This is a genomic window from Stenotrophomonas sp. SMYL20, from assembly GCF_036320045.1.
GTDB classification, from domain to species: Bacteria; Pseudomonadota; Gammaproteobacteria; order Xanthomonadales; family Xanthomonadaceae; genus Stenotrophomonas; species Stenotrophomonas maltophilia_A.
The window spans coordinates 1-55,248 of sequence record NZ_JAWIRT010000005.1 but is presented as its reverse complement, the minus strand read 5'-3'; the positions used below and the strand labels follow the sequence as shown (position 1 = coordinate 55,248).

Sequence of the window (55,248 nt, the reverse complement as noted above, 5' to 3'; positions counted from 1 at the left end):
GCACGCTACGCATCAGCGCGGCACCGAGCTTCGCCGCACAGTGGTTGGCGCCGCGACTGGGCGGGTTCAGTGCGTTGCATCCGCAGGTGGACGTGCAGCTGGACTCGAGCGCGGCGTTGGTCGACCTGCGCCGCGAGGGGGTGGACATCGCGATCCGTCATGGTCTGGGCCGCTACCCTGGCCTGCATGCCGAGCACCTGATGGCACCGGTACTGCTGCCGGTGGCCAGCCCTGCGCTGCTGGCCAGCACGCCTGCCGTGGGTACAGTGCAGGATTGCCTGCAGCTGCCGCTGCTGCAGGACGCCGACCGCAGCGACTGGCGGCTGTGGTTCCAGGCACTGGATCTGCCCGGCGATGAACGACTGGAGCGCGGCCCTGCGTTCGATGACGACCTGTTGCTGATCCGCGCGGCGGTGGCCGGGCAAGGCATCGCCCTGGTGCGCGACATCCACGCGGCCGAAGAACTCGCCAATGGCCGGCTGCAGGTGGTGATCGACCAGCCCTGGCCACAGGCCTTCGCCTACTACGCGGTGACGCGTGCGGACGGCGAGGCCAACGCGGCGATACCTGCTTTCATGACCTGGTTGCATGCAGCATTGATGACGCCGCAGGCAGCAGGCACACACACCCTGCAGGACGCAGGATGAGCCGCTCGAAAAGCGATGCCATTGCAGCCGGCCACAAAAAAACCCCGCCTTGCGGCGGGGTTTTTCATTGCGGGGCGAACGTGGGGACTTAGAAGTCCATGCCACCCATGCCGCCCATGCCGCCCATGCCACCGGCGCCACCCATGGCCGGCTCGTCCTTCTTCGGAGCTTCGGCAACCATGGCTTCGGTGGTGATCATCAGGCCAGCGATCGAGGCCGCGTTCTGCAGCGCCGAACGGGTCACCTTGGTCGGGTCCAGGATGCCGAACTGCAGCATGTCGCCGAACTCGCCGGTGGCGGCGTTGTAGCCGAAGCTGCCGGTGCCTTCCTTGACCTTGTTGATGATGACCGACGGTTCTTCACCGGCGTTGGCCACGATTTCGCGCAGCGGGGCTTCCATCGCGCGCAGGGCGATCTGGATGCCGTGGTTCTGGTCTTCGTTGGCACCCTTCAGGCCGGCCAGTGCGGTGACCGCACGGACCAGGGCCACGCCGCCGCCCGGGACCACGCCTTCTTCAACGGCTGCACGGGTAGCGTGCAGGGCGTCGTCGACGCGATCCTTCTTTTCCTTCATTTCGATTTCGGTCGAAGCACCGACCTTGATCACGGCAACGCCACCGGCCAGCTTGGCCACGCGTTCCTGCAGCTTCTCGCGGTCGTAATCCGAGGAGGTGTCCTGGATCTGGGTCTTGATCTGGCCGACGCGTGCGTCGACGGCAGCCTTGTCACCCACGCCATCGATGATGGTGGTGTTTTCCTTGGAGACCTGCACCTTCTTGGCGCGGCCCAGGTCCTTGATGGTGGCCTTTTCCAGCGACAGGCCCACTTCTTCGGAGATCACGGTGCCGCCGGTCAGCACGGCCATGTCTTCCAGCATCGCCTTGCGACGGTCGCCGAAGCCCGGCGCCTTGACGGCCACGACCTTGACGATGCCACGGATGGTGTTGACCACCAGGGTCGCCAGCGCTTCGCCTTCGACTTCTTCGGCCACGATCAGCAGCGGCTTGCCGGCCTTGGCGACGCCTTCCAGCACCGGCAGCAGGTCACGGACGTTGGAGATCTTCTTGTCGTGCAGCAGGATGAACGGGTCATCCAGGTCAGCGGTCTGCGACTGCTGGTTGTTGATGAAGTACGGGGACAGGTAGCCGCGGTCGAACTGCATGCCCTTGACCACGTCCAGCTCGTTGTCCAGGCCCGAGCCTTCTTCAACGGTGATCACGCCTTCCTTGCCGACTTCCTTCATCGCGTCAGCGATGATCTGGCCGATCGACTCGTCCGAGTTGGCCGAGATGGTACCGACCTGGGCAATCGCCTTGTCGTCGGCGGTCGGCTTGGAGATGGTCTTCAGCTCGGCAACGGCGGCCACGACGGCCTTGTCGATACCACGCTTGAGGTCCATCGGGTTCATGCCGGCGGCAACAGCCTTGGCGCCTTCGCGGATCAGGGCCTGGGCCAGCACGGTGGCGGTGGTGGTGCCGTCGCCAGCGTCGTCGTTGGTGCGGGAAGCAACTTCCTTCACCATCTGCGCACCCATGTTCTCGAACTTGTCAGCCAGTTCGATTTCCTTGGCGACGGAGACGCCGTCCTTGGTGATGGTCGGCGCGCCGAAGCTCTTTTCCAGCACGACGTTGCGGCCCTTCGGGCCCAGGGTGGCCTTGACGGCATTGGCGAGAACGTTGACGCCGCGCACCATGCGCGAACGGGCGTCTTCACCGAAACGAATATCCTTGGCAGCCATTGCAATTACCTCATTGGTAGCGCCGGACGATGCCCGGCGGCTGGGATTTGGGGATCAGGTTGAAACAGGTCGCGCCGAGGCTCAGCCGATGACGGCGAGCACGTCGTCTTCGCGCAGGACCTTGTACTCGACGCCTTCGCTCTTGTACGAGCTGCCGGCGTACTGGCCGTAGATGACCTTGTCGCCGACCTTCAGCGACGGCGCGCGCACGCTGCCGTTGTCCAGCGGCTTGCCCGGGCCGACGGCCACGACTTCACCCTTGGTGGACTTTTCCTTGGCCGAATCCGGAATGACGATGCCACCGGCGGAGATTTCGTCGGCTTCGATCGGCTTGACCACAACGCGGTCGTGCAGCGGCTTGATGCTCATGAGAGACCTCTTAAGTTATTGATTGGTCTGAAAAAGTCTGGCGATGTTAGCACTCACCCCAGGTGACTGCCAGCATTGCTCGCGAAAAAGCCCGATGAATCGGGAGCAGGACAGAGATGGAGCTGGCCCCGGACCTTTCAAGGCCGCTCGCGGAAAAAATTTCACTGCCCCGGGCCCACTCGATCTGCGCCCATGTGAAGGCCTGGATGCCGGTGCAACGCGGCAACCCTGTCTCTGGAATCCTCGACTTTTGGTGACTCGCGTCGCACTGTCAGATATCTGACGTTCATTTACGACAAAGTGTCACTGGATCGGCCTTAGGCTCGGCCGCGCATTCCCAATCACAAGGAGTAGTCGATGCGATTGCTGTCCCCGCTTGCCGCCGCCTGCCTGCTTGCGCTGGCCGCCGCGCCGGCCCAGGCCGAAGTCTTCATCAACGAACTGCACTACGACGACAGCACCGCCGCCGGTGACGTCGGCGAAGCCATCGAAGTGGTCGCTACCGCGGGCGAGGACCTGTCCGGCTACCGCCTCTATCTCTACAACGGCAGCAATCCTTCGGCCGCCACGGTCTACGCCAACAATCCGGTCCCGGCCGGCACCGCCGCGGGTTGCGGCAGCGCCACCCTGGCCGTGGTCAGCTACCCGACCAACGGCCTGCAGAACGGCCCGAACGACGGCATCGCCCTGGTCGATGCCAGCGGCAAGGTGGTGCAGTTCCTCAGCTACGAGGGCGCCATCACCGCCTCCGGTGGCCCTGCCGCCGGCATGACCAGCCAGAACATTCCGGTGGCCGAGACCAACAGCACGGCCCCGGGCACCTCGCTGCAGCTGACCGGCAGCGGCAGCCAGTACGCCCACTTCACCTGGGCCGAATCGGCCAGGCAGACATTCGGCAACTGCAACAACGGCCAGACCTTCAGCGGTGGCGGCACCCCAGGCCCGAACACGCCGCCGTCAGTGTCCACCACCACCCCAGCGCAGGGCAGCAGCACCTTCCCGGCCGCGGCCGACCTGGAAGTGGTGTTCAGCGAGACGGTGAACCTGGCCAGCGGCGCCTTCGCCCTGAGCTGCGGCACCTCCGGCAGCGTGCCGCTGACCTACCCGGCCAGCGGCCGCAGCGTGAAGCTGTCCACCAACACCGCGCTGGTGGCCGGTGAAGCCTGCCGCTTCGACATCCGCGCCGCGCGCATCACCGACCTGCAGGGGGCGCACCCCGCCGCCGACAGCCGCATCGCCTTCACCGTGGCCAGCACCGGCGGCAATCCGGACCCGGGCAACCCGGGCGTGCCGGCCGGTTACTACTCCAAGGTCAACACCAGCAGCCCCAGCCAGCTGCGCTGCTCGCTGCACGCCACCATCAAGGGCCACACCGCCTACCCGTATAGCGGCTCGGACACCAGCACCTGGACCATCCTGGAGATCGCCGACGAGGATCCGAACAACAGCGGCAGGATCCTGGATGCGTACCGCAACCGCAGCTACGCCAAGGTGACCGATCGCGCCGGCAGCGGCGGCGGCCTGAAGTACAACCGCGAGCACACCTGGCCGAACTCGCTGGGCTTTGCCAGCACCACCGGCGACAAGGGCCTGCCGTACGCGCCGTACACCGACACCCACATGCTGTACCTGACCGACGCGCAGTGGAACGCCGACCGTGGCAACAAGCCGTTCGGCAAGTGCGACGCCAACTGCGGCGAACGCGCCACCGAGGCCAACAACGGCCAGGGCGGCGGCAGCGGCGGCTACCCGGGCAATTCCAACTGGGTGCGCACGCCGGACGGCAACACCGGCACCTTCGAGGTGTGGGGCAAGCGCAAGGGCGACATGGCGCGTGCGGTGATGTACATGGCGATCCGCTACGAGGGCGGCAAGGATGCGGCCACCGGCCAGTCCGAGCCGGACCTGGAGCTGACCGACGACCGCAGCAGGATCGTCAAGACCAGCAGTTCGCCGGCCTACATGGGCCTGCTCTCGACGCTGATCGACTGGCACCTGTCCGATCCGCCGGATGATGCCGAGCGTGCCCGCAACGACGTGATCTACAGCTTCCAGGGCAACCGCAACCCGTTCATCGACCACCCCGAGTGGGCGACCCCGGGCCTGTTCACCTCGGCCAAGCCGGCCTCCTGCCAGCTGGCCAACTGACCGCGCAACGCAGCGGTCCACTGCCGCCGCCGGGCCCTGCCCCGGCGGCGGCCCTATACTCGACGGTCATGTCGACCGTCGATCCCGTCCTGCTGCTGTTGACCACCTGCCCGGACCGGGCCAGTGCCGAGCGCATCGCGCACGCGCTGGTCGGCGAGCGCCTGGCCGCGTGCGTGACCCGCCTCGATGGCGCGCAGTCGACCTACCGCTGGCAGGGCGAGGTGACCACCGACGCCGAGCTGCAGCTGCTGGTGAAGACCACCGCGAGTCGCGTCGATGACGCGATTGCCCGGATCGTCGAACTGCATCCGTATGAACTCCCGGAGTGCATTGCGGTCGAAACCCGGGCCGGCCTGCCGGCGTATCTGGACTGGATCCGGGCACAGACCCGGGAGGACACTGATTGAAGACTCTGTTTGCGCGTGGCGCCGCCTTGTGCGCCCTGTTGTGGCTCTCGCTGCCGGCGTTCGCCCTGGATGAGAAAGACCTGCTGCCGGTGGACCAGGCGTTCGCACTGACCGCGACCGCCGCCGAGCGTGGCCAGGTGCAACTGCAGTTCAAGATCGCACCGGGCTATTACCTGTATCGCCACCGCACCAGCGTCAAGGCCGACCCGGCCTTCAATGCCGGCGCGCTGCAGATGCCCAAGGGCGACAAGCACCACGACGATTTCTTCGGCGAAGTCGAAACCTATCGCGAACGCCTGCAGGCCACCCTGCCCGGCACGCCGACCGACGCCGCCGGCACCATCAGCCTGGAAGTGCGTTACCAGGGCTGCGCCGATGCCGGTGTCTGCTACCCGCCGCAGAAGCGCGTGGTGCAGGTCACCCTGCCGGGCGCCGGTGCGGCGGCCGCGGTGCCTGCCGCGCGTACCGGTGCGGCAAGCCCGTTCAACAACCCGCTGGCCGGTGCCGGCAACAGCGGCGGCCTGCGCCTGCCGGGGGCGGCCAGCAACAGCCAGGCGCTGCCGCTGCCGTCGGAGCAGGCGTTCGGCTTCGACGCCATCGCCAGCGACGGCAATACCCTGCTGCTGCGCTTCAGCCCGGCACCGGGCTACTACCTGTATCGCGACCGCACTTCGGTGAAGCTGGACGGCAGCACCGGGGTGCTGGCCGACAAGCTGCGCTGGCCTGCCGCACAGTCGCATCGCGACGAACACTTCGGCGATGTCTCGGTGTACTTCAACCAGGTGGAAGTGCCGCTGCCGCTGCGCCGCTCCATCGCCGATGCGGTCGACAGCACTCTGGTGGTGACCTTCCAGGGTTGCCAGACCGATGGCATCTGCTACCCGCCGATGACCCGCCGGGTGAAGCTGTCCATTCCGGCCGGCAAGGTCAGCAGCAGTGCCGACCAGGCGCCACCGCGCAATGAGGTGATCAGCCCGCTGCCCGCTGCCAACGGCGCACCACGCGAAGCCGCCAACGGCGCACCGCTGCGCCTGCTGCCAACCGTGCCCAATACGGATGCAACGACCCCTGCTGCAGGTGACGGCACCGCCAGCAGTGAGTTCGCCGCCGATGCACAGGGTGACAACGCGCTGCGCACGCGACCGCCGGTGACCACGCCGAATCCGGACCGTTCGTTCGTATGGGTCCTGCTGCTGGCGCTGGCCGGTGGCCTGGTACTGAACCTGATGCCCTGCGTGCTGCCGATCCTGTCGCTGAAGGTCCTGAGCCTGGCGCAGAGTGGCGAAAGCCCGCAGCGCGCGCGCAGCCATGCCCTCTGGTACACGCTGGGCGTCTTGGTCGCGTTCGCGGTGATCGGTGCGTTGATGGTTGGCCTGCGCGCGATCGGCAACGCCGTCGGCATCGGCTTCCAGCTGCAGCACCCGGGCGTGGTGGCGGCGCTGGCCTACATCATGTTCGCGGTGGGCCTGAGCCTGTCCGGCGTGTTCACACTGGGCGGCGGCATCGGCAACCTCGGCCAGTCGCTGGCCAGCCGCAGTGGCCCGGCCGGTGATTTCTTCACCGGTGCGCTGGCCTGCGTGGTCGGCAGTGCCTGCGTCGGCCCGTTCATGGGCGGCGCGATTGCCTACGCGTTCATTGCCCCCCCGCTGAAGGCGATGACCGTGTTCCTGTTCCTCGGCCTGGGCCTGGCCCTGCCGTTCCTGCTGATCGGCTTCGTGCCGGCACTGGCGCGCCGCCTGCCCAAGCCGGGCCCGTGGATGGAAACGCTCAAGCACGTGCTGGCCTTCCCGATGTATGCCACCGTGCTGTGGCTGCTGTGGGTGCTGGGCAAGCAGCGCGGCGTGGACGGCATGGCGCTGGTGCTGGGTGGCCTGCTGCTGCTGGCCTTCGGTCTGTGGCTGTTTGAACGCAACCGCTGGACCGGCTCGCGCGCCGTCACCCTGCTCGGCGTGCTGCTGGCGATCGGTGCACTGGTTCCTGCCTGGGGCGTGACCCAGCTGGCAGCGCCGGCGCGTGCCGCACAGGCGGCGACTGACAACGTGGTCGAATACTCGCCGCAGCTGCTGGATCGCCTGCGCGCCGACAACCGCGTGGTGTTCGTGAACATGACCGCCGACTGGTGCGTGAGCTGCAAGGCCAACGAGCGCGCCGTGCTGTCGCGCCCAGAGTTCAAGGAACTGCTCAAGCGCACCAACGCGGTGTACATGCGCGGTGACTACACCAACGTCGATCCGCAGATCACCACGTTCCTGGAAGAGCACAAGGCCGTGGGCGTGCCGCTGTACGTGGTGTACGGCCCCGGCGCACCGCCGACCGTGCTGCCGACCCTGCTGACCCAGGCGGTGGTCGAGGAAGCGCTGCTGCGCACCGCACGATGAAATGGCAACGGCCAGCGCTGCTGTGGACAGCGGTGCTGGCCGCCGGCCTCGGCCTGTGGGCCGGGCATCGATTGGCTCCCGCGCCGGCTGCGCCTGAGGCCATGCCAGCGGCGCCTGCGGTGGCGGCGGTGGCACCCGCCCTGCAGGTCGGCGACAGCCTGCCCGCGCTGTCGCTGCCCGATCTTGAAGGCCGACCGCTGGACCTGCGCCAGCACGCTACCGGCCGCCCGCTGCTGATCAACGTCTGGGCCAGCTGGTGTGCCCCCTGCGTGGAAGAGATGCCGGAGCTGGCACGCTTTGCCCATACCCAGGGCAGCGAAGGCGTGCAGGTGCTGGGCCTGGCATTGGATACGCCGGAAGACGTGCGCCGCTTCCTGCAGCAGGTACCGGTGGATTACCCGATCGTGATCGAGACACCCGGGCCACGCGATGCCAGCGTGCAGCTGGGCAATACGCAGGGCCTGCTGCCCTACAGCGTGCTGTTCGATGCACAGGGCCGGCTGGTGAAGGCGAAGCTGGGGCCGTTCGCCCACGGCGAGATCGACAGCTGGGTGAAGTGAGGGTGTTTTTTGCAGGGCTTGCAGCCCTGCACCCTGCTCAATGCAACGCAACGGCAACGGCAACAGCCAAAGCGGGCATTCCGTGGGTTGGCGGGACGGTATCGGAGTGCGGGGACCCTGCAAGTACATCCCTGTAAGCTTGGCAGCCGCATCCATGCGGCTGACACCCCGCACTCCGACACCGCCCCACCTCTGACAGATCTTCGCGGCTGTTGGTAGGTGTCGACCTTGGTCGACACATCTGTCAGATATCGATATTCAGAGCGGAATCAGACCCCGTGCCGACCAACGGTCGGCACCCACCAAAGCAGAACGCCGTTCCGACAGATCGCAGGAAACTGTCGAAGGCGGGGTGGGTCCGGTTGAGGGGGCGTGAGCGCCATGGATGGCGCGACCGAGGCTACATGGACGTATTCACGCCGTCCCCCGCAACGTTGCGGGGGCGTGAGCCGCATGGATGCGGCGACCGAGCTTACATGGACGTACTTGCAGCGCCCCCCGCAACCGGACCCACCCCGCCATCCCACGGATAGCCCGCTGTTGCTGTTGCAGTTGCTGTTGCCCCCGCAGGTGCAGGGCGCAGCCCTGCAAAGCCCCCCTTCCCCATACCCCGCCGAATGGGTATACAGTCGACCCATGCCGGCAGCGTGCCGGAATGAACCCTGGGAGGGGACCATGCGCAACACCTTCAAGACCCTGCTGCTGGCACTGCCGCTGTGCCTGGCCGCCCTGTCGGCACAGGCCACCGACGGCGCCGCCGGCCGCTGGAAGACCATCGACGACAAAACCGGCAAGGTGAAGTCGATCGTCGAGATCAGCCAGGCCGCCAACGGCACGCTGACCGGCAAGGTGGTCGACATCCTGCACTCGGACAAGGGCCCGAACCCGGTCTGCGACGGCTGTGAAGGCGCCAACAAGAACAAGCCGGTGAAGGGCATGACCATTCTCTGGAACCTGAAGGCCGACGGCGCCAACAAGTGGTCCGGCGGCACCATCCTCGACCCGGCCAACGGCAAGACCTACAAGTCGAAGATGGAACTGCAGCCCGGCGGCACCAAGCTGGACGTGTCCGGCTGCATTGCCTTCATCTGCCGCGCGCAGACCTGGCAGCGCGAATAAGCCCCCAGGCCCCGCTTCATCCCCGTGACCCGGCTTCGGCCGGGTCACGTCGTTGCGGGCATGCGATACTCTGCGGTTCCCCTCGGCTTCACCCCGCGACCATGACCCGTACCGCGCTCGTCACCACCGCCCTGCCCTACGCCAACGGCCCGCTGCATCTGGGCCACCTGGTCGGCTACATCCAGGCCGACATCTGGGTGCGTGCGCGGCGAATGAGTGGCGGCAAGGCCTGGTTCGTCTGCGCCGACGACACCCACGGCACGCCGATCATGCTGGCCGCGGAGAAGGCCGGGGTCACCCCGGAAACCTTCATCGCCAACATCCAGGCCAGTCACGAACGTGACTTCGCCGCCTTCGGCGTGGCCTTCGATCACTACGACTCGACCAATTCGGCGGCCAACAAGGCGCTGACCGAGCAGTTCTACCTGAAGCTGGAAGCGGCCGGCCACATCAGCCGCCGCTCGGTGGCGCAGTTCTACGACCCGGCCAAGGGCATGTTCCTGCCCGACCGCTACGTCAAGGGCATCTGTCCGAACTGCGGCAGCCCCGACCAGTACGGCGACAACTGCGAAGTCTGCGGCGCCACCTATGCGCCGACCGACCTGAAGGAGCCGCGTTCGGTCATCTCCGGTGCCACGCCGGAAATGCGCGATTCGGAGCACTTCTTCTTCGAGGTGGGCCACTTCGATGCATTCCTGCGCGAATGGCTGGCCGGCGATGTCGCCCTGCCGGGCGTGAAGGCCAAGCTGGGTGAGTGGCTCAATGCCGAAGGTGGCCTGCGCGCGTGGGACATCTCGCGCGACGCACCGTACTTCGGTTTCCAGATTCCGGGCCAGCCGGGCAAGTACTTCTACGTCTGGCTGGATGCGCCGATCGGCTACCTGTCCAGCTTCCAGACCCTGTGCGGCAAGCTCGGCGAAGACTTCGAAGCGCATCTGCGCGCCGGCACCGCCACCGAGCTGCACCACTTCATCGGCAAGGACATCGTCAACTTCCACGGCCTGTTCTGGCCGGCGGTGCTGCATGGCACCGGCCACCGCGCGCCAACCCGCCTGCACGTCAACGGCTACCTGACCGTAGACGGCGCCAAGATGAGCAAATCGCGCGGCACCTTCGTGATGGCGCGTACCTTCCTCGACGCCGGCCTGGAGCCGGAAGCGCTGCGCTACTACTACGCCGCCAAGTCCGGCGGTGGCGTCGACGATCTCGACCTGAACCTGGGTGACTTCATCGCCCGCGTCAACGCCGACCTGGTCGGCAAGTTCGTCAACCTGGCCAGCCGCTGTGCCGGCTTCATCAGCAAGCGTTTCGACGGCCAGCTGGCCGCACAGCTGCCCGATGCGGCGCAGTACCAGCGCTTCGTCGACGGCTTGGCGCCGATCCGTGAAGCCTACGAGCGCAACGATCCGGCCGCGGCGATCCGCCTGACCATGACCCTGGCCGATGAAGCCAACCGCTACATCGACGACGTCAAGCCGTGGGTGATCGCCAAGCAGGAAGGCGCCGACGCGCAGCTGCAGGCGGTGTGCAGCCAGGGCCTGAACCTGTTCCGCGTGCTGGTCACCGCACTGAAGCCGGTGCTGCCGGCCACCGCTGCGCAGGCCGAGGCCTTCCTGGCCGCGCCGGTGACCGACTGGACCGAACTGGCGCAGCCGCTGCTGGGCCATCGCATCACCGAGTACACCCCGCTGTTCACCCGTATCGACCCGAAGAAGATTGACGCCATGATCGACGCCTCCAAGGACACCCTGCAGCCGGCCGCCGCTGCCGCCCCCGCCGCCAGGACCGACGCCGCCAAGCCGGCCGCACCGGCACCGGCCAAGGACGAAGCCAAGGGTGCCGATGCTCCGGCCTACATCGGCATCGACGATTTCGCCAAGCTCGACCTGCGCATCGGCAAGGTGCTGGTCTGCGAGTTCGTGGAAGGTTCTGACAAGCTGCTGCGCTTCGAACTGGACGCCGGCGAGCTGGGCAAGCGCCAGATCTTCTCCGGCATCCGCGCCAGCTACGGCGAGCCGGAGAAGCTGGTCGGCCGCAGTGTGGTGTTCATCGCCAACCTGGCCCCGCGCAAGATGCGCTTCGGCCTGAGCGAAGGCATGATCCTGTCGGCCGGTTTCGACGGCGGCGCGCTGGCGCTGCTGGACGCCGACAGCGGCGCGCAGCCGGGCATGCCGGTCCGCTGATGCCCGCAGCGGGCGTGGTTGCGGCCACGCCCGCCGGCAGCACCGGCCTCGGGGCAACGCGATGGGAGGCAACGGAATGGAACTGGCGCTGTTCGACTTCGACCACACCGTGACCACCTGCGATACCTACGGCCGTTTCCTGCGCCGCGTGGCCACCGCCGAACAGCTGGCACAGGCGTGGTGGAAGGTCGGCCCGTGGCTGGCCGCGTACAAGCTGAAGCTGATCTCGGCCGAGCGCATCCGCGCGCGCGTCACCCGTTTGACCTTCAGCGACCGCCACAGCGATGACATCGCCACGCTGGCAGCCGGCTTCTCGCGTGAGTTCCTGCCCGACGTGGTGCGCCCGGAAATGCTGGAGCAGATCCGCTGGCACAAGGAACAGCAGCACACCGTGGTGATCGTGTCCGGCTCGCTGGACCTGTATCTTCGGCCGTGGTGCGAACAGCTGGGCCTGCACTTGATCTGCAACCGGCTGGAGAGCCAGGACGGCCGTCTCACAGGTCGCTATGCCGGTGGCGACTGTGGCCCGCGCAAGGTCGAGCACATCCGCCGCCAGTTCGATCTGTCACGCTACGTGCGCATCCATGCCTACGGTGACAGTTCCGAAGACAAGCCGATGCTGGCGCTGGCCCACGAGCGCTGGTTCCGTGGCAAACCCTTGAAGTAACCCCAACGCGCAGCCTTCGCCACGCATGAGCCTGATTCCTCCCCTGACCGAACGCCTCGACCGCCTGCTGCCGCAGACCCAATGCGGGCAATGCGGCTACGACGGCTGCCGCCCGTACGCGCAGGCCATGGCGCGCGGCGAGGCAGGCGTGGACCGCTGCCCGCCGGGCGGCGACGCTGGCGCGCGCGCACTGGCGCAGGTACTGGACGTACCCACCATTCCGTTTGATCGTTCGCGCGGCGAGCACAAGGCGCCGCAGGTGGCATTGATCGTGGAAGCCGACTGCATCGGCTGCACCAAGTGCATCCAGGCCTGCCCGGTGGATGCCATCGTCGGTGGCGCCAAGTACATGCACACGGTCATTGCCGATCTGTGCACCGGTTGCGAGCTGTGCATTCCACCGTGCCCGGTGGACTGCATCGAGCTGGTGCCAACGTAGCCACCAGACCAACCGGCAGTGGAGCGGCGGGGTAGAGTCGACTGTTTGTCGACTGCTCTTCGTTCCGGCGGCGCAAAACCCCGCGCTGCGCGCGATAGTCGACTAACCGTCGACTCTACCCTCCACTGGTGGGACCTGACCTTGCCTGCCGTTACGGTACCGCCGCCGTCACTACGATCTCGACCTTCCAGTCAGCGTGGGCCAGCTTGGCCTCGACCGTGGCACGCGCCGGGGTCGCACCCTCGACCACCCACTCATCCCACGCCTTGTTCATGCCGTCGAAGTCGGCCATGTCGGCCAGGAACACCTCGGCGCGCAGCACATGCTGGCGGTCACTGGCGACCAACGCCAGCAGCTTGTCGATTTCTGCCAGCACCTGCCGGGTCTGGCCGGTGATGTCCTGGCTGGTGTCTTCCGGAATCTGGCCGGAGAGATAGGCGACCTTGTTGTATACGGTCATTTCGGACATGCGCGGTCCGACGTCGTAACGCTCCATCATGGGCGTGGCTCCTGCGGTTGATCAGGCCTGCATTGTCCTCCAAACCGGTCGACGTTGGGTGCACGGGCATCCTCCGCGACACGTCACTACCGGACTCCGACGGTCCCACTGGTCAAATGACGATGACAGGCGCACGATGCGCCACGCCCGCGTTGACACCGCCCTCGCCCCTCCTGCCGCACCCTTGCGCCGATGACCGCCCCCGTCGATTCCACCACTGCCTCTTCCACGCCAACCTGGAAGCGGGTTGCCACCATCGTCATCCCCCTGCTGATCCTCGCCCTGGCCCTGCACGGCCTGGCCAACGAGTTCGACGAGCACGGCTATCGCGCCATCCGCCAGGCGTTCCGGCAGCTCAGCGGCACGCAGATCGCGCTCACCGTGGTACTCGGCCTGGCCAGTTACGCCTGCCTGATCGGTTTCGATGCCATCGGCCTGCGTCGCAGCGGCATCCGCGTGCACCCCGCGCGCGTCGGCATCACCGCCTTCCTCGCGCACACCCTCGGCCAGACCGTGGGCTTTGCCGCACTGACCGGCGGCGCCGTGCGTCTGCGCGGCTACCGCAGCGCCGGCCTGGACCTGGCGCAGATCGGCCAGGTGGTGCTGATGAGTACGCTCGGTTTCGTGTTCGGTGCGTGGCTGTTGATCAGCGTGGCACTGTGCATGGAGCCTGCAGCGGCGGCATTGGCGTTGCCGTTGAATCCAGACGCGGTGCGCGTGGTCGGCGTGGCCGCCCTGCTCGCATTTGTGGGCACCGTGTTGCTGGTCGGCCGCGAGGGACGGCAGTTCAGCGTGTTCGGCCATGCACTCTGGTTGCCCGACCGCCGCACCATGCTGGGTGTCACCGTACTCAGCGTGATCGAACTGGTGCTGGCCAGTGCCGCGTTCTACGTGCTGCTGCCGGACTCCACGCCGACCGGCCTGCCGGGCTTCGTCGGCCTGTACCTGGTGGCAGTGCTGGCCGGCTTGGTCTCGACGGTTCCCGCGGGCCTGGGCGTATTCGAATGGAGCCTGTTGAAGCTGTTGCCACAGGTGGCACCGGCTGCGGTGCTGGCGGCTGCACTGATCTACCGCGTCACCTACTACGTACTGCCGCTGGTGCTGGCCACGCTCCTCGCGCTCGCGCCGGCACTGCGTCAGCCGCTACAGGCCAGTGCCGGCGCAACCCGCGCCGGCTGGAACGCGCTGCGCCCGTGGCTGCCGCAGATCATCGCGCTGGCGGTGTTCAGCATCGGCGCCGCGCTGGTCATCGACGGCACGCTGCCGACGCCTCGCCGTCACCTGGTCAATGCCTCGCTGCCGATCCTGGAGACATCCCATCTGATTGGCAGCCTCAGCGGCGTTGCACTGCTGCTGATCGGCCAGGGCCTGGCCCGACGCAGCCATGCGGCGTGGATGCTGGCGATGGCGGTATGCGTGATCACCCCGCTGCCGCTGTGGCTGCGTGGTGGCCAGCTGTTGATCGCGGTCTCGGCAGTGCTGGTGGCGATGGCACTGTGGGCCGCACGCCGCGAGTTCTACCGCCAGGGTGCCCTGCTGGACGAAGCCTGGTCGTGGCCGTGGCTGCGCAATCTCGGACTGGTGCTGGTTGCGGTCACCTGGCTGCTGTTCTTCACCTACAGCCATGTCGAATACCAGAACGAGCTGTGGTGGCAGTTCGCGGTGTCGGGCAATGCACCGCGTGCACTGCGCGCGTTGCTGGTGGTCGCCATCGCGCTGGTGATGTTCGGCCTGGCACGGTTGCTGCACAGCACGCGCAGCCCGCTGCAACCCGCCGACGAAGCCACGCTGCAGTCGCTGGCGCCGGTATTGGCCGGTGCCACCGATACCCAGGCCTGCCTGGTACTGACCGCCGACAAGGCGGTGTTGCGCGATGACGCGAAACAGGGCTTCGTGATGATGCAGCGCTACGGCGGTTCGCTGATCGCGATGGGCGATCCGGTCGGCCCGCCTGACGTGGCGCGCGCGTTGATCTGGCGCTTCCGCGAGGAAGCCGACCGGCTGGGCCTGCGCCCGGTGTTCTACCAGGTGGGCGAGACCTATTGGCAGACCTACCTCGACCTGGGCCTGGGCCTGGTCAAGCTGGGCGAGGAAGCGATGGTGCCGCTGCATGACTTCGGCCTGGAAGGCCGCGAACGCGCCGATCTGCGCCAAGCCTGGAACCGGGGCAAGCGCGGTGGCCTGTCATTCCGCGTGGCACCGGTGGAGGAAATTCCCAGCCTGCTGCCGCGCCTGCACGCAATTTCCAACGCATGGCTGGAAGACAAGGCCGGCGATGAGAAGGGCTTCTCGCTGGGCAGCTACGACCCGGATTACCTGGTGCGCTTCCCGGTCGCGCTGGTCGAAGCCGAGGGCCAGATCGTGGCGTTCGCCAACCTGTGGCAGGCACCGGCCGGCGCCGAGCTGTCGGTCGACCTGATGCGCCACGTCAACGAAGCACCGAAGGGCACGATGGACTTCCTCTTCATCGAACTGTTCCTGTGGGGCCGCGCGCAGGGCTATGCGCGTTTCTCGCTGGGCATGGCACCGTTGTCCGGGCTGGCACAGCATCGGCTGGCCGGTCGCTGGAACCGACTGGCCGGCCTGCTGGCGCGGCACGGCGAACGCTTCTACGGATTCAGTGGCCTGCGCCGCTTCAAATCGAAGTTCGATCCGCAGTGGCGGCCGCGCTATCTCGCCGCGCCCGGCGGCATGCATCTGCCGGCCGCGCTGCTGGATGCCACGCGCCTGATCTCGCTGGATCCGCGGCGGAATTGAAGCCGCGATCCGCCGGGCATGGCCCGGCGCTACCTGCCACCCGGTAGGTGTCGACCTTGGTCGACACGCTCAGCCCACGGCGCCTTCAGCCCCAGCGCCGACCAAGGTCGGCGTCTACCAACAGCCGTCGGGCGTGGCTCGACGCTACATGCGCCTGGTAGGTGTCGACCTTGGTCGACACGCTCATCCCGCGGCGCCTTCAGCCCCAGCGCCGACCAAGATCGGCGTCTACCAACAGCCGTCGAGCGTGGCTCGACGCTACATGCGCCGGGTAGGTGTCGACCTTGGTCGACACGCTCATTCCACGGCACCTTCAGCCCCGGCGCCGACCAAGGTCGGCGTCTACCAACAGCCGTCGAGCGTGGCTCGACGCTACATGCGCCGGGTAGGTGTCGACCTTGGTCGACACGCTCATCCCACGGCACCCTCAGCCCCGGCGCCGACCAAGGTCGGCGTCTACCAACAGTCGTCGAGCGTGGCTCGACGCTACATGCGCCTGGTAGGTGTCGACCTTGGTCGACACGCTCATCCCGCGGCACTTCAGCCCCAGCGCCGACCAAGGTCGGCGTCTACCAACAGCCGTCGAGCGTGGCTCGACGCTACATGCGCCTGGTAGGTGTCGACCTTGGTCGACACGCTCATCCCGCGGTGCCTTCAGCCCCGGCGCCGACCAAGGTCGGCGTCTACCAACAGCCGTCGAGCGTGGTTCGACGCTACATGCGCCTGGTAGGTGTCGACCTTGGTCGACACGCTCAGCCCGCGGCGCCTTCAGCCCCAGCGCCGACCAAGATCGGCGTCTACCAAACGCTACACCCCGCCCTTCAGGATCACTTCGGCGAGGCGGTCGTAATCGCCACAGAAATGGTGATCGCCCGGCAGCTTCACCTTCCTCACGCCGTCATTGGCCGGCAGATCCGGGCACAGCGCGTCCTCATCCTTGTCGCCGTACACGCACAGCGTTTTTTCCGCCGGCAGCCTGGCCACTTCCGGTGCGATCGGCAGGCCGTCGCCGCCACCGCCCAGCCAGTTGCTGACATGGAATTCGAAGTCGGCCTTCCTGCCCACCGACAGCAGCACGATGCGCTCCAGCGCCTCACGGGTGCCGACGTCGAGCTGGTTGATGGTGGCCGGCAGCACGTCGGCGCCCTGCGAGAAACCGATCAACATCACCTTCTCGCGGTGCCATTGCTGGCGGTAGTGGTCGATGATCTTCTGCAGGTCGCCCGCAAAGCCCTTCGGTGTGCGCTCGCTCCAGAAGTAGCGCAGCGAATCGATGCCGACGACCGCCACGCCATGCTCGTTGAGTGACGACGCCACGTTCTTGTCCAGGCCAGCCCAGCCACCGTCACCGGAGACGAACACCGCCAGCGTATCGCCGCTGCCGGTCGCCGGCATTTCCACCACGGGCAGGCCCTTCAGTGCAGCAGGCGGCGGTGCCAGGCTGACGCCGGCCTGCGCGCCGATCACCCGTGCCGCAGCCACCAGGCCCGGTGACGCATCACCGCGCGCGGTGCGCTTGAACTCGCGTGCCATCGCGACCTGCTGCACGAACGCGCTGGCCTGGCCGACCTTGCAGCCGCGGTCACCGGCCGCGCTCAACCACGGAAAATTCAGTTCGGCCGGCTGCAGCCTGTCGTGCTTCACACCATCGCCGCAGACCATGCGCTGGTGGTTGTGGTCCGGGCAGAAGCCGGTGGTCAGTACACCGGCGAACACCTGGGTATCGGCCTGCGCTGCCAGCGAATAGGCCATCTCGGCACCTTCGCCATCACCGCCGACCAGCGGCAGGTGGTAGCCGGGCAGATGCAGCGAGGCCTGCAGCCAACGTGAGAAATTCTCGACGTCACCGGAACCGAACGAACAGGTCGGGTCCCCCTCGCGCTTGAGCACACCGCGCAGGTGCGCAATGTCCACTGCCGCGACCAGCGCGCCATCGGCACGCAGGGCCTCGATCGGCAGGCGGCTGGTGTCACCACCGGCCGTGGGTTCGTGGAACCAGATCACCACCCGTTGCGGCGTGCCGGATGGCATGTGCACCGGAATCTGCTCGAACCGCCCATGGCTGAACTGCTGCGGGGTCACGGCCGCCGTTGCCGGCAGCGCGGCCAGCGCCAGTACCACACCCATTGCCCTGCCCAGCCCTGCACGCTTCATATCGCATCCCCGATGGAATGCGCACACGATACGCCGCCGCCGCGTGCACGGCACGTACCGGCGCAGGCCGTTGGGGATTCAGTGGGCTGCGGCCCGACGGCTGCGACGGTACAGGGCCATCGCCAGATACAGCAGCCAGCCAACGATCATCGCGATCACCACTTTCTGTCCCAGCCCACGCGGTGGACCACCACGCCACAGCACATGCAGCCACAGCAGCACAAAGGCCAGCCATGCCCAGCCCCAGAGCAGGCCCGCAGCGGACTGCCAACCCGGTTCGCGGCGCAGATACCAGGCCTGCAGCAGCATGCCGACGCTGGCACACAGGAACGCCGTGTTGGCTGCCAGCCCATGGATGAACGGTGCCAGCAGCGGTGTTGCTTCAGGCAGCCAGCTGTCGCCGATGGCGACCGTCGCCAGGCCCAGCGCGGAAACCGTGAACAGCAATGGTGCGGCCGCACTGCGCCGCGGGCCGATGCTGCCTCGATACAGCGCAATGCCAAGCGCCGCAATGGCCAATGCCAGCAGGCAGTAGGCAGCGCGCAATGCCAGCCCCCACGGCCCGTGCAGGTACAGGCTCAAGGTCGCCCGCACCCAGTCCAGATCACTGCGCGCGACCTGGGTCCACAGCGCGGTGGCCACGAACAGCACCAGTGCCACCAGCGCCAGCACCGCCGCCGGGCGTGCACGGCTCATGGTGCGGCCTCTGGATGCCGCGTCTTCCACTCGGCCAGCGCCTTGCGGTAGCGCTGCAGCTCATCGGAATACAGGTCCAGCACACACAGTGGGCAACCACTGCCGCAGCACTCGTTGGGGCCGGGTTCTTCCGGTGGCAGCGGGCGGGGATCGGGATCAGGGACGGACACGGTCGGAAACGGCAATCATTGGAAACAGGTCACCAGTGTACCGGGCCGGCTCAAACGCCCAACTGACGTCGCAGGTTGTCACGGGCGGCCGCGTCCAGGCGCTGGTGGAAGAACTCGCTGAGGAAGATCCGCGGAGCGCGCAGCAGGCCCTGCAGGAAGCGGCGACGGCCGGCACGGTACAGGAAGCCCGGCACCACCCCTTTGTATTCTTCGGCCACGCCACGGTCATAGGCAGCGAACACCGGTTCCGGCGCGGCCAGGATCGCCATGTCGCAGTCCAGGAACAGCGCCGCCTCGGCATCCACATCCTCCGGACCAAGCGCGCCGTGGCGGGCGGTCAGCAGGATCAATTGCTCCACGCGAGCGGCGTCGACAGTGGCAAGCTCTGGCGCCTGTGTGATCGCCTGCAGAGCCAGCTGCGCCGAACGCGCCTCGTTGTCCTTGCGCCCCGCCTGGTAGATCGCATCGTGATAGAGCACGGCCAGATAGATCTCGGCCGGCTGCTTCCAGCCGGGGCCGTCGGCGACCTCCTGGCAGTGCTGCAGCACCGCGCGCACATGGCCGAAGTGGTGGTAGGCCCGTGGCGGCGTTGCATAGCTGTCCTGCAGCGCCTGCCACTGCGCCGGGGCAAGCGTCAGCGGTGAGAAGTCCATGACCGGATCATCCCGCCTGCGCCGGCGCCGGGCAAGCTGGCGGTTTTTTCACCACGCACTCACAACGCTTGCCGGGCGGGGCCCGGAGCCAGTTGTCCACAGCTTTGTCGAGCGCTGGTCCACACCGGTTGTGGATGAACGCGGCGCCGACCAACGGTCGCTGCAGCCGGACATTCATGGGCATACACTCGCCACAGGCGGGAGCGCCCGCCGCTGCCGGGAACCGTCATGTACCGTTCTGCCGCCCATTGCCTCACTCTTTCGCTGCTGGCCTTCTGTGCTCCTGCCTTCGGCGCAGGCCAGGCACCGCCCGCCGATGTGGTGACGACCCCGACCATCACCGTGTCGGCCGCACGTGTGCCGACCCCGGAAGAAGTGTTCGCCATTCCCGCGGACCTGCGCGCGATGCTCCAGAAGCAGGTGATCCAGCGCAGCTACTCCCGCGACCAGCGGCTGCAGGCGCTCGTGGAGATGATCTTCGACCAGCACGGGCTGGACCTGCAGTACGACGCCAATGCGACCTACACCGTCAGCGATATCTGGCAGCACCGCCGCGCCAACTGCCTGGCCTTCACCCTGCTGTTCGTGACGCTTGCGCGGGAGGCTGGCATCCAGGCCCGCGTGCAGGAAGTCGGGCAGGTGGTGTCCTGGTACCAGGACCAGGACGCGGGCGTGGTCTACAGCGTCGGCCACGTCAACGCCGGTGTCGACGTCGGTGGGCGTTTCGGTACCGTCGATCTGGACCGCAATGTGCTCTATGACCGCCGCGGCCCGGTTCCCGTCAGCCGTGCGCGGGCGTTGGCGCACTTCTACAACAACCGGGGTGCGGAGCGCCTCGCCGACGGTGATTTCGTCGGCGCGCGTGCATTCTTCGACGCGTCCCTGGCTCAGGACAGCGGGTTCGCTCCGGTGTGGAACAACCTCGGCGTGCTCGACCACCGCGAAGGCAACAACGAGGCGGCGCGGCAGGCGCTGGACCGATCGCTGCAGCTGGAAGGCCGCCAGGATGCCGCACTGACCAATGCCTCCGCGCTGTTCCGCAGCCTGGGCTTGACCGCGCAGGCGCAGTCACTTGAGCGCCGGTTGAAGTCGGTGCAGCGCGAAGACCCGTTCGCGCAGTACATGTTCGGCGCCAAGGCCGAACGTGCCGGCCAGCTGGACCAGGCGATCCGCTATTACCGGCAGGCCGTGCGCCTGTATGACACCGCGCATCAGTTCCACTTCGGGCTGGCACGCGTCTATTTCCTGGCTGGCCAGCTCAAGCGCGCCGATCGCGAACTGCTGCGTGCGCAGGAACTGGGGGGCGCGCCGGAGCAGGCGCGCTACCAGGCCAAGCTGGACAGCCTGGCCCGCTGGCGCGCGCAGCAGCAGGCCAAGCGCTGAAGGTGATCAGGCCTTCTTGAGGAAGCAGGTCTTCAGGACCAGGCCCTTGATCTTGTCCGAGTTGCCTTCGATGTGCTCGGCGTCATCCTCGACCAGGCGGATGTTGCGGATCACGGTGCCCTGCTTGAGCGGGATCGAGGAGCCTTTGACCTTCAGGTCCTTGATCACGGTGACGGTGTCGCCGGCCTGCAGGGTGTTGCCGTTGCTGTCACGCACGACCAGGGTGGAACCGGCGCTTTCCTCGGCGGTCCATTCGAAACCGCAGTCGGCGCAGATCCACAGCGCACCATCGGCGTAGGTGTTTTCCAGGGTGCACTGCGGGCAGGCGGGGGCAGAAGACATCAGCAAGTACCTCAAAGTGAATCAACAGCCGCCATTGTAACCGCCTGGCTCCCTGCCCTTTTCCGGCCAGCGCCCGGCGGCTCGCATGACCCGATCCGGAACCCCCACCCAGAACAGAAGGCCGCAGGAACTTGCAGTCGGCGACGAACTGCAGCAGAGTGCGCGGCCCCTGATCGCCCCCGGAACTCCCCATGCGCCTCGGCATCGACTTCGGTACCAGCAACTCCGCCGCCGCCATCGTGCATGAGGGGAAACTGCTGCCGATCCGCTTCGGCGACGCCGAGCAGTTCCGCACCAGCGTGTACTTCCCTGGCGTGGTGCCCGACCCGGACGACTTCCAGCTCGACGCCGGCCAGGAACACGAGCTGCAGCAGATGATCGACAGCGCCGCGCGCGCGGCCCGTGCCGCCGGCCAGGAACGCACGCCGCAGGCGCTGCGCCGCGAAGCCCTGCGCGCACTGCGCCGGGAATGGATGGAAGCCCGCGCCGGCAAGGAGCGCAGCGCCAGCGACCTGCTGCAGAACGCGGTCTACGGCGACGACGCGCTGGAAGCCTATTTCGAGGAACACGAAGGCAACCTGGTGCAGAGCCCGAAGTCGATGCTGGGCTACAACCTGCACCCGCGCGCGAAGCAGACCATCACCGGCATCGCCGCGCACATCCTCGAGCACATCCGCCTGACCGCCAGCGCCCAGCTTGGCCAGCCGCTGCGTGCCGCCCTGCTCGGCCGCCCGGTGCAGTTCCGCAGCTCGATCGGCGCGGCCGGCAACGATCAGGCACTGGACATCCTGCGCGAAGCCGCCACCCAGGCCGGTTTCGACCAGATCGATTTCCTCGAGGAACCGGCCGCGGCGGCCATGCATTACCACGCCGAAAGCCGCGAGCGGCACCAGGCGGTGATCGTTGACATCGGCGGCGGTACCACCGATATCGCCCACGCCGAGGTTGGTGGCGATGCTGCGCCGCGCATCCACCGCGCCTGGGGTATCGCCCGTGGCGGTACCGACATCGATCTGGCGCTGAGCCTGTCCAGCTACATGCCGCTGTTCGGCCGCGGCATCACCCGCGTGCCCGCCCACCACTACGTGGAAGCCGCCACCGTGCAGGACATGACGCGCCAGCGCGACTTCCGCCAGCACAAATACGACCATGTCGACGAACCGTGGGGCGCGCGCCTGCAGGCCCTGCAGGACACCGGCAACACCGCCCGCCTGTACCGCGATGTCGAACGCGCCAAGATTGCCCTCAGCGCCGCCAGCGAACACCGCAGCACGCTGGACTACATCGCCCGCGACCTGCATGCCGACAGCAGCGCCGACGGCCTGGCCGCCGCCGCCCATGGCTACCTGGAGCAGATCCGCGAGCTGCTGGCCCAGGTCCGCAGCGACATCGGCGGCGACCCGGACGCGGTGTTCCTGACCGGCGGCATGTCCCGTGCCGGCTACCTGCGCCAGGCCGTGGCCGAGGCCTTCCCGGGGGCCCGCATGGTCCACGGCGAGCCCTCGCTGGGCGTGGTCCAGGGCCTTGCGCTGGCGGCAGCCAGCCAGGATTAACAAAACGTTACGCGGTCTAAGTTACTCTTGGTCGGCTAGAACCACGCTGCACCTTCCGCCGGCCACGCCGGTGTGTGTTCACAGTGCAGCCTGGCCCGCCCCGCGGGCCTAGCGGCCATGCCTTCCTGGCTCGTTCATGGTCCGCGCAGCACCTGAGCCGCCATCGAGACCCGCTTTGGGCACCCGCCAGGCCCCTGTGGCCTTACAACCTGACGCAGCACCTGCACCCATCGACTGCCGCCGTTGTGACGCGGTCTGTTGCCGGCTGCCCGTGCTGCTGCAGCCCGGCGACCACGTGCCCGGCCAGTTCCTGTCACGCGACACCCACGGCCGTGCCGTGATGGCGCGCAACGAGGAAGGCTGGTGCGCGGCGATCGATCCCTATCACCTGCGCTGCACGATCTATTCGCAGCGCCCGGCGATCTGCCGCCAGTTTTCGATGGGCGGCGATGACTGCCGCCGCGAGCGGCAGGACTACCTGCGCCAGGCCGATGCCTGGGCGCTTTCCTCCCCTTCCACCTGACAGGAGCAACCATGCCCCGCAAGGCAAAGACCCCCGCGAAGGCCAGCAACAGCATCCGCAGCGAACGCAAGGGCGCGGCCGCCAGCACAGTGGTCAGCAGCGATTCGATCGCTTCGGACCTGGCAGCGTTCCGCAAGGCCGGTGGCAAGATCGAAGTCCTCGGCACCACCTGGGCACTGAAGAAAGCCAGCTGACCCAGTATCGACCGCGGCGGCGCTGCCGCCGCGGCCTGCCGGATCGCGTTCAGCGGTCCAGGCGTACCCGCACACTGCCCGAATGCGACTGGATGCGGATGTCACCATCACCGCCGCCCAGACGCGTATCGAGGTGGCTGCCCGGCCCATAGCGCGGCCGCTCCACCTGCCCGGCGTCACTGTTGATCGAACCACTGAAGCTGTTCACCGACAGCTGTGCCGACACCGTGCGCGGCAGGCTCAGCGTGACCGAGGCACTGACCGATTCGACGTTGATGCGGCCGCCGGGAGCCAACCCGGCCGCTGCCAGATCGATGCTGCCCGAGACGGTCTCCACCGCCAGCCGCTGCACGCGCCCGGCGTCCACCTCGACCCGGCCGGACACCGTCTGCGCACCGATATCACCGGACACGCCGCCGCCGGCCTCGATCCGGCCACTGACCGTGTTCACGTCCAGCTTCGGCGTCTGCAGGCGTGCGCTGACGCTGCCACTGACCGTGTTGAGCTTGCTGTCGCCACTGCGGCCAGCCGCGCTCAGGCTGCCGCTGACCGTGTCGGCCTGCAGCCGTCGCACATCGATGCCACTGATGTCCTGGCTGGCGCTGACCGTGCTCAGCAGCAGCTCCACCGAGCGCGGCACGTTCAGTACCAGCGTCGCGCCACCATTGCTGCTGCGGCGCGGGTATTCGATCTCCCAGCGCACACGGTTGGCACTTTTCTCCTGACGCAGCTGCAGGCCGTCGCTGAGCGTGCCGGTGAGCTGCACGTCATTGCGGTCCCAGCCACGCACGGTCACCTTGCCGGCCACATTGCTCAGCTCGATGCGACCGCCCGCGGCCAGGGTGTGGCGCTCGTCGATGCGGGTGTCGGCCAGCGCCACGGCAGGGGCCAGCAGCAGCGCGACACAGCAGGAAATCAGGGTTCGGGTCATGGGGGTCTCCTCAGGTCGTCAAGCCGGACTCGGCGGCATAGGCCGCCTGCCGGGTCAGTTCCAGCCGCAGCGCGTAGGTGCGCTTGAGCTGGCCAAGCAGGTGCGGCGCACGTGGGTCCTGCGCCAAGGCGGCACGGATCTGCGCTGCGCTTTCATCCAGTTCGTGCAGCGCCGGCTGCCATTCCGGCGCCCGTCCATCGGGCAGCGAAGCGACGGCCTGCTGGTACTGCTCGGTCATCGCCGCCGCCTGCAGCTGCAGCGCTGAAGGTACCGGCACCTCCGGCTGCGCATGCCGCCACGGTGCCACCGCGTAGAGCGCCAGGCTGGCCGCCAATGCCGCACCGACCGGCAGCCACCAGCGACGCCGCGAGCGCGCTGGCAGGGCCACCACGTTGTCGCCCGGCGCAGGTGCCGCCTGCGGTTCACGCGGCGGCAGCTGCGCCGACAGGCGTGCCCAGCCATCGGTGGGTACGCCGCGTTCGGTCGGCAGCGCGCGCAGCCGGGCCAGCAGATCGTGGTCGGAATCGTGGTCGTGTGTACTCATGTCATGTCTCCCAGCCGTGCGCGCAACAGGCCGCGCGCACGATGCAACTGTGCCTTGGAACTGCCGACGGCCATCTGCAGCTGTTCGGCGATTTCCTGGTGTTTCCAGCCTTCGATGTCGTGCAGTACCAGTACCGCACGTGCCCGTGGCGGCAGTGTCGACAGTGCCCGTTCGAGGTCGCGTTCGGTGCCGGCGCAACGATCGTGCACTGCCAGCTCCTGCAACCCTCCGTCCACTTCGTCGAGGCTGTCGTGATCCTGCCCGCCCGCACGTCCGCGCAGCTCCATCAGTGCCGCGTTGACGCCCAGCCGGTGCAGCCAGGTCGACAGGCTGCTCTCGAAACGGAAGCCCGGCAGCGCCTTCCACGCCTGCAGGAACGCTTCCTGCAGCGCGTCCTCGGCGCGTGCCTGCTGGCCGCCACACAGCCGCCACAGCACAGCGAATACACGGGGCGCGTGGCGCCGGTACAGCAGTTCATAGGCAGCGGTGTCACCGGCGGCCGCCGCCCGCACCAGGGCGGGTTCATCGACGGCGTCGTTGGCGGCAGGCGGCGCGGGCATGGTGGTGTCGAGCATATCGCTTGGATGCGGCGACCCGGGAAAAGGTTTAGAGCCGATCGATGATCGATGGCATGCAACCTTTTGGGTGGCTGCTGCATCCATGAAAGGTCCTTCGCGAAATTGCCGTCCAGGAGTCCTGCCATGTCCAGCCCATCCTGCGCCGCCCTGCTGGTGATCACCGCCTGTGTCCTGCTGCAGGCGCTGGGCCTGTCACTGCAGCTGCGTCCCGACAATGGCCGCGCCTGCCTGCAGCAGCACCGCCAGGAGCTGGTGTGCGTGGCCTGGAACCCGGCGGTCGAATCCCCCGCACGCGCCGGGTAACATCAGGGGCCGTTCCCGCCGCCTGTTTTCGCCCCATGATGTTGTCGCTGAAGGATCACCTGCCCGCCTGGACCCACCCGTGGTTGAACTACGCCGGCGTCGCCCTGCAGATCGTACTGGTGCTGCTGGTCGCATGGCTCCTGCGCGTGCTCGCCCGTCGCCTGATCCGCCGCTTTGCCGAGCACTACACGCTGCCGCCGGAGATGGTGATGGGTGCGCGCCGGATCACCAGTTTCGTGGTCTATTTCAGTGCCCTGCTGTACATCCTCAGCCTGCTCGGCGCGAAGCCGTCGGTGCTGTGGACCGCTTTCACCGGCTTCGCAGCCGTGGGCGCGGTGGCCTTCTTCGCGGCGTGGAGCGTGCTGTCCAACATCTTCTGCACGCTGCTGATCTTCACCACCCGCCCGTTCCGCCTGCACGACTACATCGAGGTGCTGGAAAACGGCGAGAAGCCGGGCCTGAAGGGCCGGGTGATCGACGTGAACCTGATCTACACCACGCTGCAGGAAACCGGCGACGGCCACGAGGGCACGGTGCTGCAGCTGCCGAACAACCTGTTCTTCCAGCGCACGGTGCGCCGCTGGCGCGACCCGGCGCAGGCCCCCGGCGGCATCCAGGGCGACGGCTGAGGGGGGTTTTCGGCAGGGCTGCGCCCTGCACCTGCTACCAGCGGGAGCAACAGCACCAGCAGCAGCCGAAGCAACAGCAAAAGCTGGCTTCCTGCGGGAAGGCGGGGTAGGTCCGGTTGAGGGGGACGCTGCAAGTCCCCCTCCGGGGCCCGGCCCAGCCGCTGGCGGCTGTGCATTCGGGCGCTTGCGAAGCAGTGCTTCGCAAGCAAAGCGCCCTCACCCATGTAAGCTCGGTCGCCGCTTGCTCGTGTGCGCGTTCCTGCGCACACGGCAAGACCGGGGTTGGGCGTCCTGCCCAACCCGCCCGAGGCATGCCTCGGGCCCATGCGGCTCACGCCCCCTCAGCCGGACCCACCCCGCCTTCGACAGATTTCCGCGAGCTGTCGGAACGACGCATTGCCCTGGTGTATGTCGACCTGGGTCGACACGGTAGATCCACGCCATGCGTGGATGACTCATTCGATATCTGACAGATGTGTCGACCAAGGTCGACACCTACCGACAGCCGCGGAAATCTGTCAGAGGCGGGACGGTGTGGGTAGGCAGGACCGTTGGCGCCATGGATGGCGACATCGAGCCCCCATGGGTGAGGGCGCTTTGCTTGCGAAGCACTGCTTCGCAAGCGCCCGAACGCCCAGCCGCCAGCGGCTGGGCCGGACCCCGGAGGGGGGTTTACGGCGTGTCCTGCCTACCCACACCGTCCCGCCTACCTACGGAATGCCCGCTTTTGACGTTGAAGTTGCCTTGGCTTGAAGGCTTCGGCAGGTGCAGGGCTGCAAGCCCTGCCGAACAACCTTTACCTCAACTGGCTGTCCTTGCTGCCACGCCGGTTGTAGCCGGCATGCGCCTGCGCTTCGTCATCATGCGCCTGCTGGCACGCCACACACAGCCGTACCCCGGGCACGGCCTGGCGCCGCGCCAACGGGATCGGCGCGTCGCATTCCTCACAATGTTCCAGACCAGGCCCCTCGCGCAGCTGGCGCCGCGCGCGGGCGATCGCATCGTCGACGGTGGCGTCGATCTGGTCCTGGACCGCGCCGTCTCCCGCCCAACCGGTGGCCATGGCCATCCTCCGCAGGTGTGTCGCCTGATATGGGGACGCCACACCGCGCAGTAAACGGTAGCGCCGAGCCATGACCGGCAGGCCTTCAGCAAGCTGAGCAGAAGGCAGACGGGCCGGATCAGGCCATTTGCGGCTAAATCCCCTCCGTCCCCTTTTTGGCTTACCAGACCAGGTCGTCCGGCACCTGGAACTGGGCGTAGTAGGCGTCGTCCTCGGCATTGCCGGTGGAGATCTCGGCGGTCGAGCCCGGCTGGCCGTGGTCGACGATGATCGCCTCCGGGGCGCGTTCACGCACTTTTTCGGCAGCGGCGCGCGGCAGCAGGGCGTAGCCCTCGCCGTGGGCAACGATGACCAGCACGCCCACCGACAGCGCCTTGCGCAGCTTGGGGTCGATCAGCAGGGTGCGGATCGCCGCGCCATCGCTGAAACGGTACTCGTCGTCGCCCTTGTGAGGCACGGCATGGGCCGTGATGATCTGCCGGGCCTGGGCCTTCTGTTCAGCCTGCCTGGCCTGGGCATTGCGCTCGGCGGCCAGTGCGCGGTCGCGCTCGACCTTCTCGGCGCGGGCCCGTTCAGCCTCGCGCTGGACATCGGCCGAGGTCGATTCGGCCTTGCCCTGCCGGGCCTTGGCCTGCGCGCTCGCGGCAGCGCTGGCCTGCGACTTCTTGGCCAGGCCGGCCTTGAGCAATTGTTCCTGCAGCGCGTTGGGCTTTGCCATGGTCGATGCGTACCGCGTGTAATCTTGGATGCCCCATTCTACCGACGCCCCGCCGCCCCTGCATGGCAGTCCTGAAGTACCTCACCGGCTATCCCGAACCCCTGATCGCCCAGGTCAGTGAACTACTGGCGCAGGGCAAGCTCGGCCCTTGGCTGCAGCAGCGCTATCCCGATCCGCACGAGGTGCGCAGCGACCGCCAGCTGTACGACTACACGCAGGAGCTGAAGGACCGCTACCTGCGCAAGTCGGTGCCGCTCAACAAGGTCTGCTACGACAACACGCTGGAAGTGATCAAGCATGCGCTGGGCACCCATACCGCCATCTCCCGCGTGCACGGCGGCCGCCTCAGGGCCAGCCGCGAGATCCGCATCGCCACCGTGTTCCGCCAGGCACCAGCGGCGTTCCTGCGCATGATCGTGGTGCATGAACTGGCCCACCTGAAGGAAGCCGATCACAACAAGGCCTTCTACCAGCTGTGCCAGCACATGGAGCCGGAGTACCTGCAGCTGGAGTTCGATACCCGCCTGTACCTGACCGAGCTGGCCAACCGCGGCCAGCGCTGACCGGCCGCAGCGGCTACACTGCGCGCCCCCTGCCTGACCTTTCCGCCATGGAACCGATCCGCCTCGACAAACGCCTGTCCGCCCTGCTCGGCATCCCGCGCGGTGAAGCGCGGCGCTACATCGAAGGCGGCTGGGTCAGCGTCAATGGCGAGGTGGTCGAGCAGCCGCAGCGCCCGGTCGATGACAGCGCGGTGATCGTCGTGGCCGAGCAGGCCAGCGATGAAAAGGCCGAGCGGGTCAGCATGCTGCTGCACAAGCCGGCAGGCGTTGCCGCTGAAACCCTGTGTGCGCTGGTCAGCAGTGACAGCCGCAGCGAACTTGATGCCAGCGACATCCGTCCGCTTCAGCGTCACTTCCACGGCCTGCAGCTGGCCGCCTCGCTTCCGGCCAGCGACAGCGGCCTGGTGGTGGTCAGCCAGGACCCGGCCACGCTGGCCCATCTGCAGCGCAATCTGGGCCGCACCGAACAGGAATACCTGATCGAAGTGGCCGAAGGCGGTCCCGAGCGCGGCCCGTGGCTGATGGCGCGGCTGCAGCAGGAATCGGGCGGCGCCAAGGTCAGCTGGCAGAGCGAGCAGCGCCTGCGCTTCGCCGGCAAGGGCCTGACGGCCAAGGGCCTGCGCGTGGCGGTCACCGCTGCCGGCCTGCAGGTCGCGGCCGTGCGTCGGCTGCGGATTGGCCGCGTGGCACTGGGACCGCTGCCTGCGGGGCAGTGGCGTTACCTGGGCAGCGACGAGCGCTTCTGACCGCGAAGTCCCTGCCATCCACGCATGGCGTGGATCTACGGCGATAGGTCTGTTGGCTTTCATCCACGCACGGCGTGGATCTACCATCGGGGCATGAGCCTGCCCAAGCCCCTGTGGCGACGCCTGCTGCGCGTCGCTGCGATCATCCTCGCCGCGCTGTTGCTGCTGGTCCTGTCCGGGCTGCTGCTGGCCGACCACCTCACCCCGCGGGCACAGGGCGCACCCTCGCATGTGCTGCCACTGCAGCCGGCGCAGACCCGCATCGACCAGCAGATCGTGCCGCTGCAGGACGCACACCCCGGGCAGTCCGGCGTGGCGTTCCTCAGTGATGGCATGGATGCCTTCGCCGCGCGCGCGATGATCACCGCGCACGCAGGCCGCAGCCTGGACCTGCAGTACTACATCTGGCACGACGACCTGATCGGCCATCTGATGGCCAAGGCGCTGTACGACGCCGCCGAGCGCGGCGTGCGCGTGCGCATCCTGCTTGACGACATGAACGCCAAGGACAAGGACGCGTTGATGATGGCACTCGATGCGCATCCGAACATCGAGATCCGCCTGTACAACCCGTTCCGCAACCGCAGCGGCATCGCGCGCACGCTGGAGCTGGTGCAACGCGCTTTCAGCGTCAACCACCGCATGCACAACAAGAGCTGGATCGCCGACGGCCGCATCGCGATCGTCGGTGGCCGCAACATCGGCGAGGAATACTTCAGCGCGCGCGACGATGTGAACTTCCAGGACCTGGACCTGGTGGTGGCCGGCCCCGCCGTGCAGCAGGCCAACCAGATCTTCGACGACTACTGGAACAGCAGCACAGCGATCCCGATTTCCGCACTGGCCTCGTATACCGATGCACAGTTGCAGCAGCTGGTACGGCAGTCGGACCTGGATGCCATGCATGCCAAGGCACAACCCTACCTGCAACGCGTGGCCGAGTCGCGCGCGCTGCAGCGGCCCAGCCCGGAACCGCTGCACTGGAGCGCGAACGTGCGCATCGCTTCCGATCCGCCGATGAAGCACCGCGATGACGATCGCCGCGGCTGGCTGGTCAGCCGTCTCAGCGACGAGTTGCGCAGCACGCGGCGCAGTGCGCTGTTGATCTCGCCCTACTTCGTGCCCGGCAACGATGGGGTCGAGGCGCTGTCGGCGCTGGCCGCACGCGGCGCGCAGGTGGGCGTGGTGACCAACTCACTGGCCGCCAACGATGTGGCAGCGGTACACGGCGGCTACATGGGCTACCGGGTGCCGCTGCTGAGGGCCGGCGTGCAGCTGTACGAACTGAAGGCACACGGCCAGCTGGATGCCAGCCTGTTCGGCAGCAGCGGCGCCAGCCTGCACACCAAGGCATTCGTGGTCGATGACCGCCGCGGTTTCGTCGGTTCGTTCAACCTCGACCCGCGTTCGGCCTACCTCAATACCGAAATGGGCGTGCTGTTCGATGACCCGGCGCTCGGTGCACAGCTGCGCGACGAGTACCTGCGCCTGGCCGGCCCGGAGCACAGCTGGTGGCTGGCGCTGGGGCGCGATGATGACCTGCGCTGGCTGGAGCGGCAGCCACCGCCGCACTGGGTGGAGGCCGAACCCGGTGCCAGCCTGGGCAAGCGCTGGACCGCGCGGGTGATCAGCTGGCTGCCGGTGGAATCGCAGCTGTAGCGCTCAGGGCGCAGGACCCGCCTCTTCCTGTCCGGCGTCATCCCGTGTTTCCACGCTGCGCCCATGCAGGCGCCGCCAGATCCAGCGCAGCGCATGCGGCGGCGCCGAAGGCAACTGTTCAAGCAGGGCCAGCATGCGGCTCTGGCTGGCATGTCCGTGCCGGCACAGCAGGCTGGCCGCTGCGGCCGCGCTGGCCAGGCGCAGGCTGTCGGCCAGCGGGCCATCCGCCTCGGGCGCCAGCGCCTGGTGCACCGGCTCTGGCAGCTCCCAGGCCGCAGCCACGCGTTGCGCCAACGGCAGTGACCACTGCTGGAGCAGCTGCAGCGCCAGCGCCGGCTCCACCGTTTCATCGCGTGCCTGCGCTTCCTGCAGCAGCTGGCGCATCACCAGCGCGGCCCCCAGCCCCTGTACCAGGCCCAGCCACTGGGCGGCGAAGGCATCGCCGAAAGTGACCGTGCGCGCGTGGTCAGCGGCTGCGCGCGAGGCCAGCAGTGCGTGCTCCCAGATGATCGTGCTGAACTGCGGAAACACCTCGCACTGCACCTGCATCACCGGCTGCACCAGAACTGCGCTGATGATCTGTCGCACGCCTTCGGTACCGACCAGCGTCACCGCCCGCTGCAGGCTTTCCACCGGGCGCTCGTGCACCTTGTAGGCCGGGCTGTTGGCGATGCGCAGCAGGTTGCCGGTCAGCACCGGGTCCTGGCCGATGATCGCCGCCATCACCCGCGCCGACGCAGCATCGTCGTTGACCGTCTGGATCAGCTGCGGCAGCAGTTGCGGGCGGCGCGGCAGCTGACGGGCCGCCCAGTCCCGGTCCTGCAGCGCGCGCGCCACCGCCTCGCCCAACCCCGCGGCCTGCACCGCCGTGGATTCACCGGCCAGGCGCGGGTACAGGGCCAGTGCATGCAGGCCACGCTGCAGATGTGCAGCGATCTCGGCCGAGGGCAGAGCCTCGCCCTGCAGGCTGGCCGCAGCCGCCGCCACCGCCTGCCGCGACGCCGCCGCCAACCGGGACGGTGCCGTCCCGGTCGAGCGCGCCAGCCAGCCACGCAGTGATCGCCACCAGGCCGGCGTCATCGCCGCCCGCCCTGTCGTTGTGGTGCCCTTGCCGTCACTGACCGCCCTGCCTCTTCACGCGAATCCGGCCACCCGCCGTCGTCGCAGCATCGGCCGAACTTTCATCTTCTTTAACCGGAAGACCACCGATGTCGACGGCACCGGCCGGGGGAATGGACTAGAATGGCGCCGCGCGACCCGTCCCCCTGCACCGACGACGTCGCTTTTTTTGTTTTGGGACCCTACCGTTCACTGGCCGTTCGCTGCAGTTCGCCGCTGATCGCGCCATCGGAGACGCCATGCTATTCGAAACCCTCGCCACCACCGGCCACGAACAGGTGGTGTTCTGCCACAACCACGACGCCGGCCTGAAGGCGATCATCGCCATCCACAACACCACCCTCGGCCCGGCCCTGGGCGGCGTGCGCATGCGCCCCTACGCCAGCACCGACGAGGCGCTGGCCGATGCGCTGCGGCTGAGCCGGACGATGACCTACAAGAATGCACTGGCCGGCCTCAACGTGGGTGGCGGCAAGGCGGTGATCATCGGCGACCCCAAAGTGGACAAGACCGAGGTGCTGTTCCGTGCCTTCGGCCGCTATGTCGATTCGCTGGGCGGGCGCTACATCACCGCCGAGGACGTCGGAACCGACGTCAACGACATGGAGAACATCTACCTGGAAAGCCAGTTCGTGACCGGCGTGCACCAGGTCCATGGTGGCTCCGGCGATCCCGCCCCGTTCACCGCCTACGGTGCGCTGCAGGCACTGATGGCGTCGATGCGCTTCAAGTTCGGCCATGAGGAAGTGGGCAAGACCAGCATCGCCGTGCAGGGCCTGGGCCACATCGGCATGGAACTGGTGAAACTGCTGCGCGACCGCGGTGCCAAGCTGTACGTCACCGACCTGGACAGCGCGCTGGTTGATCGCGCGGTCAGCGATTTCGGCGCCGAAGCAGTCAAGCCGGATGAGATCCACGAGGTGAACGCCGACGTGTTCGCACCGTGCGCGCTGGAAGGTGCGATCAACGCCGACACGCTGCCGCGGATCAAGGCGAAGATCATCTGCGGCACCGCCAACAACCAGCTGTCGAGCCTGGAAATCGGCGACGAGCTGCATGCGCGCGGCATCCTGTATGCGCCGGACTATGCAGTCAACGCCGGTGGCGTGATGAACGTGTCGCTGGAGATCGACGGTTACAACCGCGAACGCGCAATGCGCCTGATCCGCAGCATCTACCACAACCTCACTCGCATCTTCGAACTGTCGCAGCGCGAGAACATCGCGCCGCAGCGTGCCGCCGACCGCATCGCCGAAAGCCGCATCCTGTCGATCGGCAAGCTGAAGATGCCGCTGGGCCGCAGCACCCCGCGCCTGGGCAACCTGCGCGGCGGTTGAACCTGCCGATGTCGCGCCGGGCATGACCCGGCGCGAGCCGTCCTTCAGAAGCCGGTGCTGTAGCGCAAGGCGGCCTGCCGCGCACCTTCGCCACCAACGCGCTGGTCGAAGCCCAGGCTCAGGCGGCCATTGCGGCCCCACCACGATTCCAGCGCCACGCCGATCAGCGCACTGCCGCGCGGCGCGTTCCAGCCCGCCAACGGCGCCCAGGCATCGACGCCGACGAAGCTGGCCTGCCAGTCCGCATCCGCACCATCAAGCCGTTGCTGCCATTCGGCATGCCCACGCAGCGTCCAACGCCCCCAGCCGCGCTCGCCGCGGATACCGGCCAGCATCTGGCTGCGCTGCACGCGGTTGGCATCGCCCCGCAGGCCGAAACCAAAGCCGCCGAGTTCATTGAAGGCGTCGGTCTCCACACGCGTGGTGCTGGCACCGACGTAGGGCGTCATCGATGCGCCCGCACGCCCCAGCCGGTACCCGCCCTCCACGCTGGCACTGCTGAAACGGCCGCCGTACCGCGCGGAGACACCATAGGCACCCGCACCGAGCAGCAGCTGACGATCCAGCGCGCGGGTGAACTGTCCGCTCCCCACCTGGGCCAGCGCGTAGCCACGTCCCAGATTCCAGCCGGCATACAACTGTGCCTGCGCCTGGCGATCACGCCCACGATCACCGCCGAAACTGCTGCCACCAGTGCTGCGGGTCTCGCCAAACGCCACGCCCATCAGGCCGTTGCTGCCCAGTGGCAGATCCTGGCCGGCCATCCAGCCCCGGCTGTCGGCAGCGTTGCCGGCGAAGCTGCCCTGCCCCGCCTCACCCAGCGCGCTCTGCCAGCTCCCGCGCAGGCGCGGTGCGGCCTGTACACGATCAAAGCGCTCGGCGATCGCACGCCGCGACATGTCGATGCTGTCGAAGGTCGCTGCTTCGGCTCGCGCATGCGCTTGACCGGACAGGCTCTGCAGGCTGGCGGCCAGGCCCTGCGGGCCACCGCCGGTCCACTGCAGGGCACCGGCCACTGCACCAAAGGCCGATCCCTGCAGGCCTGTGTTTTTGTCCAGCGCTGCGAATGCACCTTCCAGGCGCTGTGCCGCCGCCTGGGCGGACGCCCCCAGCCCGCTGGCCGCTGCGGTGACGCTGACCTGGGTCAGGTTCAACCACGCGTTGTTGCTGTCATAGCCGTAGCTGCTCTGCAGCAATGACAGCCCCTGCAGGCCACTGGAGGTAGCCGGCGTACTGAAGGTGCCGCTGAGTCCGCCTGCCGCATGGATCAGGTCCTGCCGGCTGCCGTTCTGTGGCACGTAGCCGGAAACGAAGCCATGCACGCGCACGCCACCGTCGATGGCGGCATTGCCGGTGACCTGCAGCGCATTGGCGCCCAGTGCGATCATCAACTGTGCGCCGGCCTGCTGCGTGTAGTTGCCCTCGATGGTGCCGGTGGTGTTGCCGGTGGTGAGGAATACGCTGCTGCCGTTGACCACATTGCCGATCACGCGGGGCGTGCCGCCATTGAACTGCAGGCCGGTCGAATCCGGATCGGACTGGCCGAGGATGGTCACGTTGGAACGGATCACGCCACCGTTCTGCAGCGACAGGATGCCGCGTTCGATGCGGGTGGCACCGGTGTAGCTGTTGTTGCCGGCCAGCACCAGGGTGCCCCCGCCCTGCTTGACCAGCCCGCCGCTGCCGACGATATCGTTGCGCCACGCCGAGCCGGTCGAGGCCAGATCCACGTTGGCGACCACATCACCCCAGTCGAAACGACCCGGACCGTTGATCGCACGACCGATGTCGAGCAGGCCGTAGCCGAACACCGGATCCACGCCCGGCGCGCCGATATCCTTGGCGGTGCCCAGCAGGGTCTGCCGCACCAGATCGTTGCTGAAGTACGGGAAACGCTCCCAGACCAGCGCCGCCGCACCGGAAATCAAGGGCGCCGCGAATGACGTGCCGTAGTTCCAGTAGTAGCTGCCACCGTTGGCATCGGGGTAGACCGCGCTGCCGGGCGCCGCCAGGCAGTAGCGGGCCGCCTGGCCACAAGCATTGGCATAGCTGGCCAGCGTACCGGGCGCATACGGATCCACGGCGGTGGCCACCAGCCAGCCGCGCTCCAGGTCGGCAGCCGGCAGCGTGCCGGCCACGCCCTGCTGGCTGGGCAGTGCGGCCAGGCTGCTCGGCTCGCTGCGGCCGTCATTGCCCGCGGCGAACACCACCAGCCCGCCATGGTTGATCACGAAGGGGCGATATTCGGCGGCCACCTGCGCGGTGGTCGGCAGGTCGGTCCAGTACAGGCCGCCCCACGAATTGTTCATCACCTTCACGTTGTAGCTGATCAGGTCCTGGTGGACCTGGGCCACGCCCAGCGGGCCGCTGAAGGAATTGCCCTTGCCGCTGCCGTCATCGACGGGCGGCTTGTCGGCAATGATCCGTGCCGACACGATCTGCGCCTTTGGCGCGATGCCACCCGGCCAGGAGCCCGTTGCCGCGCCGGCGGCGAGGCTGGCCACGGCGGTGCCGTGGCCGACCACATCATCGACACCCAGATTGTTCCTGGCCGGATCGATGTAGTTGAGGTTGGCCAGCACCCGGCCATTCAACGCCACCGCATTGCGCTGCACGCCGGAGTCGACGATGCCGATGCGCACGTTCTGGCCGGTCAGGCCGGCAGCCTGTGCGGCGCGCGCATTGGTGACTGACAGATGCGCGTCGAAGGCCGGCTCCTGCGGTTTGACCGGGGGCGGCGTCGTCGGTGGCGGGGTAGTCGGTGGCGGCGGTGGTGGCGGGGTATCGATGCGCACGTTGCCGCCCCCGCCACCTCCACCACAGGCCGTCAGCGCTACCGCCAGCGCGGTTCCCAGGGCAGACCTCACCATCATCGTGCGTTCCATCGATTCCTTCCCATGAACGTTGTCCTGCCTTCATCCCGGCAGGCGTGCGGCCGCGCCCAGCGGCGGCCCTCCCCGACCCTCTATACTTGGGTCGACCCCCACGCAGTCTGCCGGGAAACCGGGGCACATCCAACGGCCCCCGGTCTCCTTTCCGAACATTGCTTACGCATCAACGAGATTGCCATGTCCAACATCGTCATCGCCGCCGCCAAGCGCACCGCCATCGGCTCCTTCCTCGGCCAGTTCAACGGCGTGCCGACCCCGACCCTCGGCGCGGCCGCCATCGCAGCCGCCCTGGAACAGTCGGGCATCCCGGCCAGCGACGTTTCCGAAGTCCTCATGGGCTGCGTGCTGCCGGCCAACCTCGGCCAGGCGCCCGCCCGCCAGGCGGCGATCGCTGCCGGCATCCCGCTGTCGACCGGTGCCACCACGCTGAACAAGGTGTGCGGCTCGGGCATGAAGACCATCATGCTCGGTCATGACCTGATCAAGGCCGGTTCGGCCAGCATCGTTGTCGCCGGCGGCATGGAATCGATGTCCAACGCGCCGCACATGCTGCCGAACTCGCGCACCGGCAACCGCTTCGGCAACTTCCAGGCGGTCGATCACATGGCCCACGATGGCCTGGTCAACGCTTATGACGGCAAGGCGATGGGTGAATTCGCCGAATGCGCCGTGGACAAATACCAGTTCAGCCGCGAAGAGCAGGACGCCTACGCCATCGAATCGGTCAGGCGCGCGCAGGCGGCGCAGGCCAACGGTGCGTTCGCCGATGAAATCGTCGCGGTGAAGGTCGCCACCCGCAAGGGCGAGGTCGAGGTCACCACCGACGAGCAGCCGGGCCGCTCGGACATCGCCAAGATCCCGACCCTGCGCCCGGCCTTCAAGAAGGACGGCAGCGTCACCGCCGCCAGTTCCTCCAGCATCTCCGACGGCGCTGCTGCAGTGGTCCTGCTGACCGAGGAAGATGCAGCCGCTCGCGGCATCACCCCGCTGGCCCGCATCGTCGGCCACGCGACCCATTCGCAGGAACCGGAGTGGTTCACCACCGCCCCGATCGGCGCGCTGCACACGCTGCTGGACAAGACCGGCTGGTCGCTGGACCAGGTCGATCTGTTCGAGATCAATGAAGCCTTCGCCGTGGTGGCGATGGCGCCGATGCGCGAACTGGGCATTCCGCACGACAAGCTCAACGTGAATGGTGGCGCCTGCGCGCTGGGCCATCCGATCGGTGCCTCCGGTGCACGCCTGGTGGTGACCTTGGTCAACGCCCTGCGCACGCGCGGTGGCAAGCGCGGCATTGCCACCCTGTGCATCGGCGGCGGCGAAGCAACCGCAATCGCCATCGAATTGATTTAAAAAGATTTAACGATGATTTCGCAAAAATGAATGCGGGATCGCTTGACACCCAATCTTGGCTTGTCATCATGTTGTCGGCGCGCAGCATGCGCGTTGCCTAATTCTAACGACGAGGATTCACACAATGAGCATCAACAAGCTGCTGGTCGCGATGTCCCTGGCTCTGGCCCTGGCCGCCTGCTCGAAGCAGGAAGCTGCCCAGGACGCCGCTGCTTCGGCCAACGAAGCCGCCACCGAAGCCCAGGCTGCTGCCGACCAGGCCGCCGCTGCTGGCGCCCAGACCGCCGACGCTGCCCAGCAGGCCGCTGACACCGCCGCCACCGCTGCTGACGCTTCGGTTGACGCTGCTGCCCAGGCTGGCGCTGCTGCCACCGACGCCGCTGCCGGCGCCGCTGCTGACGCTGCCAAGGCTGCTGAAGGCACCGCTGAGAAGGCCAAGGACGCTGCTGAAGAAGCCAAGAAGTAATAACTTCTTTCTTCACGCTGTTCTGGAAAAGCCGCTGGTTCGCCAGCGGCTTTTTCTTTTTTCGAATGCGCGCGACTGAGCCGCTGCATCGCGACCCCGTCTTCACAACGGCATGAATAGGCTGGCGTCCCCATCCATTGCAGTACCGGAGACCGCCATGAAGATTCGTCCGATCACCACCACCCTGCTGGCCGCCTCCCTGCTGCTGGCCCTGGCCGCCTGCAAGGGCCCGGAAGCCGAACAGGCCAAGCAGGACGCACAGCAGGCTGCCGACAGCGCAGGCGCTGCCGCCCGTGACGCCGTGGACAAGGCCGCCGAAGCCACCCGCGACGCCGCCGACAAGACCGCTGCCGCGTCCGAGCAGGCCGCCGCCGATACCCAGCAGGCGCTGGACAAGGCTGCAGACGCCACCGCCAACGCCGCCGACAAGGCCAAGGACGCCGCAACCGATGCCGCCGCACACGCCAGCGACGCCACTGCGAACGCCGCACAGAAGGTCGCCGACAAGGCCCGCGATGTCGCCAATGACGCCAAGGCCAACGCCGCCAAGGAAGAAGCCAAGCACTAACGGTTCGTTCGCCGGGCATGGCCCGGCGCTACCGACCAGCCGAGCATCGGCTCGGTTGCACAGGAAAAGCCGCGGCACTGCCGCGGCTTTTCTGCTTTTCGCTCTCTGCTCTTTCTGTTGATTCTGTGGTGGACGCGTACGGAAAGTGTCCACGGACGCGCGGGTAGGTTGCGCAGGGGCGTAAGCGCCATGGATGGCGCGCCCGAGCTTACATGGACGTACTTGCAGCGCCCCCTGCGCGATCTACCCGCGCGGCCCACCCATCAGTATCAGCGCCCACCACGAGGGGCTCCGCCGTTGGCCGCCTCCTACGGCAGCGCGCGCGCCAGCATCGCCGTCAGCTCCACCCCCGCCGGCAGCGTCCCGAACGCCAGCCCGTGCTCCCCTTCCAGCCGGCTACGCACGAATGCCTCCGCCATCGGGCTGCGCGCACGCAGCAGCAGCGCCGCCTGCAGCAGCAGCGCAGTGCGCTCGCAGAACAGCCGCGCCTGCGCTTCCTCCGGTGGCGGTGCCGCTGCCCAACGCTGCAATGCCGCTGCATAGCGCCCATTACGGTCAGCCACCGATGCCAGCTCACCGCGCAGCGCCGCCATCGCCTCCGGTTCACGCGCCAGCGCACGCAGCACATCCAGGCACTGGATGTTGCCGCTGCCCTCCCAGATCGAATTCAACGGTGCCTGCCGGTACAGGCGCGGCAGCATCGACTCCTCCACGTAGCCCGCACCGCCCAGGCATTCCTGCGCTTCATTGACGAAGGCCGGCGCGCGCTTGCACAGCCAGTACTTGCCCAGCGCCGTCCCCAACCGCGCCATCGCGGCTTCATTGGCATCCACACCGGCGCGATCCACCGCGCGCGCGATCCGCATCGCCAACACCGTGGCCGCTTCCGACTCCAGCGCCAGATCAGCCAGCACGTTGGTCATCAGCGGGTGCTCGACCAGCAGCTTGCCGAAGGTACGTCGATGACGTGCGTGGTGCAGCGCCTGCGCCAGCGCCATGCGCATCTCCGCCGCTGCACCCAGCATGCAGTCCAGGCGGGTCATCATCACCATGCCGATGATGGTGGCCACGCCGCGCCCCTCTTCGCCCACACGCCATGCCTGTGCGCCGCAGAACTCGACCTCACTGGAAGCGTTGGCCCAATCGCCGAGCTTGTCCTTCAGCCGCATCAACCGGAACGCATTGCGGTCACCATCGGCCAGCCGGCGCGGCATCAGCAGGCAGGTCAGGCCTCCCGGCGCCTGCGCCAGCACCAGGAAGCCATCGCACATCGGTGCGGAAAAGAACCACTTGTGGCCGACCAGACGGTAACGCTCGCCATCGATCGGTTCGGCGCGCGTACTGTTGGCACGGACATCCGAGCCGCCTTGCTTCTCGGTCATGCCCATGCCCAGGGTGATGCCGGCCTTGTCCGCCACCGGCACGTCGCGCGGGTCATAGACCGGCGCAGCGGCCTTGCGCGCCCACTCGGCCAGATGCGGCTGCGAATGCAGTACCGCCACCGCTGCATGGGTCATGGTCAACGGGCAGCTGGTGCCCGCCTCGGCCTGGTGATGCAGGTAGCTCAACACCGCACGTGCCACGTGTGCGCCGGGCTGCGGCTCATGCCAGGACAATCCAGCGACGCCGTGCGATTTTGCCGTGTCCATCAACTGGTGATAGGCCGGATGGAACTCCACGGTGTCGATGCGATGGCCCTGTGCATCATGCGTGCGCAGTCGCGGACGATCACGGTTGGCATCGAAGCCCAGCCGGTACAGTTCATCACCGGCGAGTGCACCATAGACACCCAGTCGCGGCGCGAAGCTGGCGGCGCCTTCGCGCTGTACGGCCTCCATCAGCGCCACGTCGTCGGTCCACAACTGTCGCCCTGCGAACGGCGGCGGCTGGTTCAACACCACATGGGTTTCATACGGTGCGTTGCTGCTGAAGCTGGGTCCACTCATCCGGTCCATCCTGGCGGCAAGAGGTCTGCGGCCCGATTGTGCCGCATCGCCTGCCAAGCCCGTGTTCAGGCCGGTTCTCACCCTCTGCACGAGACGCAGGCCACAGTGACCGCATGGCAGGCAACGACGATCTGGTGGTGCTGCGCCCGGAGGGGCTGTACTGCGCCGCCGGCGATTTCCATATCGACCCGTGGCGACCGGTAGCGCGCGCGGTCATCACCCATGGCCACGGCGACCATGCCCGCCCGGGCATGGGGGAGTACCACTGCAGCGAAGGCAGCCTGCCGATCCTGCGCTGGCGCCTGGGTGACGTGCCGGTGCAGGGGCATGCCGAGGGTGTGCCGTTCCGCCTGGGGCAGGTGCAGATATCGCTGCATCCGGCCGGCCACGTGCTCGGTTCGTCACAGGTACGCATCGACGACGGGCAGCAGGTATGGGTAGCCTCCGGCGACTACAAGCGACAGCCTGATCCGACCTGCACACCGTTCGAAGTGGTGCCCTGCGATACCTTCATCACTGAAGCTACGTTCGCACTGCCGATCTACCGCTGGCCGGACACGCCGGCGGTGGCTGCAGAGATCCTGGCGTGGCGCCGCGAATGCGAACAACGTGGCGAAGCCGCGATCCTGCTGTGCTACGCATTGGGCAAGGCACAGCGGGTGCTGGCCGAGCTGCTGCCGCTGGACGATCGACCAGCCTGGCTGCACGGCGCCATCGCCAATGGCGTGGCGGTGTACCGGCAGGCCGGGGTGCCGATGCTGGAGACGCTCACCGTGGCCGAGCAGGGCCGCCAGCCGGACGCGGCGGGCCAGTTGATCCTCGCGCCGCCGTCGGCTGCGGGCACGCCCTGGATGCGCCGCTTCGGCCGCCACCAGCTGGGTTTCGCCTCGGGCTGGATGCAACTGCGCGGCAACCGCCGGCGCCGCAATGTCGATCGCGGTTTCGTCATTTCCGATCACGCCGATTGGCCAGCACTGCTGCAGACCATCGAACAGACAGGCGCGCAGCGGGTGATCGCTACCCATGGCAATACCGATGCGTTGATTCCGTTCCTGCGCGAACGCGGCGTGGCTGCCGAAGCCTTCCGCACCGATTTCGGGAGCGAGGAATGAAGGCCTTCGCTGCGCTCTACCAGCGCCTGGACCGCAGCACGGCTACGCTGGACAAGCGTGCAGCCCTGGTCGACTACTTCCGCCAGGCGCGCGCGCACGATGCGGCATGGGCGATGTACCTGCTCAGCGGTGGCAAGGTGGGCGGCGCACGCCGGAAGATCGCCGCCAGCGGCGAACTGCGCGGCTGGATTGCCGAAGAATCCGGCTTGCCTCCCTGGTTGGTGGAAGACAGCTACGCGCAGGTTGGTGACCTGGCCGAAACGCTGACCCTGCTGCTGGATGATCCATCGCAGCCAGCCGCCGACCGCCCGTTGGCTGATTGGATCGAACAGCATCTGCTGGCCGTGGCCAACCAACCCGAGGCAGTACGCCGCGCTGCGGTCGTCGCCGGGTGGCGGCAGCTGTGCAGCAGCGAACGCCTGGTGTTCAACAAGCTGCTGACCGGCGCCCTGCGCGTTGGCGTTTCGCAGCGACTGGTACAGCAGGCACTGGCGGAATGGTCCGGCCTGGACATCGCACGCATCGCCCAGCGCATGCTCGGCGAGTGGGTCCCCTCGCCCGGGCTGCTGGCTCAACTGCTGTCACCGGACGAGCTGCCGTCCGACCGCCAGCAGCCCTACCCCTTCTTCCTCGCCTCCCCTCTGGAAGGCGATCCTGCCGAACGCCTCGGCGCGATCGACGACTGGCTGCTGGAATGGAAATGGGATGGCATACGCCTGCAGCTGCTGCGCCGGCGTGGCGAAGTCGCGCTGTGGTCCCGTGGCGAGGAACGACTGGATGGCCGCTTCCCCGAGATCGAGCACGCCGCGATGGCGTTGCCGGAAGGCTGCGTGCTGGACGGAGAGCTGCTGGCCTGGGACGAGACCGCCAACCTGCCGCGCGCATTCACCGCCCTGCAGACCCGCATCCAGCGTCGCAAGCCAGGAGCAGCGACTCTGCGCAACACGCCGGTACGCGTGCTCGCCTATGACCTGCTGGAGCACGATGGCGCGGATCTGCGTGAGCTGCCGTTGCAGGAACGGCGTACGCGGCTTGCCGCGGTCATCGGCGCATTGGACGATGTGCGGATCCAGCTGTCGCCCGACGTTGCCGCCGTCGACTGGGCGCAGGCGGCGGCGATGCGCGATGTGGCACGCGAACGTGGCGTGGAAGGGCTGATGCTGAAACGACGCGGCTCACCCTACCTGGCTGGGCGACGCCGCGGTGACTGGTGGAAATGGAAGGTCGATCCGCTCACCATCGATGCGGTGCTCTTGTACGCACAGGCTGGCCATGGGCGGCGCAGCACGCTGTACACCGACTACACCTTCGGCGTCTGGGACGGCGACACGCTGGTGCCGGTGGCCAAGGCGTATTCGGGCTTGGACGACAAGGAGATCCTCGCGCTTGACCGCTGGATCCGCGCCAACACCCGCGAGCGTTTCGGGCCGGTGCGCAGCGTACGCGCCGAACAGGTGTTCGAGCTGGGTTTCGAAGCGGTCAACCGCAGCAGCCGGCACAAATCGGGGATCGCCGTGCGCTTTCCGCGCATCCTGCGCTGGCGCCACGACAAGCCTGCCAGCGAGGCCGATCAGCTGGCCAGCCTGCAGGCGCTGGCGCGATGACCCGCAGCCAGGCACTGCGCCGGCTGGAAGACTGGTTCGCGGCACGCGGCTGGCGCTCACTGCCTTTCCAGCGCGCGATGTGGCGCCACTACCTGGCCGGCGAATCCGGGTTGCTGCATACGCCCACGGGCAGCGGCAAGACGCTGGCGATGTTCGGCGGGCCGTTGCTGCAGGCGCTGATCGATCCACCGCCCTCGCCCCGCCGCGCCAGTGCGGTGCGCCCATTGCAGGTGCTGTGGGTAACGCCCTTGCGCGCGTTGGCCAGTGATACCGCACGCGCGCTCCAGGCCGTCGTCGACGGCTTGGGACTGGGATGGCGTGTCGGCCTGCGCAGCGGTGACGCCAGCAACCGCGAGCGGCGCCAGGCCCGCGAAGGCCGCATCGACGTACTGGTCACCACGCCCGAATCACTGGCGCTGCTGCTGAGCTATCCGGATACGTTGCCGCGCATGCGCCAGCTGCGCTGCGTGGTGGTGGACGAATGGCATGAGCTGCTGGGCAACAAGCGCGGTGTGCTGCTGCAGTTGAACCTGGCGGTGTTGCGCGAAGCTGCGCCTGCAGTGCAGCTGTGGGGGCTTTCGGCCACGCTGGGCAACCTGGATGAGGCGCGCGACGTGCTGCTGCCCGGACAGCCCGACGCGCCGATCGTGCAGGGCGTGCGCACGCGCGCGATCAGCGTGCGCAGCCTGCTGCCGGAACCCGGCGAACGTTTTCCGTGGGCCGGGCATCTGGGCTTGGCGCAGCTGCCGCGGGTGCTGGACGCGTTGATGCGGGCACGCAGCAGCCTGTTGTTCACCAACACCCGTGCGCAGGCAGAACTGTGGCATCAGGCGCTGGCCGCGGTCTGGCCGGAAACCCCGGACACGCTTGCGCTGCACCACGGCTCGCTGGATCCAGCGCTGCGCCAGCAGGTCGAGGATGGCCTGCGCGCGGGCGCGCTGCGCTGCGTGGTTGCCACCTCCAGCCTCGACCTCGGCGTGGACTTCCCCGAGGTTGAGCAGGTACTGCAGCTGGGCAGCCCGAAGGGCGTGGCCCGCCTGCGCCAACGCGCGGGACGTGCGCGTCACCGCCCGGGTGCCAGCGGTTCCATCCTGTGCGTGCCCAGCCATGCACTGGAGCTGGCCGAATACGCCGCGGTGCGCCGTGCATTGGCCCAAGGCGTGGTCGAAGCGCGCAGGCCGCCGACGCTGTCGCTGGATGTGCTGGCCCAGCATGCGGTCAGCCGCGCGCTGGCCGGTGGCTTCGACAGCGATGCGCTGCTGGCGCAGGTACGGCGTACCCATGCCTTCGCATCTCTCGGCGACGACGCATGGCAGGCCGTGCTGACGTTCATCGTGCAGGGTGGCCAGGCCCTGGCCCAGTACCCCGATTTCCACAAGGTCGTGCGTGATGCCGACGGCTACTACCGCATGCACGATCGCCGCCAGGTACTGCGCCATCGGCTGTCGATCGGCACCATCAGCAGCGATGGCAGCGTGCGCGTGCAGTTCCTGCGCGGTGGTGGCCTGGGTGCCGTGGAGGAACAGTTCGCCAGCCGCCTGCGTCGCGGCGACCGTTTCCAGTTCGCCGGGCGCCTGCTGGAACTGGTGCAGCTGCGCGACATGACCGCCTTCGTGCGGCTGGCACGAGGGCGCGGTGATGGTGTGGTGCCGCGCTGGCAGGGAGGCCAGTTGCCACTGTCGATGCCGCTCGGCCGCGAGCTGGAGTGGGTACTGTCCGGCGCCGACGACAGTGCCGAATCACGCTGGTTGTCCCCCTTGCTGGCACTGCAGCAGCAGTTGTCGGCGCTTCCCGGCCCAGAGCATCTGCTGGTGGAAGATGTGCGGCGCCGCGACGGCCAGTTCCTGTTCGTCTACCCTTTTGCCGGCCGTCACGTGCACGAGGCGCTGGCCGCCTTGCTGGCACTGCGCTGTACCCGCCGGCAGCGCAACAGCATCGGCTACGCGGTGAACGATCATGGCCTGGTGCTGGCACCGGCGCAGGCGATCGAACTGGATGCGGCGCGATGGCGAGCATTGTTCACCCCCGATCAGCTGCTGGACGATCTGCGTGCCGCGGTGAACCTGGGCGAGCTGGCGCGCCGCCAGTTCCGTGGCATCGCACGCGTAGCGGGCCTGCTGGTCCCCAGCCTGCCCGGCGGTATGCCGCGATCGCTGCGCCAGCTGCAGGCCTCGGCAGGCCTGCTCTACGACGTACTGCGCGAGCATGACCCCGGCCACCTGCTATTGGCATTGGCCGAACGCGAAGTGCTGCACGACAGCCTGGATCTGCCGGGACTACAGCAGGTCCTGGCAAGGATCGGCATGCAGGCCCTCTCCGTGCAGCACCCGACATCACTCACGCCACTGGGCTTCCCGTTATGGGCTGAACGCCAACGCGGGCAGTTCAGCAACGAGGACTGGCGCACCCGCGTGCAACGCGCGGCCCAGCAGCTGGAGCGCCGCCATGGCCGATGAACTGCCGCTGCTGCGCGCCGGCGAATCGCTGATACTGCTTGGCGCGCGTGCGCTGTACTGGCCCGCGCGGCAGGCGCTGTTGATCGCCGACCTGCACCTGGGCAAGGCCGATGTATTCCGCCGCGCCGGCATCGCATTGCCCAGCGGCGGCACCGGCGAAGACCTGCAACGCCTGCAGGGGCTGCTGGACAGGCATGCCTGTCGCGAGCTGTGGATCCTGGGTGACATCCTGCATGGACCGGCGCATCGCGCTGCGTGGTACCAGCAATGGCTGGCATGGCGCGAACGCAATGCTTCGCTGGACGTGCATGTCCTGCGTGGCAATCACGACCGCCAGCTGCCGCATGCTCAGTTGCAGGTACAGATCCACGATGAAGTACGGCTGCAGCCGTTCCTGCTTCGCCATGAGCCGATGCCCGATGCAGAGCTGCATGTGATCGCTGGGCATCTGCATCCGCAGGTCGCCTTGCCGCCATTGCGACGGCGCTTCCCCGCGTTCTGGCTGCGTGAGCGGATGACGGTGCTGCCGGCCTTCTCCGCATTCACTGCCGGCATCGTGCCCGTGCCCGCCCGCGGCGAGCAAAGGGTCGCCTGCGTGGAAAACGGCCTGGTGCAACTGCCGGTGGCTTGAATCAGGCCGGACGAATGCCCAGCTGCGGCATCAACTGGAAATCAGGCGTGTCGCCCTCACGTCGTCGCGGCAATGCCTGGATCGCCGCCAGCATTTCCTGCGCGCAGGTGCGGATGCGCGCGTGGTGCTCCGCTGATGCATGACTGATCAGGCTGCCGACATGGAACTCGAACACGTCCTCCAGTACGTCGGGCTGGTCCTCGTGCAGCATCTGCAGCAATCCGCGCAGCTTGCAGATTTCCGATTCCAGCTCCTCGACCGCGAACAACATGGCGTCCTCCTCTTCAACATCAGCGGCACATCCGGGCCGCAACAGGCCGCAACGGCAGCGCCGCCCGGGCCACGCGCGATGTTGATCACGGAAAGGAAAACGGGCGACGCGCAATCGCGTGCAACCTACTTCTCGCATATCGGCGGTGAGGCAACCGTTAATTCAGGTGACGACGCGCTTCACGCATTGGCCGAAATCGCGTTGATACGAGGCATTTCCGCTGCAGTGGCCAGTGCGTCGACGAACGCCGGATCCAGTGCAAGTGCACCGAACCAGCCGTGCTGGGTGCCACTGAGCACGCGCAGCATGTGGCCACGGCCACCGGGCAGGCGCCCCATCGGGCCCAGCAGCACGTCACGCGCCTTCGCCCAGGCGTCGCGGTCGGACTGGAACAGCGGCGTCAGCCAACGACTCCAGCGCTGGTACACCGCAACGTGTGCCCTGCGTTGCGCCTGGTAGGCCTGCAGCGCGACCGTGCTGCCGCCGTAGGTGCGCACCGCATCGCGCAGCGCCAGCGCATCGAGCAGCGCCATGTTCACGCCCTGCCCCAGCTGCGGGCTCATCGCATGCGCGGCATCACCGGCCAGCACCATGCGGCCGTGGTGCCAGCGCGTCATCACCGCATCACGGTAGACCGCGCGCGCCAACTGGCCGGCATCACGCAGATGGGCGAAGCGCGCACTGGCCTGCGGCCACAGTGCATGCAGTTCATCCAGCCAGGGCGTCATGCCATCGGCCTGCCAGCGTTCGAAGTCGGCGCGTGGCAGGCTCCAGAAGAAACTCAGGCGCGGCGTGTCATCACCGGGGCGCGTGCCGACCGGCAGCAGTCCGATCATCTTGCGCGCGGCCACGTAACGCTGCCGCAGCTCCTGCACGTGCGGCCAGTCCTCGGCCGGCAGCAGGCACCACAGCGCCCCCCACGGATACACGCGGTCCAGCCCGGCACCGCCGGCGATCGTGCCGCGCAGCGTCGATGCGGCGCCATCGGCGACCACTACCAGGTCGAACGGGCCATGCGTGCGCCCGTCGCTGTCGCGCAGACGGCCGTGTTCGGCATCCACCTCGGTAATGGTGGTACCGGCATGCAGCTGGCCCTCGCCTGCGCGCGCCTCGTCCAACAGCGAGAACAAGGCCCCGCGCTGCATGCCCAGGCCGTGCAGGCGCGCATCCAGTCCCTCGTAGCGCATGTCCATCACCGCGCGCTCGCACGGCGTGTCGCCATACAGGCGGTGCACCGGCGCGGCATGTGCGCGCACGGAATCAAGCAGGCCCATCTGCCACAGTACCTGCAGGCCGCTGGGCTGCAGCAGGAAACCGGCACCCACCGGCCCCGGCGTGGGCACGCGTTCGAAGATCTCCACCTCGTGGCCGTCACGGGTGAGCAGGATGGACACTGCCTGTCCAGCGGTGCCGTAGCCGATCACGGCGATGCGCAGTCGTTCCGTCATGGCCGCATTGTGCCCGAGGCGGGTGGATCGCGAGCGGGTCGCGGGCAATCCGCGCAAAAAAAACCCCGCCGAAGCGGGGTTTTCAACGCACTGTCGAGTGGATCACTCGGCCGGCGTGATGTTCGAAGCCTGGGCACCCTTCGGGCCCTGGGTCACGTCATAGGTGACACGCTGGCCTTCCTGCAGGCTGCGGAAGCCCTTGGAGTTGATGGCGGAGAAGTGCGCGAACACGTCGGCGCTGCCATCCTCCGGCGAGATGAAGCCAAATCCCTTGGCGTCGTTGAACCACTTGACGGTACCGTTCGGCATGGTGATGCGAGACCTTATGCAATGAATGGGTGGTGTACGCTGAACCCGCGCACAAGCTGAGTATGCAAAGCTTGCTCGGGGAAGACAATCACCCCCGTGCCAATTCGCCCACCAGTTCCGGAAGTCCGTTGCCGGCCGCCTGCACGTTGGCCAGCACTTCGGCCATCGTGATCTCCTCGCCATCACCACAGCCGGCAGCCCAGTTGGCGATGATCGCCAGGCAGGCGTAATCCAGCCCCAGCTCGCGTGCCAGGGCGGCTTCCGGCATGCCGGTCATGCCCACCAGATCGCAGCCGTCGCGGCGCATACGGGCGATTTCAGCGATGGTTTCCAGGCGCGGGCCCTGTGTTGCGCCGTAGCAGCCACCGTCATGGACCGTGACGCCGGTCACTTTGGCCGCAGCCAGGATCTTGCTGCGCAGCATTGGTGTGTACGGGTGGCCGAAATCAACGTGGACCACGTCGGTGCCTTCTTCCTCACAGATCGTGCTGATGCGGCCCCAGGTGTAGTCGATGATCTGGTCCGGGCAGGCCAGCACGCGCGGACCAAAGTGTTCGGTGATGCCCCCCACCGTGTTCAACGCCAGCACGCGCTGCGCGCCCAGCTGCTGCAGCGCGGCCAGGTTGGCGCGGTAGTTGATCTTGTGCGGCGGCAGCGAATGACCTTCGCCATGCCGCGCCAAGAACGCCACGCGATGGCCGAGCAGCGTACCAACGCGCACCGGGCCCGACGGACGGCCGAAGCGGGTGTCGACCTCGTGGGTCTGCACGTCGTCAAGCTTGGCCAGGTTGTAGACACCGGTACCGCCGATCACGGCCAGGGCGATCTGTTGCATTCGAAGCACTCCATGAAAAGACGAACGCCGGCACCCGAGGATGCCGGCGGCAGAAGAAGACGCGCCGCGGGCGGCTGCGCCGTTATTCCTTCATCGCGTAGATGGCCGGCACGCAGCGCAGGGTTTCGTTGACGTCCATGCCGAAGCCGAACACGTAACGGTCCGGCAGTTCGATGCCGGCGTAGTCGGCAGTCACGTCCGGCAGCGCGCGGTCGTGCTTCTTCACCGTCATCGCGGCGATGCGCACGTCGGTCGCGCCTTGTTCCAGGCACCAGGTGCGCACGCCCTGCAGGGTGTAGCCCTCGTCGAGGATATCGTCGACCAGCAGCACGCGGCGGCCGAACAGCGAGGTGGCCGGCTTGTGCTTCCAGACCAGGTCGCCGCCGGTGGTTTCACCGCGGTAACGGGTGGCGTGCAGGTAATCGAACTGCACGTCCTGGCCGCGCGCGCCCAGTTCCAGCGCCAGCTGGCCGGCAAACGGCAGCGCACCGTGCATGATGGACAGGAACAGCGGCACCTCGCCCTTGTAATCGCGCGCGATGGCGTCGGCGATACCAGCGATGGCCTTGTCGATGGTGGGGCGGTCGACCAGCAGGTCAGCCTGGGCCAGGGCCTGGGAAATGGTGAGGTTGGGCATCAGACGGTTCTTCCAAGGGTTTCAAGCAGACGGGATTGGGTGTCGCCATGGCGGGCATCGGCCAGCAGGCCGTCCCAGCCGAGCGCGCCGCGGCCCAGCAGGCCCAGCAGCGCAGCAGTATTGAGGGAGCGTCCCTGCACCGCGTGCAGGGCTTCATCGACCAGTTCCGGGTGGCAGACCAGCACCACGTCGCAGCCGGCATCCAGATGCGCGTGCACGCGCGCCGGCACGCCGCCGGCACTGTGCGAGGCGGCCATGCCGATGTCATCGGAGAACACCACGCCGCGGAACCCGAGCTCGCCGCGCAGGATGTCCTGGATCCAGCGCGGCGAATAGCCGGCCGGTTCCGGTGCCACCTGCGGATAGATCACGTGCGCCATCATCACCGCGTCGGCACCGGCGGCGATGCCGGCCTGGAACGGGACCAGGTCCTGGGCGCGCAGCTCGTCCAGCGCGCGCGGGTCGATCGCGGTATCCACGTGGGTGTCTTCCAGCACGGTGCCATGGCCGGGGAAATGCTTGAGCGTGGCGGCCATGCCGACCGCATGCATGCCGCGCACGTAGGCGGCGGTGAACGCGGCCACCACCTGCGGGTCTTCACTGAAGGCGCGGTTGCCGATGGCGCGGTTGCCACGGCCAAGGTCGACCACCGGCGCGAAGCTCAGGTCCAGGCCGCTGGCGCGCACTTCGCTGGCCATCAGCCAGGCGTGCTGCTCGGCCAGGGCCAGCGCCTGCTGCGGGTCGGTGGCGTACATCGCCCCGATGTCCTGCAGCGGCGGCAACTCGCTGTAACCCTCACGGAAACGCTGCACGCGGCCGCCTTCCTGGTCCACGCAGATCAGCTGCGGGCGTGGCGCGGCAGCGCGGATCGCCGCGCTCAGATCGGTCACCTGCTGGCGCGAGGCGAAGTTGCGCTTGAACAGCACCACCCCGGCCACGGCATCGTGCTGCAGCCAGTCACGTTCCTGGACGGTCAGTTCGGTGCCGGCGACGCCGATCAGCAGCATGGTCGATCTCCACAACGCGCGCCCGCATGGCGCAGTGCCGCATTGTCGCAGAACCGGCCGACAGGCGCAGTGGTCAGAAAAAGGGGACGGAGGGGATTAAGCCGCAATCGGCCCCTACGGGCTGGATACGTCTTAATTCCCTCCGTCCCCTTTTCGGATCCGGTCAGACCTTGCAGCCGTCCGGGCCGCAGGCCTCGTCGCCGTCAGCCGGGGCCGCAGGCGCGCCCTGCTCGGCGGCGATCTGGCGCAGGGCGTTGGCGAAGGCCTCGGGGGGCTGCGCCCCGGAAATGGCCCACTTCCCATCGATGACGAAGGTCGGCACCGAAGAAACGCCCAATGCATGAGCCTGCGCCAGCTTGGCTTCGACCTCGGCCAAGCCGCGGTCGGAGGCCAGCATCTGCGTGATTTCACCCGCGTCGAGGCCGCCTGCCGCGCCCGCCTTGATCAGCACCGAGGGGTCCGCCAGGTTCTGACCGTGCTCGAAGTGGGCGCGGAACAGTGCTTCGCCCACCGCATCCTGCACGCCGTGCTCGCCCGCCAGCCACAACACCCGGTGCGCCGGCAGCGTGGTCACCCGCACCTGGCCCTGGCTGAAGTCCATCGGCAGGCCCTCGGCCCGCGCGGTGGTCTGGGTCTGGCCGAGGATCTGTTCGGTACGCTCAACGCCGCCGAACTTGCGCACATAGGCCTCGCGCAGCGGCACCGGGGTGTCGTCCGCGTCCGGGTCGAGCTGGAACGGCTGCCAGTGAATATCGAGTTCAGGCGCGTTGGCGCCCAGCAACTGCACGCCCTGCTGGAAACGATGCTTGCCGATCCAGCACCAGGGGCAGACCACGTCGGAGTAGATGTCGATTCTCATCCTTTCCACATGGGGGCCGACACCCTCGATAAAAGGGGACGGAGGGGATTAAGTCGTTTCCCGCACAGATGGGGTAAAGACGACTTAATCCCCTCCGTCCCCTTTTTGGCGGCTTCACCACTCTGAATATGGGTGGCTGGCCAGGGCAACGTTGTAGTAGCGGGCATCATCGGTGACTTCGGCACCCACCCAGTCCGGCAGGTCGATGGTCTGGTCAGCGCTGTCCAGCTCAACCTCAGCCACTACCAGGCCGGCGTTGTCGCCGAGGAACTCGTCCACCTCCCAGGTCAGGCCGGCGTGTTCGACCAGATGGCGGCGCTTGTCGATCAGGCCGCCCACGCACAGCGCCAGCAGTGCGCGCGCATCGTCCACCGGGATCGGGTAGTCGAACTCCTGGCGGGTGTGGCCGATGGTTCGCGACTTCAGGTTCAGCGCGGCGTGGTCGCCTTCGATACGCACGCGCACCGAAGCGTTCTGGGTGCCGCGATCGAGCGCGCCCATGTCGTTGATGTAGCCCTGCGCCATCGGGATCACCCGGTGCGCGGCGGTGCGCCAGCCATCACTGCTGACGAGGAATTTGCGTTCGATTTCGATGCCCATCGCGCCATTATGCGCGATGGGCATGACAGCCGATCAGCGCTTCTCGAATACCGCGATACTTTCCACGTGTGCGGTGTGAGGGAACATGTCCATGGCACCGGCACTGACCAGGGTGAAGCCCTGTTCGTTGACCAGATAGCCGGCATCGCGTGCCAGCGAACCCGGGTGGCAGCTGACGTAGACGATGCGCTTGAACTGCTTCAGCGGCAGCTGCTGCAGCACTTCGATCGCGCCCGAGCGCGGCGGATCCAAGAGCAGCTTGTCGAAGCCCTGGCGCATCCACGGCGTGCTGCGCTGGTCCTGGGTGAGGTCGGCGCTGAAGAACTGGGCGTTGGTCAGACCGTTGCGCTCGGCATTCTCACGGGCCCGCGCGACGAGGCCAGCATCACCTTCCACACCGACCACTTCGCGCACGCGGCGCGCCAGCGGCAGGGTGAAGTTGCCCAGGCCGCAGAACAGGTCCAGCACACGCTCGTCCTCACCCGGCTCCAGCAGGTCCAGGGCGTGGGCGATCATCTTCTCATTGAGCTTGGCGTTGACCTGGATGAAGTCCAACGGACGGAACGCCAGTTCGACATCCCACGGCGCCAGCCGGAACGACAGCGGCACGCCCTGCCCGTCCAGCGGCTGCACGGTATCCACGCCACCGGACTGCAGGTAGATCACGAAGCCATGCTGCTGGCCGAAGGCGGCCCAGGCCACGCGGTCGGCATCGCTGAGCGGCTGCAGGTGGCGCACGGTCAGGACCACGGCCTGGTCGCCAGCGATGAATTCGATCTGCGGGATGTCACGCTTGCCATCGAGCGATTCGATGAAGGTGGACAGCGCCTCGACCTTGGTGCCGATCTCGGGGATCACGGTCAGGCACTGGCTGAGGTCGGCGACGAATCGCGGATCCTGTTCACGGAAGCCGACCAGGGTCTTGTCCTTCTTTTCGACCCGGCGCACCGAGAAGCGACCCTTGCGCCGGTAGCCCCAGCTATCACCGACCAGCGGCGCCAGCACGGTGCCCGGCTTCACGTGGCCGATGCGCTCCAGGTTGTCCATCAGCACGCGCTGCTTGGCGACAATCTGCTGGTCTTCGTCCAGGTGCTGCAGCACGCAGCCGGCGCAGGTGCCGAAGTGCGGGCACTTCGGGGTGACGCGCTGCGGCGAGGCCTGCAGCACTTCCACCGTACGCGCTTCGTCGAAATGGCGGCTGCGGGCGGTCTGTTCGGCCATGACCACCTCGCCCGGCAGGGCGCCGCTGACGAAGGTGACCTTGCCGCCCTCGCCTTCACGGCGGGCGACGCCGCGACCATCATGGCTGAGGTCGAGGATCTCGGTCTGGAACGGGGTACGGTCGATGCGGGAGCGGGATCGGGCCACGTGGCAACAGGCTGCGGGCAAAAATGGGGGCGTATTGTCGCAGATCCTGACCGGCAGGGTCCGGACCCGCTTGCGCCCGCCGCCGCTGTGCTTGATGATTGCAGCAGCTGACATGGAGGCAGCCCTGATGCAGATGACCCCGCGGGCCAGCCGGCCCCGCTTCCTGCTTGTCGAGGACGACATCATCAGCCGCGGTTTTTTCAAGGCGGCGTTGGAAACGTTACCGGCGGACGTGGACACCGCAGACTCATTGGCCAGTGCCCTGGCCAGCGCCGAGCCCGGCGCGCATGACCTGTGGCTGATCGACGTCAACCTGCCTGACGGCAATGGCGCGCAGCTGCTGCGCGAACTGCGCCGTTCACATCCCGACACCCCGGCGTTGGCGCATACCGCCGACGGCGATACCTCGATCCATGCGCGCCTGCGCGAGGCCGGTTTCAGCGACACGCTGGTCAAGCCGCTGGGCCGCGACCAGCTGCTGAAGGCGGTGCGCCGCGCTCTGGTCAACAGCCCGGCTGGGATCGTCATGGCCCAGGCGTCGGCCGCGGTCGAGCTGCAGGTACAGGACTGGGACGAGACTGCGGCACTGGCCGCGCTCAATGGCCAGCGCAACCACCTGATCGCGCTGCGCGAGCTGTTCCTGGCCGAGCTGCCGGGCGTACGCGATGCGGTCGAGCAGGCGGTGGACCAGCATGACGAGCGCCAGCTGCGCAGCCAGTTGCATCGGCTGCAGGCGAGCTGTGGCTTCGTGGGCGCGGCGCGGTTGGGCCGGGCGGTGCGCCAGTTGCATCATGCGCCGGAGTCCGGGCAGGCCCAGGCGGGGTTCCGCGACGCGGTGGCTGCCCTGCTGCATTAAGGGTTGTTCGGCAGGGCTGCGCCCTGCACCTGCCGAAGCCTTCAGGCAGTGGCAACGTCAATGGCCAGAGCCAGAGCGGCTCTGGCTTTCTGCTTGTTGGGCGGGGGGGGGGGGGGGGGGGGGGGCCGCCCCCCCCCCCCCCCCCCCCCGGGGGGGGCGCCGCCCCCCCCCCCCCCCCCCCCCCCCGCCGCCCCCCCCCCCCCCCCCCCCCCCACCCCCGACAGATTCCCGGTGACGGCTGGTAGATCCACGCCATGCGTGG

53 protein-coding genes (1 of these 53 only partly in view) are annotated in these 55,248 nt (G+C 67.7%); 28 read left to right on the top strand and 25 right to left on the bottom strand.

Features of this window, described 5'->3' with window-relative positions; all coding sequences use genetic code 11:
* Positions 1 to 647: the 3' portion of a LysR substrate-binding domain-containing protein gene (locus V3B48_RS05145; RefSeq protein WP_285302621.1), read on the top strand. It extends 277 nt beyond the left edge of the window; the window shows 647 of its 924 coding nt (coding positions 278-924); its start codon lies beyond the left edge, outside the window; the stop codon is at positions 645 to 647.
* A gap of 88 nt (positions 648 to 735) precedes the next feature.
* On the opposite strand, the gene groL is transcribed toward V3B48_RS05145, so the two are convergent.
* Together groL and V3B48_RS05135 are read right to left on the bottom strand one after the other, a co-directional pair.
* Entirely contained in the window at positions 736 to 2,385 is a 1,650-nt protein-coding gene (gene groL / locus V3B48_RS05140; protein WP_014038666.1) for a chaperonin GroEL, read from the bottom strand.
* A gap of 81 nt (positions 2,386 to 2,466) precedes the next feature.
* Positions 2,467 to 2,754, bottom strand: a complete 288-nt coding sequence (locus V3B48_RS05135) for a co-chaperone GroES (protein WP_006396661.1) — start codon at positions 2,752 to 2,754, stop codon at positions 2,467 to 2,469.
* A gap of 357 nt (positions 2,755 to 3,111) precedes the next feature.
* Here V3B48_RS05135 and V3B48_RS05130 point away from each other — a divergent pair, with 357 nt between their 5' ends.
* The 8 genes from V3B48_RS05130 (at position 3,112) to rnfB (ending at position 12,655) form a co-directional block, all read left to right on the top strand.
* Positions 3,112 to 4,902, top strand: coding sequence for an endonuclease (locus V3B48_RS05130; protein WP_329893331.1), 1,791 nt, complete (start codon positions 3,112 to 3,114; stop codon positions 4,900 to 4,902).
* 68 nt (positions 4,903 to 4,970) lie between these two features.
* Positions 4,971 to 5,309 (top strand): divalent-cation tolerance protein CutA, encoded by a 339-nt coding sequence (gene cutA, locus V3B48_RS05125; protein ID WP_010481118.1) that lies wholly within the window; start codon positions 4,971 to 4,973, stop codon positions 5,307 to 5,309.
* Complete coding sequence (locus tag V3B48_RS05120) at positions 5,306 to 7,687, top strand: protein-disulfide reductase DsbD domain-containing protein (protein ID WP_285302619.1); 2,382 nt, start codon at positions 5,306 to 5,308, stop codon at positions 7,685 to 7,687. Before cutA ends, V3B48_RS05120 begins: the two co-directional genes overlap by 4 nt.
* The gene (locus V3B48_RS05115) at positions 7,684 to 8,247 is read left to right on the top strand and encodes a TlpA disulfide reductase family protein (RefSeq protein WP_329893330.1); all 564 of its coding nucleotides are present in this window, start codon (positions 7,684 to 7,686) and stop codon (positions 8,245 to 8,247) included. The genes V3B48_RS05120 and V3B48_RS05115 overlap by 4 nt, the downstream gene beginning before the upstream one ends.
* A gap of 675 nt (positions 8,248 to 8,922) precedes the next feature.
* Entirely contained in the window at positions 8,923 to 9,366 is a 444-nt protein-coding gene (locus V3B48_RS05110; RefSeq protein WP_329893329.1) for a DUF2147 domain-containing protein, read from the top strand.
* Positions 9,367 to 9,467: 101 nt separating this feature from the next.
* Positions 9,468 to 11,549 (top strand): methionine--tRNA ligase, encoded by a 2,082-nt coding sequence (gene metG / locus V3B48_RS05105; RefSeq protein ID WP_329893328.1) that lies wholly within the window; start codon positions 9,468 to 9,470, stop codon positions 11,547 to 11,549.
* Between the two features lie 76 nt (positions 11,550 to 11,625).
* On the top strand, positions 11,626 to 12,216 hold the full coding sequence (locus V3B48_RS05100) for an HAD family hydrolase (protein WP_329893327.1): 591 nt from the start codon (positions 11,626 to 11,628) through the stop codon (positions 12,214 to 12,216).
* 25 nt (positions 12,217 to 12,241) lie between these two features.
* On the top strand, positions 12,242 to 12,655 hold the full coding sequence (gene rnfB, locus V3B48_RS05095) for an Rnf electron transport complex subunit RnfB (RefSeq protein WP_121504596.1): 414 nt from the start codon (positions 12,242 to 12,244) through the stop codon (positions 12,653 to 12,655).
* Positions 12,656 to 12,806: 151 nt separating this feature from the next.
* On the opposite strand, the gene V3B48_RS05090 is transcribed toward rnfB, so the two are convergent.
* Positions 12,807 to 13,154, bottom strand: a complete 348-nt coding sequence (locus V3B48_RS05090) for a RidA family protein (RefSeq protein WP_005410556.1) — start codon at positions 13,152 to 13,154, stop codon at positions 12,807 to 12,809.
* A gap of 192 nt (positions 13,155 to 13,346) precedes the next feature.
* Here V3B48_RS05090 and mprF point away from each other — a divergent pair, with 192 nt between their 5' ends.
* Positions 13,347 to 15,911 carry a bifunctional lysylphosphatidylglycerol flippase/synthetase MprF gene (gene mprF, locus V3B48_RS05085; protein ID WP_329893326.1) on the top strand — a complete coding sequence of 855 codons (2,565 nt, stop codon included), beginning with the start codon at positions 13,347 to 13,349 and terminating at the stop codon, positions 15,909 to 15,911.
* A gap of 807 nt (positions 15,912 to 16,718) precedes the next feature.
* Here the strand turns inward: mprF and V3B48_RS05080 are convergent.
* From V3B48_RS05080 to V3B48_RS05065, 4 genes are all read right to left on the bottom strand, one after another.
* Entirely contained in the window at positions 16,719 to 18,065 is a 1,347-nt protein-coding gene (locus V3B48_RS05080) for an AcvB/VirJ family lysyl-phosphatidylglycerol hydrolase (protein ID WP_329893325.1), read from the bottom strand.
* Between the two features lie 78 nt (positions 18,066 to 18,143).
* Positions 18,144 to 18,761: a DUF998 domain-containing protein gene (locus V3B48_RS05075; RefSeq protein WP_329893324.1), complete on the bottom strand. Its 618-nt coding sequence runs from the start codon at positions 18,759 to 18,761 to the stop codon at positions 18,144 to 18,146.
* Positions 18,758 to 18,931 carry an oxidoreductase-like domain-containing protein gene (locus V3B48_RS05070; protein WP_049398321.1) on the bottom strand — a complete coding sequence of 58 codons (174 nt, stop codon included), beginning with the start codon at positions 18,929 to 18,931 and terminating at the stop codon, positions 18,758 to 18,760. The genes V3B48_RS05075 and V3B48_RS05070 overlap by 4 nt, the downstream gene beginning before the upstream one ends.
* Before the next feature lie 50 nt (positions 18,932 to 18,981).
* A complete protein-coding gene (locus V3B48_RS05065; protein ID WP_032130395.1) occupies positions 18,982 to 19,584 on the bottom strand; it encodes a hypothetical protein in 603 nt (200 codons plus the stop codon).
* Between the two features lie 228 nt (positions 19,585 to 19,812).
* Between V3B48_RS05065 and V3B48_RS05060 the strand changes: the two genes are divergently transcribed.
* On the top strand, positions 19,813 to 20,967 hold the full coding sequence (locus V3B48_RS05060; RefSeq protein WP_032129363.1) for a tetratricopeptide repeat protein: 1,155 nt from the start codon (positions 19,813 to 19,815) through the stop codon (positions 20,965 to 20,967).
* A gap of 6 nt (positions 20,968 to 20,973) precedes the next feature.
* Here the strand turns inward: V3B48_RS05060 and V3B48_RS05055 are convergent, their stop codons facing one another.
* Positions 20,974 to 21,309 (bottom strand): zinc ribbon domain-containing protein YjdM, encoded by a 336-nt coding sequence (locus tag V3B48_RS05055; protein ID WP_010482882.1) that lies wholly within the window; start codon positions 21,307 to 21,309, stop codon positions 20,974 to 20,976.
* A gap of 191 nt (positions 21,310 to 21,500) precedes the next feature.
* Here V3B48_RS05055 and V3B48_RS05050 point away from each other — a divergent pair, with 191 nt between their 5' ends.
* The 3 genes from V3B48_RS05050 (at position 21,501) to V3B48_RS05040 (ending at position 23,579) form a co-directional block, all read left to right on the top strand.
* Positions 21,501 to 22,862, top strand: a complete 1,362-nt coding sequence (locus V3B48_RS05050; protein ID WP_032129362.1) for an Hsp70 family protein — start codon at positions 21,501 to 21,503, stop codon at positions 22,860 to 22,862.
* Positions 22,863 to 23,091: 229 nt separating this feature from the next.
* Positions 23,092 to 23,385 carry a YkgJ family cysteine cluster protein gene (locus V3B48_RS05045; protein ID WP_053462562.1) on the top strand — a complete coding sequence of 98 codons (294 nt, stop codon included), beginning with the start codon at positions 23,092 to 23,094 and terminating at the stop codon, positions 23,383 to 23,385.
* A gap of 11 nt (positions 23,386 to 23,396) precedes the next feature.
* Entirely contained in the window at positions 23,397 to 23,579 is a 183-nt protein-coding gene (locus tag V3B48_RS05040) for a hypothetical protein (protein ID WP_005410566.1), read from the top strand.
* Between the two features lie 49 nt (positions 23,580 to 23,628).
* On the opposite strand, the gene V3B48_RS05035 is transcribed toward V3B48_RS05040, so the two are convergent.
* The 3 genes from V3B48_RS05035 to V3B48_RS05025 are packed head-to-tail and all read right to left on the bottom strand — an operon-like array spanning position 23,629 to position 25,629.
* Complete coding sequence (locus V3B48_RS05035; RefSeq protein WP_032129361.1) at positions 23,629 to 24,510, bottom strand: DUF4097 family beta strand repeat-containing protein; 882 nt, start codon at positions 24,508 to 24,510, stop codon at positions 23,629 to 23,631.
* 10 nt (positions 24,511 to 24,520) lie between these two features.
* Positions 24,521 to 25,054, bottom strand: a complete 534-nt coding sequence (locus V3B48_RS05030; protein WP_032129360.1) for a hypothetical protein — start codon at positions 25,052 to 25,054, stop codon at positions 24,521 to 24,523.
* Positions 25,051 to 25,629 carry an RNA polymerase sigma factor gene (locus tag V3B48_RS05025; protein WP_032129359.1) on the bottom strand — a complete coding sequence of 193 codons (579 nt, stop codon included), beginning with the start codon at positions 25,627 to 25,629 and terminating at the stop codon, positions 25,051 to 25,053. Before V3B48_RS05025 ends, V3B48_RS05030 begins: the two co-directional genes overlap by 4 nt.
* Positions 25,630 to 25,755: 126 nt before the next feature.
* Here V3B48_RS05025 and V3B48_RS05020 point away from each other — a divergent pair, with 126 nt between their 5' ends.
* Together V3B48_RS05020 and V3B48_RS05015 are read left to right on the top strand one after the other, a co-directional pair.
* Complete coding sequence (locus tag V3B48_RS05020) at positions 25,756 to 25,935, top strand: hypothetical protein (protein WP_049398314.1); 180 nt, start codon at positions 25,756 to 25,758, stop codon at positions 25,933 to 25,935.
* 35 nt (positions 25,936 to 25,970) lie between these two features.
* The gene (locus V3B48_RS05015; protein WP_080291803.1) at positions 25,971 to 26,564 is read left to right on the top strand and encodes a mechanosensitive ion channel family protein; all 594 of its coding nucleotides are present in this window, start codon (positions 25,971 to 25,973) and stop codon (positions 26,562 to 26,564) included.
* 796 nt (positions 26,565 to 27,360) lie between these two features.
* Here the strand turns inward: V3B48_RS05015 and V3B48_RS05010 are convergent.
* A complete protein-coding gene (locus V3B48_RS05010) occupies positions 27,361 to 27,627 on the bottom strand; it encodes a DksA/TraR family C4-type zinc finger protein (RefSeq protein ID WP_032129365.1) in 267 nt (88 codons plus the stop codon).
* Positions 27,628 to 27,787: 160 nt separating this feature from the next.
* Positions 27,788 to 28,345: a DUF2058 domain-containing protein gene (locus V3B48_RS05005; RefSeq protein WP_032129357.1), complete on the bottom strand. Its 558-nt coding sequence runs from the start codon at positions 28,343 to 28,345 to the stop codon at positions 27,788 to 27,790.
* A 62-nt stretch (positions 28,346 to 28,407) separates the two neighbouring features.
* On the opposite strand from V3B48_RS05005, the gene V3B48_RS05000 reads away from it, so the two are divergent.
* From V3B48_RS05000 to V3B48_RS04990, 3 genes are all read left to right on the top strand, one after another.
* Positions 28,408 to 28,908, top strand: coding sequence for a M48 family metallopeptidase (locus V3B48_RS05000; RefSeq protein WP_329893323.1), 501 nt, complete (start codon positions 28,408 to 28,410; stop codon positions 28,906 to 28,908).
* 47 nt (positions 28,909 to 28,955) lie between these two features.
* A complete protein-coding gene (locus V3B48_RS04995) occupies positions 28,956 to 29,654 on the top strand; it encodes an RNA pseudouridine synthase (RefSeq protein ID WP_032129355.1) in 699 nt (232 codons plus the stop codon).
* Positions 29,655 to 29,747: 93 nt separating this feature from the next.
* A complete protein-coding gene (locus V3B48_RS04990) occupies positions 29,748 to 31,313 on the top strand; it encodes a phospholipase D family protein (protein ID WP_329893322.1) in 1,566 nt (521 codons plus the stop codon).
* A gap of 3 nt (positions 31,314 to 31,316) precedes the next feature.
* On the opposite strand, the gene V3B48_RS04985 is transcribed toward V3B48_RS04990, so the two are convergent.
* Entirely contained in the window at positions 31,317 to 32,393 is a 1,077-nt protein-coding gene (locus V3B48_RS04985; protein ID WP_032129353.1) for an HDOD domain-containing protein, read from the bottom strand.
* Between the two features lie 278 nt (positions 32,394 to 32,671).
* Between V3B48_RS04985 and V3B48_RS04980 the strand changes: the two genes are divergently transcribed.
* Positions 32,672 to 33,769: a Glu/Leu/Phe/Val dehydrogenase dimerization domain-containing protein gene (locus tag V3B48_RS04980; RefSeq protein WP_010482852.1), complete on the top strand. Its 1,098-nt coding sequence runs from the start codon at positions 32,672 to 32,674 to the stop codon at positions 33,767 to 33,769.
* A gap of 44 nt (positions 33,770 to 33,813) precedes the next feature.
* Here V3B48_RS04980 and V3B48_RS04975 read toward each other — a convergent pair whose 3' ends face one another.
* Complete coding sequence (locus V3B48_RS04975; protein WP_329893321.1) at positions 33,814 to 36,654, bottom strand: S8 family serine peptidase; 2,841 nt, start codon at positions 36,652 to 36,654, stop codon at positions 33,814 to 33,816.
* A 183-nt stretch (positions 36,655 to 36,837) separates the two neighbouring features.
* On the opposite strand from V3B48_RS04975, the gene V3B48_RS04970 reads away from it, so the two are divergent.
* From V3B48_RS04970 to V3B48_RS04960, 3 genes are all read left to right on the top strand, one after another.
* Positions 36,838 to 38,013 carry a thiolase family protein gene (locus V3B48_RS04970; RefSeq protein ID WP_329893320.1) on the top strand — a complete coding sequence of 392 codons (1,176 nt, stop codon included), beginning with the start codon at positions 36,838 to 36,840 and terminating at the stop codon, positions 38,011 to 38,013.
* A gap of 124 nt (positions 38,014 to 38,137) precedes the next feature.
* Entirely contained in the window at positions 38,138 to 38,479 is a 342-nt protein-coding gene (locus V3B48_RS04965; RefSeq protein ID WP_004153024.1) for a hypothetical protein, read from the top strand.
* Positions 38,480 to 38,636: 157 nt separating this feature from the next.
* Entirely contained in the window at positions 38,637 to 39,047 is a 411-nt protein-coding gene (locus tag V3B48_RS04960; RefSeq protein ID WP_014647982.1) for a hypothetical protein, read from the top strand.
* Positions 39,048 to 39,355: 308 nt separating this feature from the next.
* Here the strand turns inward: V3B48_RS04960 and V3B48_RS04955 are convergent, their stop codons facing one another.
* Positions 39,356 to 40,993 carry an acyl-CoA dehydrogenase family protein gene (locus V3B48_RS04955; RefSeq protein WP_329893319.1) on the bottom strand — a complete coding sequence of 546 codons (1,638 nt, stop codon included), beginning with the start codon at positions 40,991 to 40,993 and terminating at the stop codon, positions 39,356 to 39,358.
* A gap of 113 nt (positions 40,994 to 41,106) precedes the next feature.
* Here V3B48_RS04955 and V3B48_RS04950 point away from each other — a divergent pair, with 113 nt between their 5' ends.
* Genes V3B48_RS04950 through pdeM form a run of 4 tightly spaced genes read left to right on the top strand, consistent with a single transcriptional unit; the run spans position 41,107 to position 46,796 of the window.
* Entirely contained in the window at positions 41,107 to 42,105 is a 999-nt protein-coding gene (locus V3B48_RS04950) for a ligase-associated DNA damage response exonuclease (RefSeq protein ID WP_329893318.1), read from the top strand.
* Complete coding sequence (locus tag V3B48_RS04945; RefSeq protein ID WP_032129348.1) at positions 42,102 to 43,709, top strand: ATP-dependent DNA ligase; 1,608 nt, start codon at positions 42,102 to 42,104, stop codon at positions 43,707 to 43,709. The genes V3B48_RS04950 and V3B48_RS04945 overlap by 4 nt, the downstream gene beginning before the upstream one ends.
* Entirely contained in the window at positions 43,706 to 46,165 is a 2,460-nt protein-coding gene (locus V3B48_RS04940) for a ligase-associated DNA damage response DEXH box helicase (protein ID WP_329893317.1), read from the top strand. Before V3B48_RS04945 ends, V3B48_RS04940 begins: the two co-directional genes overlap by 4 nt.
* A complete protein-coding gene (pdeM, locus tag V3B48_RS04935; RefSeq protein ID WP_032129346.1) occupies positions 46,155 to 46,796 on the top strand; it encodes a ligase-associated DNA damage response endonuclease PdeM in 642 nt (213 codons plus the stop codon). The genes V3B48_RS04940 and pdeM overlap by 11 nt, the downstream gene beginning before the upstream one ends.
* Position 46,797: 1 nt before the next feature.
* Here the strand turns inward: pdeM and V3B48_RS04930 are convergent, their stop codons facing one another.
* From V3B48_RS04930 to rlmD, 9 genes are all read right to left on the bottom strand, one after another.
* The gene (locus V3B48_RS04930; protein WP_032129345.1) at positions 46,798 to 47,067 is read right to left on the bottom strand and encodes a hypothetical protein; all 270 of its coding nucleotides are present in this window, start codon (positions 47,065 to 47,067) and stop codon (positions 46,798 to 46,800) included.
* 179 nt (positions 47,068 to 47,246) lie between these two features.
* On the bottom strand, positions 47,247 to 48,515 hold the full coding sequence (locus V3B48_RS04925; RefSeq protein WP_032129344.1) for an NAD(P)/FAD-dependent oxidoreductase: 1,269 nt from the start codon (positions 48,513 to 48,515) through the stop codon (positions 47,247 to 47,249).
* A 102-nt stretch (positions 48,516 to 48,617) separates the two neighbouring features.
* Entirely contained in the window at positions 48,618 to 48,824 is a 207-nt protein-coding gene (locus V3B48_RS04920; RefSeq protein WP_005410590.1) for a cold-shock protein, read from the bottom strand.
* Between the two features lie 88 nt (positions 48,825 to 48,912).
* Complete coding sequence (locus V3B48_RS04915) at positions 48,913 to 49,659, bottom strand: S-methyl-5'-thioinosine phosphorylase (RefSeq protein WP_010482830.1); 747 nt, start codon at positions 49,657 to 49,659, stop codon at positions 48,913 to 48,915.
* A gap of 82 nt (positions 49,660 to 49,741) precedes the next feature.
* Positions 49,742 to 50,296 (bottom strand): hypoxanthine-guanine phosphoribosyltransferase, encoded by a 555-nt coding sequence (locus V3B48_RS04910; RefSeq protein WP_005410592.1) that lies wholly within the window; start codon positions 50,294 to 50,296, stop codon positions 49,742 to 49,744.
* The gene (gene nagZ / locus V3B48_RS04905; RefSeq protein ID WP_329893316.1) at positions 50,296 to 51,303 is read right to left on the bottom strand and encodes a beta-N-acetylhexosaminidase; all 1,008 of its coding nucleotides are present in this window, start codon (positions 51,301 to 51,303) and stop codon (positions 50,296 to 50,298) included. Before nagZ ends, V3B48_RS04910 begins: the two co-directional genes overlap by 1 nt.
* Positions 51,304 to 51,466: 163 nt before the next feature.
* Positions 51,467 to 52,162: a DsbA family oxidoreductase gene (locus tag V3B48_RS04900; RefSeq protein WP_329811196.1), complete on the bottom strand. Its 696-nt coding sequence runs from the start codon at positions 52,160 to 52,162 to the stop codon at positions 51,467 to 51,469.
* Positions 52,163 to 52,276: 114 nt separating this feature from the next.
* Complete coding sequence (locus tag V3B48_RS04895; protein WP_071229427.1) at positions 52,277 to 52,762, bottom strand: CYTH domain-containing protein; 486 nt, start codon at positions 52,760 to 52,762, stop codon at positions 52,277 to 52,279.
* Between the two features lie 33 nt (positions 52,763 to 52,795).
* Positions 52,796 to 54,130, bottom strand: a complete 1,335-nt coding sequence (gene rlmD / locus V3B48_RS04890) for a 23S rRNA (uracil(1939)-C(5))-methyltransferase RlmD (protein ID WP_049398293.1) — start codon at positions 54,128 to 54,130, stop codon at positions 52,796 to 52,798.
* Between the two features lie 127 nt (positions 54,131 to 54,257).
* On the opposite strand from rlmD, the gene V3B48_RS04885 reads away from it, so the two are divergent.
* Positions 54,258 to 54,986, top strand: a complete 729-nt coding sequence (locus tag V3B48_RS04885) for a response regulator (protein ID WP_329893378.1) — start codon at positions 54,258 to 54,260, stop codon at positions 54,984 to 54,986.
* Positions 54,987 to 55,248 lie beyond the last annotated feature (262 nt).

What these genes read in the sequence shown, in the direction of transcription:
- groL (WP_014038666.1), bottom strand. Translation starts at nt 2,385, where the DNA reads ATGGCTGCCAAGGATATTCGTTTCGGTGAAGACGCCCGTTCGCGCATG.
- V3B48_RS05135 (WP_006396661.1), bottom strand. Translation starts at nt 2,754, where the DNA reads ATGAGCATCAAGCCGCTGCACGACCGCGTTGTGGTCAAGCCGATCGAA.
- V3B48_RS05130 (WP_329893331.1), top strand. Translation starts at nt 3,112, where the DNA reads ATGCGATTGCTGTCCCCGCTTGCCGCCGCCTGCCTGCTTGCGCTGGCC.
- cutA (WP_010481118.1), top strand. Translation starts at nt 4,971, where the DNA reads ATGTCGACCGTCGATCCCGTCCTGCTGCTGTTGACCACCTGCCCGGAC.
- V3B48_RS05115 (WP_329893330.1), top strand. Translation starts at nt 7,684, where the DNA reads ATGAAATGGCAACGGCCAGCGCTGCTGTGGACAGCGGTGCTGGCCGCC.
- V3B48_RS05110 (WP_329893329.1), top strand. Translation starts at nt 8,923, where the DNA reads ATGCGCAACACCTTCAAGACCCTGCTGCTGGCACTGCCGCTGTGCCTG.
- metG (WP_329893328.1), top strand. Translation starts at nt 9,468, where the DNA reads ATGACCCGTACCGCGCTCGTCACCACCGCCCTGCCCTACGCCAACGGC.
- V3B48_RS05100 (WP_329893327.1), top strand. Translation starts at nt 11,626, where the DNA reads ATGGAACTGGCGCTGTTCGACTTCGACCACACCGTGACCACCTGCGAT.
- rnfB (WP_121504596.1), top strand. Translation starts at nt 12,242, where the DNA reads ATGAGCCTGATTCCTCCCCTGACCGAACGCCTCGACCGCCTGCTGCCG.
- V3B48_RS05090 (WP_005410556.1), bottom strand. Translation starts at nt 13,154, where the DNA reads ATGATGGAGCGTTACGACGTCGGACCGCGCATGTCCGAAATGACCGTA.
- mprF (WP_329893326.1), top strand. Translation starts at nt 13,347, where the DNA reads ATGACCGCCCCCGTCGATTCCACCACTGCCTCTTCCACGCCAACCTGG.
- V3B48_RS05080 (WP_329893325.1), bottom strand. Translation starts at nt 18,065, where the DNA reads ATGAAGCGTGCAGGGCTGGGCAGGGCAATGGGTGTGGTACTGGCGCTG.
- V3B48_RS05075 (WP_329893324.1), bottom strand. Translation starts at nt 18,761, where the DNA reads ATGAGCCGTGCACGCCCGGCGGCGGTGCTGGCGCTGGTGGCACTGGTG.
- V3B48_RS05065 (WP_032130395.1), bottom strand. Translation starts at nt 19,584, where the DNA reads ATGGACTTCTCACCGCTGACGCTTGCCCCGGCGCAGTGGCAGGCGCTG.
- V3B48_RS05060 (WP_032129363.1), top strand. Translation starts at nt 19,813, where the DNA reads ATGTACCGTTCTGCCGCCCATTGCCTCACTCTTTCGCTGCTGGCCTTC.
- V3B48_RS05055 (WP_010482882.1), bottom strand. Translation starts at nt 21,309, where the DNA reads ATGTCTTCTGCCCCCGCCTGCCCGCAGTGCACCCTGGAAAACACCTAC.
- V3B48_RS05050 (WP_032129362.1), top strand. Translation starts at nt 21,501, where the DNA reads ATGCGCCTCGGCATCGACTTCGGTACCAGCAACTCCGCCGCCGCCATC.
- V3B48_RS05040 (WP_005410566.1), top strand. Translation starts at nt 23,397, where the DNA reads ATGCCCCGCAAGGCAAAGACCCCCGCGAAGGCCAGCAACAGCATCCGC.
- V3B48_RS05035 (WP_032129361.1), bottom strand. Translation starts at nt 24,510, where the DNA reads ATGACCCGAACCCTGATTTCCTGCTGTGTCGCGCTGCTGCTGGCCCCT.
- V3B48_RS05030 (WP_032129360.1), bottom strand. Translation starts at nt 25,054, where the DNA reads ATGAGTACACACGACCACGATTCCGACCACGATCTGCTGGCCCGGCTG.
- V3B48_RS05025 (WP_032129359.1), bottom strand. Translation starts at nt 25,629, where the DNA reads ATGCTCGACACCACCATGCCCGCGCCGCCTGCCGCCAACGACGCCGTC.
- V3B48_RS05020 (WP_049398314.1), top strand. Translation starts at nt 25,756, where the DNA reads ATGTCCAGCCCATCCTGCGCCGCCCTGCTGGTGATCACCGCCTGTGTC.
- V3B48_RS05015 (WP_080291803.1), top strand. Translation starts at nt 25,971, where the DNA reads ATGATGTTGTCGCTGAAGGATCACCTGCCCGCCTGGACCCACCCGTGG.
- V3B48_RS05010 (WP_032129365.1), bottom strand. Translation starts at nt 27,627, where the DNA reads ATGGCCACCGGTTGGGCGGGAGACGGCGCGGTCCAGGACCAGATCGAC.
- V3B48_RS05005 (WP_032129357.1), bottom strand. Translation starts at nt 28,345, where the DNA reads ATGGCAAAGCCCAACGCGCTGCAGGAACAATTGCTCAAGGCCGGCCTG.
- V3B48_RS05000 (WP_329893323.1), top strand. Translation starts at nt 28,408, where the DNA reads ATGGCAGTCCTGAAGTACCTCACCGGCTATCCCGAACCCCTGATCGCC.
- V3B48_RS04995 (WP_032129355.1), top strand. Translation starts at nt 28,956, where the DNA reads ATGGAACCGATCCGCCTCGACAAACGCCTGTCCGCCCTGCTCGGCATC.
- V3B48_RS04990 (WP_329893322.1), top strand. Translation starts at nt 29,748, where the DNA reads ATGAGCCTGCCCAAGCCCCTGTGGCGACGCCTGCTGCGCGTCGCTGCG.
- V3B48_RS04985 (WP_032129353.1), bottom strand. Translation starts at nt 32,393, where the DNA reads ATGACGCCGGCCTGGTGGCGATCACTGCGTGGCTGGCTGGCGCGCTCG.
- V3B48_RS04980 (WP_010482852.1), top strand. Translation starts at nt 32,672, where the DNA reads ATGCTATTCGAAACCCTCGCCACCACCGGCCACGAACAGGTGGTGTTC.
- V3B48_RS04975 (WP_329893321.1), bottom strand. Translation starts at nt 36,654, where the DNA reads ATGGAACGCACGATGATGGTGAGGTCTGCCCTGGGAACCGCGCTGGCG.
- V3B48_RS04970 (WP_329893320.1), top strand. Translation starts at nt 36,838, where the DNA reads ATGTCCAACATCGTCATCGCCGCCGCCAAGCGCACCGCCATCGGCTCC.
- V3B48_RS04965 (WP_004153024.1), top strand. Translation starts at nt 38,138, where the DNA reads ATGAGCATCAACAAGCTGCTGGTCGCGATGTCCCTGGCTCTGGCCCTG.
- V3B48_RS04960 (WP_014647982.1), top strand. Translation starts at nt 38,637, where the DNA reads ATGAAGATTCGTCCGATCACCACCACCCTGCTGGCCGCCTCCCTGCTG.
- V3B48_RS04955 (WP_329893319.1), bottom strand. Translation starts at nt 40,993, where the DNA reads ATGAGTGGACCCAGCTTCAGCAGCAACGCACCGTATGAAACCCATGTG.
- V3B48_RS04950 (WP_329893318.1), top strand. Translation starts at nt 41,107, where the DNA reads ATGGCAGGCAACGACGATCTGGTGGTGCTGCGCCCGGAGGGGCTGTAC.
- V3B48_RS04945 (WP_032129348.1), top strand. Translation starts at nt 42,102, where the DNA reads ATGAAGGCCTTCGCTGCGCTCTACCAGCGCCTGGACCGCAGCACGGCT.
- V3B48_RS04940 (WP_329893317.1), top strand. Translation starts at nt 43,706, where the DNA reads ATGACCCGCAGCCAGGCACTGCGCCGGCTGGAAGACTGGTTCGCGGCA.
- pdeM (WP_032129346.1), top strand. Translation starts at nt 46,155, where the DNA reads ATGGCCGATGAACTGCCGCTGCTGCGCGCCGGCGAATCGCTGATACTG.
- V3B48_RS04930 (WP_032129345.1), bottom strand. Translation starts at nt 47,067, where the DNA reads ATGTTGTTCGCGGTCGAGGAGCTGGAATCGGAAATCTGCAAGCTGCGC.
- V3B48_RS04925 (WP_032129344.1), bottom strand. Translation starts at nt 48,515, where the DNA reads ATGACGGAACGACTGCGCATCGCCGTGATCGGCTACGGCACCGCTGGA.
- V3B48_RS04920 (WP_005410590.1), bottom strand. Translation starts at nt 48,824, where the DNA reads ATGCCGAACGGTACCGTCAAGTGGTTCAACGACGCCAAGGGATTTGGC.
- V3B48_RS04915 (WP_010482830.1), bottom strand. Translation starts at nt 49,659, where the DNA reads ATGCAACAGATCGCCCTGGCCGTGATCGGCGGTACCGGTGTCTACAAC.
- V3B48_RS04910 (WP_005410592.1), bottom strand. Translation starts at nt 50,296, where the DNA reads ATGCCCAACCTCACCATTTCCCAGGCCCTGGCCCAGGCTGACCTGCTG.
- nagZ (WP_329893316.1), bottom strand. Translation starts at nt 51,303, where the DNA reads ATGCTGCTGATCGGCGTCGCCGGCACCGAACTGACCGTCCAGGAACGT.
- V3B48_RS04900 (WP_329811196.1), bottom strand. Translation starts at nt 52,162, where the DNA reads ATGAGAATCGACATCTACTCCGACGTGGTCTGCCCCTGGTGCTGGATC.
- V3B48_RS04895 (WP_071229427.1), bottom strand. Translation starts at nt 52,762, where the DNA reads ATGGGCATCGAAATCGAACGCAAATTCCTCGTCAGCAGTGATGGCTGG.
- V3B48_RS04885 (WP_329893378.1), top strand. Translation starts at nt 54,258, where the DNA reads ATGCAGATGACCCCGCGGGCCAGCCGGCCCCGCTTCCTGCTTGTCGAG.